Raw genomic sequence first — 57,671 nt, forward strand, 5'->3', positions numbered from 1 at the left:
GCGCCCGCCGCGTCCCGTAATAGGGGTTCTCCAGCAGGAACAAATCCACCCCCTCCTCCACCAACGGCGCGAACAACCAACTCCGCAGCCGGAACCCCTCGTCCCGCGACGCCGCGAGCACCACACACGCGTCGCGCCCCCGCCCTCGCTCGGACGTCATCCATCGCACCGAGCCCAACCGCACCTCCGACGGCAACGCCACCCACGGCGAATCGAACGCCCCATCCCGGAACCTTCGACGCCCCGCCGCCTGCTCCGCGCCCCAGCGGACCTCCAGCGGCAACACCGTCGCCGCGAGCCGCCCCGACAACGGAGCCCCCGCGAAGGTCTCCTCATCCCCCCAGCCATCACAGAACAGCCGACGACTGGCCAGGGCGGCCATGAACGCATCCAACGGATGCATCCGTGATTCATCCCCGACAGACGGATTCCCGGCACGAGCGGTCATGTCCCCGACTCTACGCGGGCCAACGGCGTCACGGAGGCGCCACGCGCTCCAGGTGACGATGATATGACGCCCGACTCCATCGTCCCCTCTGGAAGCCCATGCCGCGCAAGCCCGACAAGACCAAGCCCCCGCAGCACCAACGATGGGAGGGCAAGGAGAAGCCGGACTGGCTGTCTCGCGCCCTCGCACGCGCGGGCGTGTTCCCCCAGAAGGAGGCCGAGGACGCCATCACCGCCGGACGCGTCACCATCAACGGCCGCGTCGCCAAGATGGCCCTCACCCCCGTCCCCCCCGGCGCCACCGTGCGCGTCGACGGAAGAGTCGTCCCGCTGTCCGCCCCCGCCACCCGGGTGCTCGCGTTCCACAAGCCCGCGGGCGTGCTGTCCTCCACCGTGTCGCAGCACCGCACCGGCACCGTGTTCGAAATCCTCCTCCGACAGCTCCCTCCCGAGCTCGCCGGCTACACGTGGCACGCGGTGGGCCGGCTCGACGTGGACTCCACGGGCCTGCTGCTCTTCACCAATGACGACAAGCTCGTCGCCCACGCCACGTCACCGGACACGCACCTGCCCAAGCGCTACGTGGCCACCGTCTTCAGCACCGCGGATGACGAGCGCGTGGAGCCGCTGCGCAAGGGCATGGTCCTCGACGACGGCCCCGCCCGCCCCGCCACCGTCCGCGTGCGCGACGAGAAGACCGTGGAGGTCACCCTCACCGAGGGCCGTCACCACCAGGTGAAGCGGATGCTCGGCGTCGTCGGCCTCCCCGTGCGCGCCCTCCACCGGGAAGCCGTGGGCGGCATCGAGCTCGACATCCCCGAGGGCACCTTCCGGCTCCTCACCGATGACGAGGTCCGCGAGGGCCTGCGCTACACGGGACGTACCGAGTCACCAGAATAGACACGCCCGAGCTCGCGGGATGTCTGCCCCTCGGCGCACAATCCGCGCATGAGCCCTCGCATCCTCCGGACGTGGTGTGGTGCCGCCGCGCTGCTGCTCAGCGTGGCCTGCGGTGACAGCGGTCACGACGACACCCGAGCCGACGCGGGGACGCATCCCCCCGACGGCTCCGTGCCCACCCCGGACGCTGGCGCACCCGACAGCGGCACACCCGAAGAGGACGGCGGCACGAATACCTCCCCGGATGGAGGCCCGAGCGGAGGCCCCGACGCCACCGTCCCCGGCGCCGTCACCCTCCCCTTCCCGACGCTGCAACACCTGACGGTGGAGTGGGCCTTCACCGGCGACGCCAACGCCAACGGCACCGTCGCCGTGCGCTTCCGCCCCGCGGGCTCCAGCACCTGGCGCAAGGCCCTGCCCCTGCGCCGAATCCCCGCCGGGAGCAACGAGGGCTTCTCCTGGGCCCAGCGACACTCCGGCAGCATCTTCGGGCTCCAGCCCGCGACGCAGTACGAGTTGGAGCTCACACTCGCCGACCCGGACGGCGGCGGCGCCGTGCGCACGGCGACAGCCACCACGCGCGCGGTCCCGGCGCCCATGGCGAACGCACCCGTCAAGGCCGTGACGCCCGCCACCTTCGCCAGCGTCGCCGCGAGCGCCCAGCCCGGAGACCTGCTCGAGCTCGGCAGCGGGACGTACACCGGCTTCGACTGGTCGCGCAGCGGCACGGAGGGCAAGCCCATCGTCCTGCGAGGCACGTCGGGCACCGTCATCAACGGCCCCGTCAACCTGTTCAACCAGAACCACGTGCACTTCGACCGGCTCACCATCAACGGCCGCCTGCGCTTCAACGGGACGAAGAACTTCGCCCTCACCCGCTCCACCATCAACGCCACCTCCGCGAACGGCGGCGATGCGGTCGTCACCTTCCTGCGCGCGGAGAGCGCGTACATCGCCGACAACGTCGTGACGGGCATCACCCCGTGGGCGGAGTCCTCGCTCGGCGTCAATGGCAACAACCAGGGCGAGGGCATCTGCGTCACGGGGCCTGGACACGTCATCCAGAACAACCGCGTCACCGGCTTCCGCGACGGCATCTCCTTCATGGAGGACGACGCCGCGGTGGACCAGTACAGCATCGACGTGCTCGACAACGACCTCATCGGCAACGCGGACGACGGCGTCGAGGCGGACTTCTGCGCCCACAACTGCCGCATCGTCGGCAACCGCCTCACCAACAACTTCATCGCCCTGTCGTCCCAGCCGAGCCTGGGCGGGCCGACGTACTTCGTCCGCAACGCCGTCTACAACGCGGTGCACATCGCCTTCAAACTCTACCGGGGCAGCTCGGGCGACGTGCTCCTGCACAACACCGTGGTGAAGCACGGTGACGGCTTCGGCATCACCGCGACCACGCCCGTGGCCCGGCTCCACGCTCGCAACAACCTGTTCATCGGCGGGCCCGGAGGAACTTTCAACGGCTACAGCAGCGGCAGCGCCCAGGGCAGCGTCCTCCACCTCCCCTCGCTCACCACGGCGAACGCCGACCTGGACCACGACGGCTATGGCTCCACCTCCGGCACCTTCAACGCCAACTGGGGCGGCACGCGCATCACCTCCCTGAACGACTTGCGCGCCAACACCACCGAGAAGCACGCCGTCCAGGTGGACCTCGGGGTCTTCGCCGCGACCGTCGCCTACCCGGCGTCCCCCATGACGCTGTACGCCGCGCCCGACCTGCGTCCTCGCGCGGGCTCCATCGTGGAGAACGCCGGCACGCCGCTCGACAACATCACGGACGGCCACGCCGGCTCGGCCCCGGACCTCGGCGCCCTCGAGGTCGGCGCCCCCATCCCCACCTACGGCCCACGCCCCTGAGGACTTGCGCTCGCGCCAGGAGCGCTCAGACTCGCGAGGGCCCCACCCTTCACGGGGCCCTCTCACAGTCGAGGCGTTCCATGTCCGGGTCTCGCCCCTCGTCGTGGTGTCAGCGCGTCCTCCTGCTGGCCCTCTTCATCACGCTCCCCGTCGCGGCCGCGCCCGCGCCGGAGCCGGCCACGCTGCTCGCCGAGCTGCGCGAGGTGACGAAGCATGACGCCACCGCGCCGCTCGACGTGAAGAAGGTCCGCGAGCAGAAGCGCGGAGACGTCACGGTGACGGAGCTGACCTATGCCAGCCCCAAGGGCGGACGCGTCCCCGCCTTCCTCGTCACCCCACCGGGCCCAGGTCCCTTCGCGGGGCTCGTGTTCCTGCACTGGGGTCAGGGCTCGAAGAACGAGTTCCTCGACGAGGCGCTCTCCCTCGCGCGCTCCGGCGTGGTGTCGCTGCTCGTCGATGCGCCGCACGTGAGGCCCGAGCCCTGGCGCGGCTCGCTCCGGGGCGCGGCGCTGTACCCCACGCACCTCCAGACGCTGCTCGACATGCGGCGCGGCGTGGACCTGCTCGTCAGCCGTCCCGAGGTCGACGCGAACCGGCTCGGCTTCGTGGGCCACAGCATGGGCGCCATGGTGGGTGGAGCGCTGGCTGGCGTCGAAGCCCGCGTGCGCGCCTTCGTGCTGATGAACGGCGTGGGCGACTACTCCAAGAGCATCCTCACGCTGGAGCGAGAGAACGAGAAGAAGCTCGCCGACGCGATGTCCGAGCCGGACTTCGCCGTGTTCGCCCGGAAGATGGCGGCCCTCGACGGCGTGGTCGGTGTCGGCGCCGCGAGTCCCCGCGCCCTGCTCTTCCAGTACGGCCGCTCGGACCCGTGGGTCACGCCCGAGCAGGTCCGCGCCTTCATCGACGCGGGCACCGAGCCCAAGCTCGCCCGGTTCTACGAAGGCGCGCATGAGCTGGGTGACGCCGCGCGAAGGGACCGCGCCCAGTGGCTGCGCATGCACCTGGGCTTCGGCGAGGTGCCCTCCTACGGCCCGCCCATGTTCTTTGCGCCCGCGCTGCCCGCGTCCCTGGACACGCCGGTGCCCGAGTGGGCCAAGGCCCGCCCCGTCCTCACCATCCCCGGAATGGAGGAGGTCCAGGTGCGCCGGGGACTGACGTACACGCGCATGGGCAACCGCGACTACAAGCTGGACCTCTACATCCCGGATGCCATCTCCCAGGGCCCCGTCCCCGTGATCGTGCTGGCCCACGGGATGATGCACCCGGGCCTCACGCCCTTCGTGAGGGACCTGCCCGCCTTCGCCGGACAGGCGCGCTGGGTGGCCGCGCACGGCTACGCGGTGGCGCTGGTGGAGCTCGGCTCACCGGCCACCGGCGCGGAGCCCGCCCAGTGGTACACGCGCGTCGCGGACCTCCAGAAGCGCCTCGACTCGGCGCTGGCCTTCGTGCGCAAGCAGGCCGCCACCGAGAAGCTCGACGCGAGCCGCGTCTGCCTGATGACAATGTCCGCGGGCGGGCTCTGGGGCCTGTCGCCCGCGCTGCGCAAGGAGTCTCCCGCCTGGCTGCGCTGCGCGGTGGCGTGGTACCCCTTGCTCGACGCTCCGGGCGTGAGCCCCTCGCCGCTCTCTGCCCTGAAGGCCACCCACGCGAAGAAGGTGCCGCCCCTGCTCGTGCTGCGCGCGGGCCAGGATGCGCCGGCGCTCAACGCCGCGCTCGATGACTTCGTGAAGGAGGCCCGGACGCGAGGTGCGCCCCTCACACTGCTGGAGCTGCCCGAGGGCCACCACGGCTTCGAGCTCACGGACGACGTCGAGAGCGCTCGGGAGCTGATGCGGCAGACCGCCCTCTTCCTCGAGGAGCACCTGACACGGTGAGTTCGCTTCAAAGGGTGCGTGGGGTCGCGTAGTTTGGGGTCCTATGAGGGACTTCGACCTGGTGGTGATTGGCTCCGGCCCGGCCGGTGAGTGGGGGGCGGTGCAGGCGGCGCTGGCGGGCAAGCGCGTGGCGGTGGTGGAGCGTGAGCCCGTGCTGGGTGGAACCGCAGCCAACACCGGGACGCTGCCGTCCAAGACGCTGCGCGAGACGTCGCTGCACCTGTCCGGCCTCAAGGCGCGAGGCCTCTACAGCGTGGAGACGACGCTGCGCCACGAGGCCACCGTCTCCGACTTCCTCTACCGCGAGCGCCGCGTGAAGGGCATGGAGCGCGAGCGCATCGCCCACAACCTGGAGCGCCACGGCATCCAGGTGTTCCAGGGCAACGGCACGCTCCTGGACGAGCACACCGTCGTGGTGCGCCGCGCGGGCGCCGACGACGTGCGCCTCACGGGCGCCTTCATCCTCGTCGCCACCGGCTCCAAGCCCTACCGGCCTCCGCTGTACCCCTTCGGCGACGTGCGCGTGCACGACTCGGACGAGGTGCTGGAGATCGGCCAGCTGCCCAAATCCCTCGTCGTGGTGGGCGGCGGCGTCATCGGCTGTGAGTACGCGTGCATGTTCGCCGCGCTCGGCATCCCCGTGACGCTGGTGGAGGTGAAGCAGGAGCTCCTGTCCTTCCTCGACGACGAGTTCTCCGCGCTGCTCGCCCAGCGCATGGAGGCGCTCGGCATCCGCCTGCGCTTCGGCCAGACGGTGGAGAAGGTGGACGTGCCCGCCGCGTGCGAGGTCCCCATCCGCCTGACGCTGTCCTCGGGTGAAGAGGTCTCCGCGGACCAGGTGCTGGTGGCCTCGGGCCGCTCGGCGAACACGGACGGCCTGGGGCTCTCCGAGCTGGGCGTGAAGCTGGGCTCCCGGGGACAGGTGGAGGTGGGCCCGGGCTTCCAGACCGCGGTGCCGCACATCTACGCGGTGGGAGACGTCATCGGCTTCCCCGCCCTGGCCTCCACCTCCATGGACCAGGCGCGCGTCGCGGTGGAGCACGCCTTCTGCCTGGGGGGCCCCCTGGCCATCGCCACCGTGCTGCCCTACGGCATCTACACCATCCCCGAGGTCTCCACGGCGGGCGAGACGGAGGAGGGCCTGCGCGCCAAGGGCATCCCCTACGTGGCCGGCCGCGCGCGCTTCGCCACCAACCCGCGCGGGCAGATCATCGGCGAGACGCACGGCCTCCTGAAGCTGCTCTTCCACCGCGAGAGCCTCAAGCTGCTGGGCGTGCACGTGCTCGGCGAGCAGGCCTCGGAGCTGGTGCACATCGGCCTGGTGGCCATGCTCACCGGCTCCACCGCGCGGCTCTTCCTGGAGACGTGCTTCAACTACCCGACGCTGTCGGAGGCCTACAAGTCGGCCACCTTCGACGCGATGGACCGCCTCAAGCGCGGCCTCGTCTGAGCGCGCTCAGCGGCGCTGGGACTTCGGCGCCGCGCCAGCCCCCTTCAGGCTGCCCACGGTGAGCCCCGACGGGCCCGGCGCCGCGCGGTGGACGTCATCCGCCGAGGCCCGGGCCAGCGAGGACTCGGGGGACTCGCCCGCGGCGGAGCGCCCGCCGCCCTTGCCGCTGGCGCCGCGCAACAGCTCCCGCGCGCGCTCCCAGCGGACCTTCTCCTCCGCCATCAGTCGCGTCAGCTCCTCGCGGGCCTGGGGGTCCTCGAGGCCCGCCGCCGCGGCGGCCACCTTGTCCAGGAACGGGAGCAGGTAGCCGAAGTCCTTGTCGAAGGCGCTGGGGTTCGTCGCCATGAGGGCACCCTATCCCGGTCTTCAGCCGTGGTACACGCGCGAGGCGACGATGCGTCCACCCTTCACCTCCAGCACCTCCGCCACCGGCATGGGCTCCTCGCCGGGCGCGTGCCGCAGGTACTCCATGAAGACGCGCTCGCCGTCCGCCGTCAGCGCCGTCTCCTCGTAGCGCAGGCCAGGCAGCCGGGCGATGGCCTCCCGCCACCACTTCGCCAGGGCCGGCCGGCCCACCAGCTTCCCGCCCGTCTCCGGGTGCAGGAGCCTGATCTTGGGCGAGGTGTGCGTGCAGGCCTCGGCGTACAGCGCCACCAGCCCCTCCACGTCATGCGCGTTGAAGGCGGCCAGCCAGGCCCGGGCCACGGAGAAGTTTTCGCTCGCGCTCATGGTTCAGAAACCCTCGGAAGAATTCGGTGACAGTCTCTCGACAGCGAGAGTCCAAGCCGCCTCTTATATAAGGTAGGGCCTAGATTGTAGGACAAGGTAGGAGTATTGGACTCCACCGTCATGCGGATTTGGCTGGAAACCAAGTCCCGTGGGAAGTAAGGGCCCCGCCTGCTCTGTTCCGTCAGGCACATTCAAGAAAAGAAGGACCGGATCGTGGCCGCCAACGCACCCATCGAGAAGATTCGTAACATCGGTATCTCCGCCCACATCGACTCGGGCAAGACGACGCTCTCCGAGCGCATCCTGTTCTATACGGGCAAGATCCATGAGATCCACGAGGTCCGCGGCAAGGACGGCGTGGGCGCGATCATGGACTCGATGGACCTGGAGCGTGAGAAGGGCATCACCATCCAGTCGGCCGCGACGTACGCGATGTGGGGCGACTTCAACATCAACCTCATCGACACGCCGGGACACGTGGACTTCACCATCGAGGTGGAGCGCTCCCTGCGCGTGCTGGACGGCGCCATCCTGGTGCTCTGCTCGGTGTCCGGCGTGCAGTCGCAGTCGATCACGGTCGACCGGCAGATGAAGCGCTACCGCGTTCCGCGCATCGCGTTCGTCAACAAGATGGACCGCGCCGGCGCGAACTATGACCGCGTGGCCGCGCAGCTGAAGGAGAAGCTGTCGCACCACCCCGTCAAGCTGCAGATGCCCATCGGCGGCGAGGACCGCTTCGAGGGTCTGATCGACCTCATCCAGATGAAGGCGTTCTACTTCGACGGTGAGAACGGCGAGAAGATCCGCGAGGAGGAGATCCCCGCGAACATGCTGGAGGACGCGAAGGAGCGCCGCCAGCAGATGATCGAGGGCGTGGCCGAGGTCGACGACCAGCTCGGCGAGCTGTTCCTGTCGGACGCCGCCATCCCGAACGACGCCATCATCGCCGCCGTCCGCCGGGCCACCATCGGCCTGAAGATGACGCCCGTGATGTGTGGCTCCGCCTACAAGAACAAGGGCGTGCAGCTGCTGCTCAACGCCGTGTGTAACTTCCTCCCGAACCCCAAGGAGGCGACCAACAAGGCGCTGGACCAGAAGAACAACGAGGCGGAGGTCATCCTCGAGTCGGACCCGGAGAAGCCCTTCGTCGGTCTGGCGTTCAAGCTGGAGGACGGCCGCTACGGGCAGCTGACGTACATGCGCGTCTACCAGGGCCGCGTCACCAAGGGCGACTTCATCGTCAACCAGGTGAACCAGAAGAAGGTCAAGGTGCCGCGCATCGTGCGCATGCACTCCAGCCAGATGAACGACATCAACGACGCGACGGCCGGCGACATCGTCGCGCTGTTCGGCATCGAGTGCGCCTCCGGCGACACGTTCACCGACGGCTCGGTGAACTACACGATGACGTCCATGCACGTCCCGGACGCGGTGATTTCGCTCGCCGTGGAGCCCAAGGACCGCTCGGCGCTGCAGAACTTCTCCAAGGCGCTCAACCGCTTCACGAAGGAAGACCCCACCTTCCGCGTGCACCGCGATGAGGAGTCCGGGCAGACCATCATCCGCGGCATGGGTGAGCTGCACCTGGAGATCTACATCGAGCGCATGAAGCGCGAGTACCAGTGCGAGGTGAAGGCCGGCAAGCCGCAGGTGGCGTACCGCGAGACCATCAGCCAGAAGGGCGAGTTCGCCTACACGCACAAGAAGCAGACCGGTGGTTCCGGTCAGTTCGCGCGCGTGTGCGGCTACATCGAGCCCCTGCCCTCGGACGCGGTGCAGCAGTACGAGTTCGTGGATGACATCGTCGGTGGCTCGATTCCGCGCGAGTTCATCCCCGCGTGCGACAAGGGCTTCGCCGAGGCCGTCAAGAAGGGCAGCCTCATCGGCTTCCCCGTCGTCGGTGTGCGCGTGGTCATCAACGACGGCGCGTTCCACGCGGTCGACTCGTCCGAAATGGCGTTCAAGACGGCCGCCATCATGGGCTTCCGCGAGGGCTACGCCGCCGCCAAGCCCATCATCCTCGAGCCGATGATGAAGGTGGAGGTCACGGCGCCCGAGGACTTCCAGGGCTCCGTCGTCGGCCAGCTCAACCAGCGCCGCGGCACCATCCTCTCCACGGAGACCGCCGAGGGCTACGTGACGGCGGTGGCCGAGGTTCCGCTGAACACGATGTTCGGCTACTCCACGGACCTTCGCTCCGCGACGCAGGGCAAGGGCGAGTTCACGATGGAGTTCGCCAAGTACACGCCGGTGCCGCGCAACGAGTCCGAGGCCCTGATGGCCGCGTACAAGGAGAAGCTCGCGGCCGAGCAGGCGGCGCGCAAGTAGTCCGCGCCTCCCAGGCGTCCAGGTTGTAAGGAAGGCGCTCCTCTTCAGTGAGGGGCGCCTTTCGCCTTTTCGGGAGACTCACCGTGACGCTGCTCCGTGCCGCCAACGTCCAGCTCAGCTTCGGCAGCCGCACCGTGTTCGAAGGCCTCACCGTCACCATCGAAGAGGGTGAGCGGGTGGGCCTGGTCGGCGTCAACGGCTCGGGCAAGACGTCGCTGATGAAGATATTGGCGGGCGCGGCCAGGCCGGACACGGGGGAGCTGCAGCTGCGCCGTGGAGCCCGGGTCACCTACCTGCCCCAGGAGCCGGAGTTCGCGGAGGGCGCCACGGTGGCCTCCGAGCTGTCCGTGGCCCAGGGGCCGCTGCGCGAGGCGCTGGCGGCCCAGGCGGAGCTGGCGAAGAAGCTGGAGTCCTCGCCCCCGGAGGCCCACGAGAAGCTGATGGAGCAGCTGGCGGCGCTGTCGGACCGCATCGAGCAGCTGGGCGGCTGGGACACCGAGCACCACGCGAAGACGCTGCTGGACCGGCTGGGCGTGAAGGACTGGGACCGGCCGGTGGCGCAGCTGTCGGGCGGTCTTCGCAAGCGCGTGGCCATCGCCCGGGCGCTGCTCACGCGGCCGGACATGCTGCTGCTCGACGAGCCCACCAACCACCTGGACGCGGACACGGTGGACTGGCTGGAGGAGGAGCTGGACAAGCTGCCCGGGGCGCTGCTGCTCGTCACGCACGACCGCTACTTCCTGGACGGGCTGGTGGACCGCATCGTCGAGATCCAGCCGGGCGCGGGCGTCACGTCGTACCCGGGCAACTACCAGGCGTACCTGGAGCAGAAGCTGGTGGCGCAGGAGAACGCCGAGGTCGCCCAGCACAAGCGCGAGCGGTGGATTGCGCAGGAAGTGGCGTGGCTGCGCCGCGGGCCCGAGGCGCGGCGAACCAAGAGCAAGGCGCGCATCGAGCGGGCGCAGAAGCTGATGGCGGAGAAGGGCTTCCAGCGCCCCAAGGTGGCGGACCTGCGGGTCATCGCCGCGCCCCGGCTGGGCCACACCGTCATCGAGTCCGAGGGGCTGACGAAGGCCTTCGGCGCGCGCAAGGTGCTCGACGGCGTGGACTTCCGGCTGCAGCGCGGTGAGCGCGTGGGCCTGGTCGGCCCCAACGGCGTGGGCAAGACGACCTTCCTGCGCGTGCTGTTGGGCGAGCTGCCCCCGGACGGCGGCAAGCTCGTCATCGGGAAGAACACGAAGGTGGCGTACTACGACCAGAACCGGGCGCAGCTGGATCCGGAGATGACGGTGTACGACGCGGCCTCGCAGGGCGAGGACTGGGTGGACCTGGGAGACCAGAAGGTCGCGCTGCGCGACTACCTGGACGACCTGCTCTTCCCGGTGCCCATGCAGCGGATGCGGGTGAAGGCGCTGTCGGGCGGCGAGCGCAACCGGTTGCTGCTGGCGCGGCTGTTCCTGGAGGGCGCCAACGTGCTGGTGCTGGACGAGCCGACGAACGACCTGGACATCGTCACGCTCAACGTCCTGGAGCGGCTGCTGCTGGACTTCGGGGGCAGCACGCTGCTCGTGACGCACGACCGCTACTTCCTCGACAAGGTGGCCACGAGCATCGTGACGTTCGACGGCAACGGCCGCGTCACGCGCTACGAGGGCAACTACACGATGTACCGGCGGCTCAAGGAGCAGTCGGACGCCATGGCCGCCGCGGAGGCCGCCAAGGCCGCGCCGAAGAAGGTCGAGCCCGTCGCCCCCGCCCCCGCGCCGAAGGCCGCGAAGAAGCCGGGCAAGCTCTCCTACAAGGACCAGCGCGAGCTGGACGGCATGGAGGCCGCGATTGAAGCGGCCGAGACGCGCAAGGCGGAGCTGGAGGCACAGCTGGCCGACCCGACCATCTACAGCAAGAGCGGCAAGGTGGCGGAGGTCCAGAAGGAGCTGGACGCCGCCGTCGCCGAGGTCGACCGGCTCTACACCCGGTGGCAGGTCCTCCAGGACCTCGCGGGCACTGGGGCTTAGTCACCCCATCTGCCGGCGCGCGAAGTCCGCCCTTGAATCCAGGGGCTCCCGTGCGGAGCCATTCCTTCCCTTCCAGGGAGTCCCTGACATGTCATTCATTCATTTCGTGCCGCCCGGTGTGCCGGGTGTTGTCACCGTTGTGTCTGCTGTTGGCGTGGGGCTGTCGTCCGGAGGAGGGCCCTGCCGGCTCAGTCGTACCGGAGCGCGATGATGGGGTCCACGCGCGAGGCCCTGCGCGCGGGCAGCCACGTGGCGACGAGGCCCACGGCGAGCAGCGCCAGGGGCGCGAGGAGGAAGGCCCACGGGTCCAACGCGCTCACCCCGTGCACCAGCCCGGACACCACCCGCGTCAGCGCCAGCGCGCCCACGAAGCCCAGGCCCACGCCCGCGCCCACCGAGCCCAGGCCCTGGAGGAACACCAGCCGCACCACCTCGCCGCGCGTGGCCCCCAGCGCCAGGCGCACGCCCATCTCCCGCGTGCGCTGGCTCACCAGGTACGACAGCACGCCGTAGATGCCCACGGCCGCCAGCCCCAGCGCCAGCGCCGCCATCAACCCCAGCAGCACCATGTTGAAGCGCTCGGAGCCCAGCGTGCGCGCCACGTGCGCGTCCAGCATCAGCGTCTCCGACACGGGCTGCCGCGGGTCCACCGCCCACAGCTCCTTCTGCACGGACGCCACCACCGCCGCGTGACTCCCGGGCGACTTCACCACCAGGTTGCGCGGCAACATCCGCACGAGCAGCTCGTTGAGCCTGCGCGTCACCTGCCCCGTCGGCACGTACAGCACCGCGGGCGCCTCCTGGTCCAACCCCCGCTCACGCACGTCGCGCACCACGCCCACCACCCGGCGCGGCGTGTCGTCCCGGAGCGACGGCACCGAGTGCGCCACCCGGATGGACTTGCCCACGGGGTCCTCGCCCGGCCAGTACTTGCGCGCGGCCGCCTCGTTGATGACCACCACCGGCGCCGAGCGCGACGTGTCCGTCTCCTCCAGCCACCGCCCTCCCACCAGCCCCAGCCCCAACGTGCGCGCGTAGCCCGGCGACACCGGCCGGTACTGGCCGAAGCCCACCCCGGGGCCGTCCTCGCGGCCCTCGTACTTGCCCTCGATGGCGAAGCCCATGCTGGAGCCCATCTCCATCGGCAGCGTGGGCGTGGAGCCCACCTCCACCACGCCGGGCAGCGCGCGCACCCGCTCCTCCACCTGGCGCAGGAAGCGCTCCACCGCCTCCGGCTCGCCGTAGCGGCCCTCCGGCAAGGACAGCCGCAGCACGTGCACGTCCGTCGCGTCGAAGCCGGGCTTGACCTCCTGCAGCGCACCGAAGCTCCGGATGAGCAGCCCCGCCCCCACCAGCAGCACCACCGCGAGCGCCACCTGCCCCACCACCAGCACCTTGCGCGTGCGCCCCGCCCCCGCCCCCGCCGTCGCCCGCTGGGCCCCCTCGCGCAGCGCGTCCTGGAGCCTGGGCCGAGAGGCCTGCCACGCCGGGAGCAGCCCGAAGAGCAGCCCCGTCACCACCGACAGTCCCAGGGAGAACAGCAGCACCGTGCCCTCCAGCTCCACCTGAGTCCCCGGCGTGAGCAGCTCCGGCGGCGCCAGCGACAGGAGCGCGGGCAGCGCGCTCGACGCCAGGAGCACGCCCAACCCGCCGCCCACCAGCGACAAGAGCAGGCTCTCCGTCAGCAACTGCCGCACCAGCCGCCGGGGCGCCGCGCCGAGCGCCGCGCGCACCACCAGCTCCCGCTGCCTCGCCGCGGAGCGCGCGAGCTGGAGGTTGGCCAGGTTGACACACGCGATGAGCAGCACCAGCCCCACCGCGCCCAGCAGCACCCAGAGCGCCAGGCGCAAATCCCCCGCGAGCGCCGCCCGCAGGTCCACCGCGCCGAAGAACTCGTGGGCGCGCATCAGGTGCGGCTTCTGCGCCGTCAGGCGCGCGCTCAGCGTCTTCAACGCGGCCTCCACGCCCTGGGGCGACAGCCCGTCACGCACCCGCCCGGTGACGAACAGGAAGTTGGAGGCCTCGTTGTTCGTCATGTCCAGCTGCAGCGGCGTCCACAGCTGCGCCTCCGCCGGGAAGCGGAACGACTCCGCCGCCACGCCCACCACGGTGTAGGGCTCGTCGTTGAGCGTGAGCGTGCGCCCCACCACGTCCGGGGCCCCACCGAAGCGGCGCTTCCACAGCCCCTGGCCGAGCACCACCACGCGCGGCCCCCCCGGGACGTCCTCCTCCGGCAGGAAGCCGCGCCCCAGCTGAGGCCTCACGCCGAACGTCTCGAAGAAGTTCCCCGTCACCCGGACCCCCGCCAGCCGCTCCGGCAGCCCGTCCCCCACGAGGTTGAAGCCCGAGGGCAACATCTCCGACGCGGAGACCTGGGAGAAGGGCGAGCCCTCCGACGTCAGCCAGGCGTAGTGGGCGATCGCCAACGTCGTGTTGGGCCCGTCCGCGTCCCGCGCGTCCACCCGCACCAGCTGCTCGGAGCGGGGATAGGGCAGCGGCCGCAGCAGCACGCCGTGCACGACGCTGAAGATGGCCGTGTTCGCGCCGATGGCCAGCGCGAGCGTCAGCAGCGAGACGGCGGTGAACCCCCGATTCTTGAAGAGCAACCGGACGGCGTAGCGGAGATCCTCGAGAAGGACGGCCACGGATGACTCCTTGGGCGGGAATGAGAAATCCTACGCCCGGCCGGCGCCTGCGATTGCACGGTGTTTTGCTTTCCCATGATTGGGATACGCGTGCGCGGGATTGGGACTTCACGGCAAGCCCCGGAGAATCGGGACGAATCGCGCGTCAAGTCGTTCCACGCGGAGGCTCAGGGATACTTTCCCGGGATGAGGCACCTGGGCGTGAGCTTGCGCATCCCCTCGGCGCCATGCGACTCGTTCGTCTTTGGAGCTCACGGCTCACGTGTGAGCTGTCATTCCATCCTTCAAGGAGTCGTCGTGTCGTTCCGGCCCGCGTTCGCGTTGCTGTCGGCGCTGTTCACCCTCGCCCTGGTGCTCCCCTCCGCCGCCTCCGCCCAGGCGAAGACGCTGCCGACCTTCAATCTGCAGCGGATGGAGCTGGACCCGGCGGGGCTCGGCTCGCTGGTGGTGAGCACCGGTCGCACGCTGCCCGCGGGCCTGGTGCGCGTGGGCGTCCAGGGTCACTACGAGCAATTGCCCCTCCACTTCCAGACGCGCTGGGAGCCGGGCGGTGGCATGGGCCTGGTGGAGAACAAGTTCACCATGGACCTCACCGCGGCCATCGGCGTGACGGACTGGCTCCAGGTGGACGCGGAGGTGCCCTTCATCGTCACGCAGGGCGGCTCGAAGCACCTGAACGTGAACGCCCCCGAGGGCCAGGGGCTGGGCTCGCCGTGGGTGGGCGCGCGCACGGCGCTCCTGCGGCCGGACTTCGGCTTCCAGGTGGCGCTGGATGTGTCCGCGGCGATTCCGGTGGGCAGCAAGGCGCTGCTCGCCAGGGACCGGTACGCGGTGCACCCCAGCCTCCAGCTCGGCTTCCTGGCGGAGACGTGGCAGCTGGGCCTGGAGACCGGCGTCCTGCTGCGAGACAAGCAGGACCTGGGCTCGCTGTCGGGCACCCGCGTGGACGTGGTGGGCAACGAGCTGCGGCTGGGCGGCACCGTGACGTCGCGCGCCGGAGACCTCACGCGCGGGGAGATCAGCCTGCTCGTCGGCGTGCCGCTGCAGGGCGGTCAGGCGGGCGCGGAGCTGCTGGTGGCCATCCGCCGCCACACCACGTCCTGGATGGACCTGTTCGTGATGGGCGGCCCGGGCGTGGGCGCGGGCCTGGACACGCCCACCTTCCGCTTCGTGGCCGGCGCGTCGTTCGCCACCGGCCGCGTGGACTGACGACTACTTGGGCATCACGCCGAAGGCCTTCGCCATGGCGATGGCGATGCCCAGCAGGCTCTCACCCGCGATGAAGCCCGAGGAGACGGGGAGCACCATGTCCTCGGCCAGCTTGGGCTTCTTGCGGCGCAGCACCTCGGCGATGGCCGAGCCCAGGAAGAAGGCGATGGAGCTGGAGGCCGGGATGACGATGGCCAACCCGAAGCCCGCCGGCGAGGGGATGTAGCCCTTCAGCTTCGCGGGCGCCCAGCGCTCCAGCAGCACCAGGCAGATGCCCAGCGTCGCGCCGCACAGCGCCCCCCAGCGCGCGGTGACGGGCATCGCGGAGACGCCCGTGGCCAAGAGCTTGGACACGCCCGCCCACACCATGGTGGCCGGCGCGGGGAACTCCTCGGTGCCCAGCGCCTCCGCGTTGGGAATCAGCAGGTTGAACACCGGCACCACCACCGCCGCGCCCGCCACCACGCCGAACAGCTGCGCGACGAACTGCTGACGCGGGTTGGCGCCCAACAGCCACCCGGACTTCAAATCCGTGAGCAGGTCCGCCGAGTGCAGACCCACGCCGCCGGTGGCGTTGGCGCTCATCACGTTGGCGGGGATGTTCCCCGGCGCGAGGCCTCCGAAGATGAGCTGCGTGACGGGGCCGAGCGCCTTGGTGGGCGTCGTGTCCGTCTCGCCGGTGACGCGGCTGGCGACCACGCCCATCACCACCGCCAGCGGCATGGCCAGCACGCCCGCCCACCACGGAATCTGGAACAGGTACGCCATCAGGAAGATGGCGATGGGCCCCAGCACCGCGAAGCCCAGCGGGAACCACGACGGCGGACACTCGATGCCGGCCAGCGGGTCCGTCTCCTCCTGCTGCGCGCCCTTGCCCCGGAACAGCCCCGACAGCGCCTTGAACGAGCGCGCCACACTGCGCCACTGGAAGGCGAACGCCAGCAGGCCCGACGACACCAGCAGCGCCGAGCCCGTCCACACCATCCAGCTGTTGATGGCCTTGTAGGTGATTTCAGGGATGGAGCCCTGCGTCACCATGGCCGGGGCCAGGAAGCCGTACGACAGCACCGCGCCCAGGAACATGGACCAGCCGGTGCGGAAGCTCACCAGCGCGCCCGCGCCCACCAGCAGCAGGCTGAAGTCGAGCGACATCGTCCACGCCGAGGCCTTCTTGCCCAGCATCGTGAAGGGCAGGCTCACCTTCTCCGGGATGTTGGTCAGCCACGGGAAGCGCGCGTCACGCACCAGCACCAGCAGCGCGCCGACGACGCCCGCGCCCGTGAGCAGCCGCGACTTGCGCCGCGCCACTTCACCGTGGCCGTGCAGCGCGCGGATGGTCTCCGCGGTGGCGGTGCCGGTGGGGAACGGCAGCGCCTCGATGTTGATGAGCTGGCGCTTGATGGGGATGGCCGCGAAGACACCCAGCGCGGAGATGACCGCGAACCACACCACCAGCCAGCCCGCGGGCGGCAGCGTGCCGGTGAGCATCAGCAGCGCGGGCACCGCGGCCATGTTGCCGCCGCCCGTCATGTACCCGGCCGCCGAGGCCACCGAGCCCATGGCGTTGTTCTCCAGGTCCGTGAAGTCGTTCTTCAGCACGCGCAGCGAGCGCAGCGTGCTGAACACGGCGAAGGCCAGGATGCAGGCGGTGATGGTGACGCCCAGGCTCCAACCCGTCTTGAGGATGACGTACAGGTTGGACAGACACATCACCGCGCCAATCAACATGCCCGCGATGACGGCGCGAACCGTGAGCTGCCGCGAGCCCCCCTGGTAGACATGTTTGAGCCAGTACAGCTCCGGGTCCTTCTCCGCGGACGCCCCGGGCTCGTCGGCGTTGGCGTCGGTGGGCTGGAGGCGGAGCCCCGTGGGGCTCGGAGTCTGTTGGGACGGGGACTGGCTCATTGGGGGCGAAAAGATAGTGCACGGCCCCCGCTGTCACGAAGCACGGACTCCAGCAGGCAAGCAAAAGGGGCGGGGTACTCCTGCCCCGCCCCTTCGCTCGTCGCCGCAGGGCGTCACGCCCTGGGGTCAGCCGTGGTCGTGCCCGCCCGGCCCGTGGACGTGGCCGTGGGAGAGCTCCTCGTTGGAGGCCTGGCGGACCTCCTTCACGGTGACGTCGAAGTGCAGCGTCTTGCCGGCGAGCGGGTGGTTCAGGTCGATGACCACGTCGTCGCCCCGGACCTCGGAGATGCGCAGGGGGATGTCACCCTGGTCCGTCTGCGCCATCAGCGTCTGGCCGGGCTGGGGCACGAAGCCCGCGGGGAGCATGGCGCGAGGCACCACGCGCACGCCCTCGGGATCATGCTCGCCGTAGCCCTGTGCGGGCTGCACCACCACCTGCTTGCTGTCGCCGGTGGACAGGCCCTCCAGCGCGCCCTCCAGGCCGGGGACGATTTGACGGTGCCCGTGCAGATAGGCGAGCGGCTGGCCGGGCTCGCTCTGGTCGATGACCTGTCCATCACCGAGGTGCAGCCGGTACTCGAGCGAGACGATTGAATCCTTGGCGACCCTCATGCGGGCTCCTTGGGTGCGACGGTGGGACGACTACGCGGAGAAGGATGGGGATGGGTTCATCCCGATGTCAGGAGGTGGAAGGCCCCGCTGCCCGCTCCACGTCCGTGCGAGCGGGCGGCTCTCCGCGCGCCACGTACACGGCGGCGGCCAGGTCCCCGGTGACGTTGAGCGTGGTGCGGCACATGTCCAGGAAGCGGTCCACGCCCAGCACCAGGCCCAGCCCCTCCACCGGAATCTTGAACATGGTGAGGATCATCGCGATGACGGGGATGGAGCCCGCGGGCACGCCCGCCGTCCCGATTCCCGCCAGGATGCAGATGAACATGATGAGCGCCTGCTGCGACAAATCCAGCGGCACCTCATAGACCTGCGCGAGGAAGAGCACGGTGACGCCCTCGAACAGCGCGGTGCCGTTCTGGTTCATCGCCGAGCCGGCCGTCAGCACGAAGCGCGACACGTTGGGGGGCAGCTTGAGGTTCTCCTCGGCGACCTTGAGCGCGGTGGGCAGCGTGGCGCTGGAGGAGGACGTGGAGAACGCGGTGACGATGGCCAGCCGGCAGTCGCGGAAGAACTCGATGGGATTGCGCCCGCCCAGAAAGCGCACCGACAGCGAGTACACGATGAACATGTGGACCGACAGCGCCAGCAGCACCGTGCCCACGTAGGCCGCCAGCTGCTGGAGGATGCCCAGCCCCAGCCTGGCCGTCATGGCGAACAGCAGCGCGCCGACGCCGTAGGGGGCAAGCCGCAGCACGCCGTCGATGAGCTTCATCATCACGTCGTAGAGGCCCTGGAGGGTCTCCTTCAGGCGCTGCACGCCCTCGGTGGGCGTGAGGGCCACGCCCAGGCCGAAGATGAGCGAGAAGACGATGAGGCCGATCATGTCCCCGTCCGCCGCGGCCTTGAGCGGGTTGGTGGGCACCATGGACATGAGCACGGCGCCGAAGGACGTCTCGGACGGAGGGGGCGCGGCCTTCACCTGGGTGCCGCCCCGGGCGAGCGCGCGGGCCTCCTCGCTCAGGCCGTGGCCGGGCTGGATGACGTTGACGAGCACCAGGCCGATGAGCACGGAGATGGCGGAGAACACCACGGTGTAGCCCAGCGTGCGCGCGCCCAGGCGGCCCACCTGCCGCAGGTCCAGCTCCGCCACGCCCATGACGAGGGCCGCGAACAGCAGCGGCACCACGAGCATGAGGAGCAGGCGGATGAAGATCTGCCCCACGGGGGAGGCCACGTTGTTGACGGCCCAGTCCAGCCAGGGTGCACCGCCCGCGAGGGCATTCGCGCCGAGCCCCGCCACCGTGCCGGTGACGATGCCGATGAGCATCTTGTGGTGAGCCTTCATCGCGCAATCTCCGCGTCCTCCCGGCGGGAGGGCAATGGGGCGCGCAGCCTACTGGCAAAGGAAGGTGGCGCCCACCCTCCGCATGAGACAAAGCTGCGCCTCGCCGTGGAAACCCTCGTCCAGCTCACCGAAGCCGCCGTGCCCCCCGCCCTCTTCCGCCGGCTGCTGCGGCGCCTGGGAGTCCTCGGCCGCGAGCGGCTGAAGGACACGTACCAGACGACGTTCTGGTACGACTTCGGCCCGCCGACGAACGTCGTGGAGGACATCGTCACCGCGCTGCGTCCGGCCATCGCCGGCCGGCGGCGCATCGCGGGCGTGGAGTGGTGGCTGTCGCGCATGTATCCGACGGACGTGCGCGTGGACTTCCATCAGGACCGGGACGAGAAGCTGGCGCTGCGCACGGGGAAGCTGGTGCACCCGCGCATCGGCTCGGTGCTCTTCCTCAACCGCGTGCGCGGCGGCGCGCTGGTGGTGACGCGCGAGAAGCCGGACGAGTCCAACCCGTCCCTCGCGCCGTCGCGGCTGGACACCGCGGACCTGGTGACGCCCAGGCCCAACCGGCTGGTGGTGTTCGACGGCTCGCTCACGCACGGCGTGCTGGACGCGCGGAACCAGGTGCCGGACGGGAAGCTGCCGGGGCGCTCGCGGCTGCGGCGCACGCTGGTGATGAACTGGTGGGGACACCGTCCCACCGACGTGCCCCGCTGGTCGGAGACGAAGCTCTACCGGGCACTCGGGGGCTGACGGCGCGTGAGCAGAGGACGCGCCGACCTCGGCGATTCGAGACGCGACGCTGCCGGGCGCTGCGGCGCGTGATGCGGAGGACGCGCCGCTCCTCGCGGCATGCCCCGAGGGCTCGAGGCGCGACGCGACCGGGTGATGAGTCGCGTGATGAACATGGGCCGCGCCTGGCCCCGAGGATTCGAGTCGCGGCGCTACCTGCCGCTCGGGGGCTGAGGGTACGCGGCGACCGTCTCACGCAGGCGGTGGGTGACGCGCTCGGCCCACTCGGGCTCGATTTCGAGGCACGCCGTCTGTCGACCCAGGCGCAGCGCGGCGGCGGGCAGCGAGCCGCTGCCGGCGAACGGGTCCAACACGGTGTCACCGGGTCGGCTGTACGTGCGCACCAACGGCTCGACCACGGAGAACGGCTTGTGGTGGGGATGGCTGCCCCAGCGCGCGGCGTCGCCGTCATCGTCATAGCCGCCGACGACGGCCCAGACGGTGGGCAGGTCCCCGGGCGCGAGCACCGGCTCGGGCGTCCGGGCGATGACGAGCGCGACCTCGTAGACGCGCAGGGTCTGCTCGTTCGCGTTCTTGTCCGTGGTGCGCTTGCCCCAGGTGAACTCGCCGCGCAGGTGGGGATAGCCCAGCGCGCGCGCGGCGGTGAGGATGGGCTCCTTGCCGAGCAGGTTCGTCCAGATGACCAGCGGCGCGTCGGGCGTCAGGTGTGCCAGGGCGCGCGTGAGCCAGGCCTCGGAGAACGCCCGGTAGTCGCGCACCGTCTCGAAGCGGACGATGGGGTTCTGGTCGATCTTCTTGTGCGCGCGCGGGTCCCTCAGGTCCCCGCCCTTGCGACGCCGCGTGAGCAGACAGTACGGCGGGTCGGTGAGCAGCAGCGAGGCGCGGCGCTCGCCCAGGGCCTCGCGGTAGCCCGAGGGCTCGCGGGAGTCGGCGCGGATGCAGCGCGGGGCATCGGAAGGAAGCGGAGGGGTCATCGTCCGGGGCGGCACCCTACACGGTGGGCCACGAGGCTCAAGGCCCCTCGCGCCGTCACTTCACCACCAGTCGGTCCACCGTCAACGTCCGGCCCCGTACATCCCAGAGCTTGAGCGTGTAGCGCCCGGGTGTCAGGGCGGCCTCGTCAGCCAGGAGGACGACCACATCTTGCTCCTCCTCCGCGCGCAGCGGCGTTGATTGCCAGGGAGGCTTCAGCTCCAGCACCTGCCCGGAGTCCCTGGTGAGCGAGCCGCCGCTCGCCACCCACCCCAGGCCCTCCGACTCAGCGGAGATGCCCAGCACCAGGGCACTCCAATGTGAATGGAGGGCCACATGGCGAATCGCCTTGGCGTACAGGTCAGGCCCCTGTGGGGAGGCGGACTCGAGCACCTGGACGTAGAGCGACCTCGAGGACCGCCCCAGCATCGCGACCAATTCCTCCAACGAGCTCGAGGCGCGCCCCGTGGACTGGAGTCGCTCGAGTTCGGAGCGAGCCTGCGCCAGCCGCGCCCTGAGCTCCTCGACCTCCCGCCGATAGGACTCCGCGGTGCGGACGCGACGGAAGACCTCGACCTGCGGTTCACCGCGCATCGGGTCCACCACCAACCAGACCACCAGCTGCTCCGGAGCCGCCCCATCGAGGAAGCGGACCTCGAGGCGCAGCCGCTCTCCCTGGCGGAACGTGGTCGACGGCACGAGCACCAGGTGGTCATCCGCCAGGCCCACGCGATGGAAACGCTCACGCCCCTCCAGCAGGACCTCTTCGGTCCGGATGCGGGCGTCGAAGAAGAGGGTCGTGGCGCGCCCTGGGGAGATGCGGATGTCGAGGGACGGCGCGGCCACTTCGCCGCCCACCTCGAGCCGACGCACAGGGGGCAGACTCGAGGAAGGGGTGGGCCCAGGGCGCTCCGCACCCGAGCTCAGCAGAACGCCCCAGGTGAGCGCGAGGACCGGGAACACGGCGAGCAAGTCACGGCCTTCCGAAGTAGTCGGTAGAGGTGAGCCCCACGATCGTGCTGATCATCTTCTGCTCAGGTGTGCTGTTGACACTGTCGTAGGTCATGCCCACCTGCACGCGCTCGCCGAGATTGGCCACCGACACCTGGAGACAGACCGCCATGCGCTTGCCATTGGGAGTCTCCGCTTCGGACACCCAGATGTAGTACCTCTTCTGTCCGTGAAAGAGCCTCCCGTGGAACTTCGTCCCGCGCGGGAACGCTTCGACGAGGGCTGGATCCGGCAGGTTGCGGTAGAGGTAGATGGAGATGGGACCTTCGGGAGGAAGCGGAATCACCGACACATACCGCTCGCCGGGGGCCTGCAGTGAGAAGTCCGTCCGCGACAGCTGCGAGCTCGGGGAGTAGCCCAGCGCATTCAGACGCTCGATGGAACCCGCCGGGCACTCCCCCTCGGGCGACGTCAGGCGTGTCTGGGGTGAGCCGCCCGCGCAGGCTCCGGCCAGGCACGCCACCGCCGCCGTCTTTCCCAAGGTGCCACTCACCGAGCCACGCTTCCGCGAAGGGGGCGACTCAGGAGTTGGCGCGTCCGAGGGAGCGGGGGCCGCGGAAGCCCACCGGGTGGGAGCCTCCGCGGGCTCGGCGGACGGTGAAGAGGGACGGGCTGTGTCGGGGGGCGCGAGGGGACGACTCGTCACGACAGGACTTCCTTTCTCTGCAGGAGGTGGGAGGGGGACGACCGCCTGCGTGGAGCTCGAAGCGGGCGACTCGCGACGCGAGACACCCAGGGCCACCGCGCCCAGGACGAACAGCACCAGCACGCCCACCGCGACACCGCGCGTCCAGGAAGGCTCGCGGGACGGCGACGTGGGAGCGGGCGGCGGCGGAGAGGACGGGAGCGCGTCCGCCGGCGCGGCGACGGCCTCCGGTGCGAGGGGATGCGAAGGTGTGTTCTCGGCGTCGGAGTCCTGCTCCGCGTCCGACGCGGAGGGCTCGGGCATGCGCACGAGCTCCGGCACCATGCGCACCCGGGGCGTGTTCGAGTCCACGTCACGCGGGGACTCGGGCTCGGGAGGCAGGTCCAGCGACAGCCTCCAGGCGGGCTGACGCTTCTCCTTGGCGACCTCCCACAGGGCCTGCAGCAGCGCCTCCGTGTTCGGGTAGCGGTCCTCGGGGCGCTTGGCGAGCAGCCGCAGCGCGAGGTCTCCCAGCGCGGGAGGCACCTTGGGGTTGACCAGGTGGGGCGCGCGCGGCGTCACCGTCTCGATGGCGGGCAGCAGCCTGTCGTAGGGCAGCCTGGGGTCGAAGGCGTACCCGTCCGTGAGCGCTTCGTAGAGCAGCGCGCCCAGCGCGTAGAGGTCTCCGGGGATGCCCGCGTCGAAGCGCGCGCCCTGCTCCCAGAGGCCCTCGCGCAGGAAGGCCACGCACTCGGGGGGCAACAGATGCGGAGAGGCTGGAGCCACGCCCACCGTCAGCGTCGTCGCGCCCGGCATGCGCACGGTGCCCAGGTCGATGAGGAACGGGCGCTCGTCATCGCGGCGGATGAGGAGGTTGTCGCCCTTCAGGTCGCGGTGGTGCAGGCCTCGGCGGTGGAGGTCCGAGACGGCGCGCACCACCTCGGTGAAGACGGACAGCAGGTGCGCCGCGGAGGGCTTCACGCGCCAGCGCCACTCGTGGAAGGTCTCTCCGTCGATGAAGTCGGTGACGAAGAACAGGTAGCCCTCGGGGGGCTCCGGCCAGCGGTCCACGGCGTGGAGGCGCGGGAGGTTCGGGTGCGGCGCGCAGGCGAGCAGCGCGGCCACCTCGTGCGACAGCCGACCGTTGACGTCCTCCTCCTCGGAGACCTGGGGACCGGCGGGACGCAGCGCCATCTTCATCGTGAAGAAGCGCCCTCCCCGCTCGACCTTGAAGACGCGGCCGAAACCTCCCGCGCCCAGCGACGCCACCACGCGCCACGGGCCCACTTCGCTGCCGGGAACGAGCTGGTCCGGATGGAACGGCGCCGACATCACGGCGGAGAGCCCTCTTGGCGCGAGACCATGCCTTCCCGGCAAAGCACGAGCGCAGCCGCGCGGAGGCAGGGGACGGCCTCAATGCCAATTCGGGCACGTGAGTCTGGCGCGAGGGGCGCTGTGACCACCCAGGAAACGGGGCCGTACAAGGGTAACCTCCAGGGTTGACCCTAGCCTCGATTCAAGGCCTGTCACGAATTTTCCCCACCCGCCAGGTGGGCAACATCGGGTCCGGGAGACCCAACGTCCCCCGTAGTCTCGTGGAGCGGGAGGCCCCGACCGAGCACGGCGCCCCAGGGGGCCCGTGGCGAGGAGGCGTCCGGCTCGCGCCCCACCGCTTCAGGCGCCGGTGAGGGACGGCGCGCGGGTTGGCGGACTCGCCGCTCGAGGCACGCTCGGCGCGTCAGTCGACAGACGCGTCGCCGCACGAGGCACGTATGGCGCCCTCAGGCGATGGGCGCTTCGTCGCGAGAGGCGTCTGGAGGATTCGCCGCTCGAAGCCTGCTCGGCACGTCAGTCGATGGGTTGTTCATCGCTCGCGGCGGTCGAAGGACTCGCTGCTCAAAGCCTGCTCGCACGTCAGGCGACGTGCTCGTCGCCGCTCGAAGCCTGCTCGGCACGTCAGTCGATGGGTTCTTCATCGCTCGCGGCGGTCGAAGGACTCGCTGCTCGAAGCCTGCTCGGCACGTCAGGCGACGCGCTCGTCGCCACTCGAAACATGCTCAGTGCATCAGTCGATGGGTTCTTCATCGCTCGCGGCGGTCGAAGGACTCGCCGCTCGAAACATGCTCAGTGCATCAGTCGACGGGCTCTTCATCGCTCGCGGCGATGTCGAGCGCGGCTTCTGCCCAGCGTCCACGCAACCTCGCCTCGGCGGCGAGCGCTTCATCCCAGGACGGGCCATCCGGCAGCAGCCGTGTCGAGTGCGCGAGCACGAGTCGCTCCAGCGCCCGCTCTTCACACAGCGCGCGCAGTCCCTCCGGGTCCAGCCCGCTCGCGGACAGGAAGGCATCGCGCTTGCGCGCGGGGACACGGCGCTCGCGCCACCACGCCTCCTGCTCACGCGCCACCTCCTCCTCGGTGACGGACAACCCCATCGTCCTCGCCCAGCCCGCGAGCAACGCGCGACGCAGGCCCGCTTCGGCCAGCTCGCGCGCGTCGGGCGCCTGGCTCAACACCTCGAGCACGTGCCCCGAGGGAACCCGCGCATCAGGCACGCGGGTCACGTCCTCCACGAGTCGCCGCCGCCGTACCAGCGAGGAGGGAACCCGACGCGCCCCTCGGCTCGACGGCGCCCCCGAAGCCACCCACTCCTGTGCCGTGCGGATGCAGGCCACCGCGTCGGCGCGCTTCAGGTCCTCCACGCCACGCGAGAACCACTGCGCCCACCCGCGTCGCGTGTCCTCGGGCCAGCGCACACGCTCGCTCATCCGAGCCCAGGTGCGCTCCTGGTAGAACATCTCCGCCGCGACCGACACCAGCTCGCGGGCCCGGGGCGCGCTCAGCACACCGGCCTCACGCGCGAGCTCCGCCACGTGCCGGACGTTGACGAGCGGCACCGTGAGGGGACGCCAGCCGTTCTCGGCATCCGCATGCAGCAGCGCCACCTCCGCGTCGTCCGCCACGACCCCATCGCGGTACCAGCCGAAGATGCGCCCCACGCCCACCATGCCGTGCGGAGCCAGCTCCACCGCGCGCAGCGCTCCCATGCTGGAGCCGCCGAAGACCGCCACGCCCGCCTCCAAGGCGGCCAGCAGCTCGTGGTGCCACACCGAGGGCTGTGCCTCGAAGACACCGTCCACCAACGCGATGGCCCGGGGCCTCGCCCCCAGCGCTCGCCACACGTCGCCCTGCCGCGCCGGAGGCAGCACCACGCACGGTCCCAGCCGCTTTGCCTCTTCGGCCGGCAGCGACGGGCCCAGGAAGACCACCACGTCCTCGGCTCGCCGCTTCACAGGAGCTCCGAGACGCGCATGCCGGGCACCACCACCCGCCGCACATGAAGGCCCGGCACCGGCGCATCCAGCTCCACCGAGGCCACCTGCGTGAATCCCGCCCGCTTCAGCCGCGCCAGCACCCGTCGCACCTGGACCTCCGCGTCCTCGTCCGCCACCGCGCCCAGGTCCGGAAGCTCCGTCACCCGCCGCCGCGCCTTCACCCCCGCGCACGCCTCCGCGAACCCCCGCGCCGCCTCCCGGTCCGTCGAACCCACGTCCTCCCTGGCCCCATGGATGTCCGTCAGCCGCGACTGCGCCGCCTCGAGCAGCGCCTTCAAGAGCGCCACGTCCCGCTCCAGCGCGCACGCGTAGCCCGCCGTGAGCGGCACCGGCCCCTCCTCCAGGTCCACCAACACCGCCGCGCCCACGGGCAACCCCACCGCCCCCGCGGTCCGCGCGGACGGCGTCGCATCGAAGAGGTACACCCCGAAGCCACGCTCCCGCAGACGCTCCGCCAACGCGGCCGTCCTCGGCGCCGAGCGCGCCAGCTCCGCGCCACGCAGCAGCCGCCCCCGCACCGCCTCCTCCGTCCACCCCTCGGGGAACACCCGCGCCAGCTGGTCCCGCTCCGTGGCCTCCAGCAACGCATGCAGCAGCGCCCGCGCCGGCTCCGGATGCGCGCCCGAGCCATTGCTGGTCCACGCCACCGACACCGGCCCCAGCGACACGCCCCCCGGAGGCGTCACGTGCACCCCCTGCGCGGGCACCCAGACGCTCCGCCCCGAACCCAATTCCGTGGCCTCGCGCCACGCACACCGGACACCCTCACCCCACAACCTCGGCTCCACCAGCGCGCCCGCCGAGCCCAGGGCCTGCGCCCCCCACAACGTCCCCAGCCGTCCCTCCAGCTCCGCGAAGGAGCCCCAGGCGAGCCGCCCCGGCGCCACCGTCTCCGCCGCCCACAGCTCCGCCGTCTCGAACAGCGCGCCCCAGGCCGCCTCGTCCGCCGTGAGCCCCTTGCCGTTGCACACCTGGAGCACATGGCCCCCTGGACGCACCGCGCAGGCCACCTCCACGCCCGTGCGGTCCAACCCGGTGACCCGCGCCACCCGCGTCACGCCCATGGCCCGGGCCAGCCCGGACGAACTCACTCGCTCGCTCGACACGCCCGGGCGGATAGCACTCCTCAACAGTTCTTAACACCCCGGCGACATCAACCATGCGATGCAGGACGCGGCCCTCCCTGGGACTCGGGAAGGACACAGTCGCCCCGTCCTGGGGCGAACGCGGCGGGAGCTGGCGAGCAATCGTCACCCAGCCCCGCACCGAAGACGTGGTACCGGTGGACCGTCGCGGCCACCAGAAAGGGAGCTGCCGGAATGCTCGCCATCGGAGACCTCGCGCCTGACTTCGTCGCCATCGACTGTCATGGCGTGCCCCTGAGCCTGTCCGCGCTGCGAGGGCGCCGCGTCGTCCTCTTCTTCTTCCCCAAGGCCTTCACGCTCGGCTGCACCATCGAGAACCGGGCGTTCCGCGACAACCACCTGCACTTGCAGGAGCTGGGCGCCGAGCTGGTCGGCGTCTCCGTGGACACCCAGGCCACCCAGTGCGCGTTCGCCGAGAAGGAGGACATCCACTTCTCGCTGCTCGGAGACCCGGACCGCGTCATCAGCCGCGCCTACGACGTCCTCTGGCCCGTGCTCCGCGTGGACCGCCGCGTCACCTTCATCATCGGCCCGGAAGGCCGCATCGAGGACATCATCCGTCACGAGGTGCGCGTGTACCGCCATCTGGACGACGTGCTCGCCTACCTCGAGTCCCACCCCATGACGGCCGCGTACGACTCGGCCGCCTGAGTCACTCCCAGGCGCAGTGGTACTCGCAGTGGGCCGCGCCCCGCGCCCGGCACATCGGATGCGTGACGCGCGGCGACAGCCCGCCCGACAGCTCGATGGCCCGCTCGTGCCAGCCGATGATGGTGAGACAGTCCGCCTCCGTGACGTTCTCCGCGCTGAAGGTGCGCAGGATGGCGGAGCGAGGCCCCGTGGACTCGTACGTGCGCGAGCCCACCGCGTAATAGAAGCGGTAGATGCGCGGCGCCTGGCTCAACAGGAAGTGCGGCTCTCCGCGCCGGATGAACGCGCTCTGCTCCCCGTGCAGCGCCTCGTCCGCGGACGAGCGGCCCATGTCGATGAAGGCCCGTCCCTCGTCCTCCGGCGACAGCACCTCCGCGATGGCCGAGTCCAACCGCAGGTTCAGCTCCAGCGGATACCAGGCCACCGGGAGGATGGCCTGGCGCAACACGGCCTGGTCCACCGGGGGCAGCCGCCCCAGGACCTCGTCCACCCGAACCTGCCCGCCCACCCGGCGCAGCATGTTCAGGCGCGCGATGAGTACGCCCCCCTTGATGCGAGAGCCCGAGCCTTCCAGAACCATGAGAAGTCCGTGGGTTGCACCAACCTCACGCATTGTGACAGCCGGGTGGCGGAGGCGGCAACCATCCCCCTGCCCGGCCGTCCCTCAACACGCTGTTATTTCTAGGGAAACATGATTTCAGATTCACCGCGGCCGTGAAAAATAACCTGGGGGGGTGCTGGGGGTTGAGGCAGTCGTGAGCATCAGGGAGACAGGCGGCCAGGTGGTGGCGATGCCGTCTCGCCGGCTGGCCCTGGAGGGGGCACCGGACGAGGTGCTGTGCCGCGCCTTCCTGGACGGGGAGACGGCGGCGTTCGAGGTGCTGGTGCTGCGGCACCGGGCGCTCATCTTCTCGCTGGTGCGCCGCTACACGACGCGGCCCGAGGACGCCGCGGACCTGACGCAGGGCGCGTTCCTGCGCGCGCTGGAGGCCTCGCGCCGGGTGTTCTCGCGCTTCACGCCGACGGGGCCGGCGCCGTTCCGGGCGTGGCTGGTGCGAATCGCGCTCAACCTGGCGAAGAACCACGCGCGCCAGGGGCAGCGGTGGCGGCCGGTGCTGGTGGAGGCCCCCCGCGAGGACGTGGCCGAGGCGCCCGGGGAATCCGCGCAGGACGGGTTGGAGCGGGCCGAGCGGGCGCGGAAGGTTCGCGAGGAGGTCCTTACCCTGCCCCGTCGTCAGCGCGAGGTGCTGACGCTGCGCGTGGACGCGGGCCTGGCGTTCAAGGATATCGCGCAGACGCTCGGCATCACCGAGAACAATGCGAAGGTTCAGTTCCACCATGCGGTGAAGCGCCTGAAGGCGCGGGTGGGTGAGCCGGAGGAGAAGCACTGATGGCCGCATGCCCGGACATGGAAGCCCGACTGGACCTGCACGCCGCGGGGGCCCTGGAGCCCGAGGAGTCGGTGCCGCTGTTGCGGCACGTGGAGGCGTGCGCGGGGTGCCGCGAGGCGCTCGCGCAGTCGATGGAGGTGCTGTCGCTGGTGGCGCTGCCCGCGCCGACGGCCGCGGAGAAGGCCGCGCAGGACACCGTCCCCCAGCGCGCGCTGGAGACGTGGAGGCGCGAGCGCATGAGCCAGACGCTGCGACGGCGCACGGTGGGCTCGCTGCTGGCCGCGGCGGCGGTGGTCGCGGCGATGGTGCTGATGCCGGGCCTGCCGCGTCCGTGGACGACGCAGGGGGCCTCCCCCACCGAGTCCGCCGATGTCCGCGCCGAGGAGCGCGCGGTGGAGGCGCAGACGCTCGCGGACTTCGAGGCCTGGGCGGGGCTGGAGCCGCTGGAGGCCGGGGCGACGTGGGAGGACGAGGAGTCCTTCGAGGACCTCAAGAGCTGGGACGACGACCTGCTGGGAGAGACGTTGTGAAGACGATGACGCGCACGTCGTGGGTGATGCTGTCCGTGGTGCTCGTGCCCTGGCTGGCGCTGGCGAAGCCCGGTGACAAGGGCGAGGAGCGCTCCGCGCGCGTGACCGAGCGGATGGAGCGCCTGGAGAAGCGGCTGCGGCTGCGGCAGGTGCTGGCGCTGTCGGAGGCGCTGGAGCTGGACAACCAGCAGGCGCTGAAGATGGAGCAGACGCTGCGCCAGTTCGACGAGAAGCGCAGGCCGCTGCGCGAGCAGGTGCGGGAGGCCGCGCGCACGCTGCACCAGGCGGCCCGGGGTGACAGCGCGGCGCTGGCGCAGGTGGACGCGGCCGCGCAGCGCGCCTTCGAGGCCCGTGAGCGCATCACCGTGCTGGACCGGGAGATGTACCAGGCGCTGGCGAAGGAGCTGCCCGCGGACAAGCGGGCGAAGCTGGCGCTCACCCTGGCCAGGGACGGTGGCCGGATGAAGCGGCCCTGGAGGGGCGAGGGGCCGGGCGACGCGGGCGCGGACGACTGAGCGCGGGTGCGCCCCGGGTCCGGGACAAACAGGCATCCAACCCGGAGTGCGGCGCGGGGGCATGACTACCGTCAGGGAGCCGACGGCGCGTGTCGCGCCGTCACCGAGGAGGCTTCCATGCGTCCGCTGATTCGACTCGCGCCCCTGTTGATGGCGTGTGCCCTCACGGCCTGCGCCGGCATCGACGTGAGCACGAACTACGACCCGAGCGCCGTCCAGCAGCTCGACGGCTACAAGACCTACGCGTGGCTGCCGCAGCCCCAGGGCAGCGACAAGCGCGTGTACAACCCCATCGTCGGCGGTGAGGTGGAGCGGGCGGCGGACGCCTATCTCCAGTCGCACGGCTACCAGAAGGTGGAGGCCAATCCGGACTTCCTCCTCGGCTGGCACGGGGCCATCGACAACAAGCTGGAGGCGGACACCGTCAACGCGTACTACGGCTATCCGTACGACCCGATGTGGGATCCGTTCTACGGGGGCGGCCCGGTGGCCATGTCGGCGCCGGAGACGGTGGTGCGCGAGTACGAGCAGGGGACGCTGATCATCGACGTGGTCGACGCCCAGTCGAAGAAGCTGGTGTGGCGCGGCCAGGCCCAGTCGGAGATCGACGACAGCGCCAAGGCGGAGAAGCAGCAGTCGCGCATCAACAAGTCGGTGGAGGAGATCCTCGAGCGCTTCCCACCCCGGGGTGGAAAGTAGCCAGGTGCGCGTGTCCGGCGCCGAGGCGTCGGACGCCGGACACGCCCGCTGTCCTGGAGGTCCGGTCGTGACGTGGCGGGGACGTGAGCAGCTTGAGCCGGCTCCATGTCCCCTCCGCGCCGACTCGTTGGATGCGTCCTGCTGCTCCTCTGGGTGAGCGGCTGCTCCGTCGCGGCGCCCCGCTCGGAGCTGGTGCGGCGGGTGGGACGTTCGGACCTGTCCGTCGAGGCGCTGCGCGTCCGCGTGCGGGACATGGCCCGGCGCTTCTCGGGGTTGTTGGAGGCCTCCGCGGATGAAATCGCGGCGGAGTCCGGCTCCGAGGAGGTGCGCGCGGCGATGACGCGGTTCAAGATCAACGCGGTGCCCGCGATGCAGGCGGCCCTGCTCCAGCCGGACCCCGTGGCGGCGCTGGTGGATGCGTGGGCGCTGCTCGCGCAGCTCGAGCTCGCCCTGCCCCCGCGGGCGACGGGCGCGGGCGCGTCACCGGAGCTCGTGGCCCGGGCGGAGCGGATGTTGCGCCAGCAGGAGGCGGAGGTGGAGGCGCTCTGGAAGGACGTCTGCGGACGTCAGGACGTGGAGGGCGCGCGGGCGCGGGTCCATGAGTGGGCCGCGAAGCACCCGCTGGTGGGCCCGCTCGTCACGCGGGTGTCCACGGTGTCGTTGCTCGCGGAGGTGACCTCGATGTCCGGCATGGGGGCCCTGGGGACGGCGGGGGTGCTGGTGGAGGATGTCCGGGACCTGACGGCGCGCGTGGACCTGTATGCGGCGTCACTGCCGCGGCAGGCGCGCTGGCAGGCGGAGTCGATGGCGCAGGATGCGCTGAAGGCGGTGCCCACGCGCGAGGTGCTGGCGGACCTGGGGCGCGCCGTGGACACGCTGGAGCAGTTCGGAGCGCTGGCGGCGGGGACGTCCGCGCTGGTGGCGCGGGAGCGGAGCGCGATGCTGTCCGCGCTCACCTCGGAGCGCGAGGCGCTGCAGCGCTTCGTCGAGCAGGAGCGACGGGCCTTGATGGTGGAGGTGGCGGGCGAGCGACAGGCCGTGCTCTCCGCGCTCCACACGGAGCGGGTGGAGACCCTTCAGCAGGGCGAGCGCATCGGCCTCGGGATGGTGGACCTGACCTTCCAGCGCGCGACGCTGCTGGTCGACCGGGTGTTCCTGTGGCTGCTCGGGATGACGCTCGTGGGCGTGCTGGGGGGGCTGGGCCTCGCGGCGCTGCTGCTGCGCGCGTGGAGGCGCAAGCCAGGTTGAGTCGCGCGACCTCCCGCCGGGCGCGGAAGCCACGCCCCCGTCCGCTCTCGCCCCCCATCCGCCGCTTGCGGCCACCTGCTGAGCGCGGAGCCACGCGGCCTCGTTCGAACAAACCCTCACGAGGCCACGCGGACCGCCACCAGCTCCACTCAGGGACTCGCGTCGGCGGGAGGCTGCTCGGGCAGGGTGACGCTCCTCCACGCGCCCTTCACGCTCTCGGGGATGATGAGGGGCCGCTCGCAACGGGCGCGGTCCCACTTCCCCAGGTCCGCGCACGCGTCGTACGTGGACTGGAAGAAGTCGAGCAGGAAGGCCCTCGGGTCCTTCGCGCGCCGCACGGCCTCGTACGGCAGCAGGAACTCCTTCAGGTTCGCGTCGTACCCCGCCCCCGAGGGCTTCACGCTCGCTTCAGCGAACCCCTTCGGCTCGGGCGCCGCGTAGCAATAGAACGCCGCGCCACCGAGCGCCTCCGTGCCGGGCCAGAAGCCCACGCTGCACACCTCCTCGCAATACGCCTCCGCCGTCACCGCGTCCGCGCCCGGCCGCGCCGGAGCGGGCCGCCCGCCGAAGCGCGTCACCGCCAGGTCGAAGCTCCCCCAGAAGAACTGCACGGGGCTGCACTTGCCCGTGAAGCCCGCGCGGAACGCCTTCATCGCGATGTGGGCCTGCAACAACGCCCGCCACCAGTTGCGCACGTGCCCGGGCACATACGTCGCGTGGTGCGTGTCCTGGCTGAAGGGCGTCGTGTCATCGGGAATCTCCACCGGCTGCTCCCAGATGTGCACCTCCACGCCCAGCTCGCGCAGCGTCGACATGACGTCCCGATAGAACTCCGCCACCGAGCGCGCCGTCAGCTCCATGACGCGCACGTCTCCACGGCTCGTCAGGAAGCGCAGCTCGCTGGCCAGGAAGTCGAAGTCCACCTCGAAGCTCCCATTCCCATAGGGAATCAGCCCCGTGGTGAGCCCGCGAGACGTCACGCGGAACGACACGTTCCACCAGTGGTTCTCCGGCGGCGTCAGCGCCAACCGCACCTTGCCGAGCACCTGGGTGTAACGGTGCAGCGTGGCATAGGTGTCCTTCCACTCCGCGAAGGGCAGCGCGGGCCACGCCTCCTCCCGCGTCCCGAATCCGGATGTCGACAGGGCCATGCGGCTCCCTCCTCAAGGGCCACGTCCACCTGGGACGGTGACCCCAGGGGCACGCCCGCGCCACACGGGCCCCCAGGCCCGCATGCCGTGAGGGCGGAGGAAGGAGCGCCGGCCCACGAGGACACCCAGTCCCTCACGAACGACGCATCACCCGCCCGGGCGGCTGTCCCCACCCGGGCCGGCGAACAAGGCCCCGCTCAGGGCTGGGCGAGCGCGGCGTCGACGGCCTTGCGCAGCTCGTCGCTCTCCGGCGTCACCTTGCTCGGGAAGCCCGCGCGCACCTGGCCGTCCTTGCCCACCACGTACTTGTGGAAGTTCCACTTCGGCGCGTCGTGGTCCTTCGACAGGAAGGCGTAGACGGGCGACTGGCCCTCGCCCTTCGTCTTCACCTTCTCGAACATGGGGAACGTCACCTTGAAGCGCAGCTCGCAGAACTTCGCGATCTGCTCCGAGCTGCCCGGCTCCTGCCCACCGAAGTCGTTGGACGGGAAGCCCAGCACCACGACGCCCTTGTCCTTGTAGTCCTGGTAGAGCTTCTCCAGGCCCGCGTACTGCGGCGTGTAGCCACACTCGGACGCCGTGTTCACGATGACCAGGACCTTGCCCTGGTAGTCGGAGAGGTTGGCGGGCTTGCCGTCGAGGCGGTTGGCGGACAACGCGTGCAGGGACATGGGCTTCTTCTCGCTGGAGGGCTGGGACTTCACGGGAGTGGACGGCTTCGTCGCCACATCACCGGCCAGGGCCGGGGTGACGACGAGCGCCGAGGCGACGCACAGGACTTGAAGGGTTCGCATGCGGCCGGAAGGATGCCGAAGCCCCGGCCCCGTTTCACGCCCTTCTGTCCTGTCCGTGACAATCACCGCCGTCCCCCCGACGCGCCACGTCGCGATGACGGGGCCTCCTCGCCCGTGAAGAGCGAGCGCAGCACCCGGCCCGTCGCCGTCTTCAGCTTCGCCACCTCGCGAGGCGTGCCCGCCGCGACGATGTGGCCACCCTCCTCGCCGCCCTCGGGCCCCAGCTCCACCAGGTGGTCCGCCGCGCCGATGACCGACGGGTGGTGCTCGATGACCACCAGCGTGTCGCCGCGGTCCACCAGCCGGCCCATGAAGGTGATGAGCTTCTCCACGTCGCCCACGTGCAGGCCCGTGGTGGGCTCGTCCAGCACGTAGAGCGTGGGCTCGTGCCGCGAGGACGCCGTCAGCTCGGCCGCCAGCTTCAACCGCTGCGCCTCACCGCCGGACAGCGTGTTGGAGCCCTGGCCCAGCTGGAGGTAGCCCACGCCCAGGTCCGCGAGGCACTGCAGCGGCGCCGCCACCTTGGGCAGGTTCTGGAAGACGTCCTTCGCCTCGTCCGCGGACAGCCGCAGCACGTCGCCGATGGACAGCCCGTGGTAGCGCACCTCCAGCGTCGCCGCGTCGAAGCGCGCGCCCCCACAGGCCTCGCACGGCGTCACCACGTCCGGGAGGAAGGACATCTCGTGGGAGATGGAGCCCTGGCCCTCGCACGCGGTGCACCGTCCACCGCTCGCCGTGTTGAAGGAGAAGCGCGCGGCGGAGAAGCCGCGAATCTTCGCCTCGGGGGTCGCCGCGAAGGCCCGACGCAGCTCGTCCCAGATGCCCAGGAACGTCGCGGGCACCGAGCGCGGCGTGCGGCCGATGGGAGACTGGTCCACCGACATCACCCGCTTCACCGCCTCCACGCCCTTGAGCGAGTCGAACGGTCCGGGCCGCGAGGACACCAGCTCCAGCGCCTCTCGCAGCGCCGGGTACAGCACCTGTCGAATCAGCGTGCTCTTGCCCGAGCCGGACACGCCGCTGACGACGTTGAGCCGGCCGACCGGCAGCCGCAGGTCCACGCGCTTCAGGTTGTTGGCCCGCGCGCCCTTCAGCTCCAGCCACTGCTTCGGCTCCCCACGTCCGGAGGGAGGCCGCACCTGGGACGCCCGCAGCGCGAGCGCCGTGGGGGACTCGCCCTGGAGCACCACGTCCGGAGGTCCCTCCGCGAGGATGCGCCCACCGCCGCGTCCGCCCGTCGGGCCCAGATCCAGCAGGTGGTCCGCCGCGCGGATGGTGTCCGAGTCATGCTCCACCACCAGCACCGTGGAGCCGGTGTTCACCAGCGCGCGCAGATTGTCGAGCAGCCGGTGCGTGTCGCGCGGGTGCAGGCCGATGGTCGGCTCGTCGAGCACGTACATCGCGCCGGTGAGCCCCGCGCCCAGCTGCGCCGACAGCCGCAGGCGCTGCATCTCCCCACCCGACAGCGTGGCCGCGTTGCGGTCCAGGGACAGGTAGCCCAGGCCCACCCGCTCCAGGAACTCCATGCGCCGCAGCAACTCCTGCCGCGAGGGCTCGCCGAGCAGCGCCCGATCTCCCTTGAACTTCCAGCCCCGCACCCGCGCCAGCGAGGCCGCCACGGACTGCTGCACCACCTCGTGGTAGCGCGCTCCTTCCAGGCGCACGCCCCGAGGCACCGGCGCCAGTCGACTGCCGCCGCACTCACGGCACGGCGCCGTCTCGCCCTCGGCCTGCGCTTCGGGGCCACCCTTCACACCCGTGCCCTCGCACGACTCGCAGCGGCCCTGCTTGGTGTTGAACGAGAACCAGCGCGGGTCCAGCTCCGGCACCGCCGTGCCGCACTTGGGGCACGTGCGCTCGGTGGACAGGAGCGTCTCGCCCTTCGACGTGCGAACCTTGAGCGCGCCCTGCCCCCAGCCCAGCGCCTTGTCGAACACGTCCCGGGGCAGCTTCGACAGCTTGCCCTCGTGCATCACCAGGTCGATGTCGTGCTCGCGCGTCTTCGCCAGGCGCGGCGGGTCGTCCGTGGAGGACAGCTGCCCGTCGACGATGGCCGTGGTGATGCCCGCGCGCGCCGCGGCGGCGAAGACATCCAGGTACGTGCCCTTGCGCGAGCGCACCGCCGGCGCCAGCACCGTCCCATCCCCCTTCAGTTGGGAGAGCTGCGCGAACAACACCTCCGGCGACGTGGAGGTGATGGGCGTGTCGTCGTTGGGGCAGTGCGGCTCGCCCAGCTTGGCGAACAAGAGCCGCAGGTAGTGGGCCACCTCGGTGACGGTGGCCACCGTGCTGGTGCCGCCCGCGCGCGAGGTGCGCTGCTCCAGCGCCACGCTCGGCGGAATGGAGCTGACGCGCTCCACGTCCGGCCGGGGCATGGTGGGCAGGAACTGGCGCGCGTACGGGCTGAGCGTCTCCAGGAAGCGCCGCTGCCCTTCCGCGAACACCACGTCGAACGCGAGCGAGCTCTTGCCCGAGCCGCTCGGCCCCGTGACGACGGTCATCTTCCCCAGGGGAATCTTGCAGGACACGTCCTGGAGGTTGTGCTCGCGCGCGTGCTCCACCTCGATGGCGGGCGCCGCGTCCTTGCCCGGCCGCCGCGCCTTCACCACGCGGCCCAGGGGCTTGCGCTCGCCCCGGAGCGCCACCGCCGTCGCGCCCTCGCCGCGCGCCACCGACTCCGGCGTGCCCTCGGCCACCAGCCGCCCGCCGTCCTTGCCGCCCACCGGCCCCAGGTCGATGACCCAGTCCGACGCCTTCATCACCGCGACGTCATGGTCCACCACGATGACGCTCGCGCCCTTGTCCACCAGCGCGTGCAGCGCGTCGATGACGTGACGCACGTCCTCCGCGTGCAGGCCCGCACTCGGCTCGTCGATGAGGAACAGCGCGCCCTTCGCCTCGCTGGCCAGCGCCCGCGCCAGCTTCAACCGCTGCGCCTCGCCGCCCGACAGCGTGGACAGAGGCTGTCCCAACGGCAGGTAGCCCAGGCCCAACCGCGCCACCGGCCCCAGCGCGCGCTGCAGGGCCGCGTCGCTCCCGAAGTGCTGGAGCACCTCCGCCACCGTCATCTCCAGCACCTGCGCCACGCTGAAGCCCTGGTGTCGGACGGCGAGCACCTCCTCCTTGAAGCGCCGGCCCCGGCACACCGCGCACAACAGGGCCACGTCCGCGAGGAACTGCATCTCCACCGTCTCGTAGCCCTCGCCCGAGCACGCCTCGCAGCGCCCCTTGTCCACGTTGAAGGAGAAGTGCGCCGGCGTCAGGCCGCGCACCTCGGCGTCCGGCTCCGCGGCGAAGCGCTCGCGCAGCCGGTCCCACGCCTTGGTGTACGTGGCCGCGTTGCCACGCGAGGTGCGCCCCAGCGGAGACTGGTCCACGAAGGTGATGGCCTTCACCGCGTCGGCCCCCTCCAGCGCGTCCACCGCGCCCGGGGCCTCCACGTCCTTCACGCCCAGCCGCCGCGCCAGGTGCCGGTAGAGCACCTCGTCCACCAACGTGCTCTTGCCCGAGCCGCTCGGCCCCGTCACCGCGCACAGCACGCCCAGCGGCACCTTCACCGACAGCGCCTTGAGGTTGTGCTCGCGCGCGCCCTTCACCACCAGCTCACCGGTCCGCTCGCGCGGCGCCCGCTTCGTCTCGGCCCCACCCGCGAGCAGCCGGCCCGTGGGCAGGTCCTTGCGCTTCGCCAGCGCCTCGGGAGGACCGTCGAAGCACAGCTCGCCGCCCTCGCGGCCCGCGCCCGGCCCCAGCTCCAGCACGCGGTGCGCGGAGCGGATGACCAGCGGGTCATGCTCGATGACGAGCGCGATGTTGCCGCGCTCCGCCAGCTCCGCGATGGCCTCCGTCAGCGGCGGCACGTCGCCCGGGTGCAGCCCCACGGTGGGCTCATCCAGCACGAAGAGCGAGCCGGTGAGCGAGGTGCCCAGCGCGGCCGTCAGCGACACGCGCTGCGCCTCGCCACCGGACAGCGTGCGCGCCTGCCGGTCCAGCGTCAGGTAGCCCAGCCCCACGCGCTGCAGGTAGCGCAGGCGTCCGGCCAGCTCGCGCCGCGCCAGCTCCCCCTGCCCCGTCGTCGTGCCCAGCGCGTCCAGCCGCGCCAGCGCCTGCGTCAGCTCCAGCCCGTGCCACCCCGGCAGGTCCAACCCGCCCACGCGGTAGGCCCGCGCCTGCTCGTTGAGCCGCGCGCCGCCGCAGTCCTTGCACAGCGAATACGCCCGGTAGCGCGCCAGCAGCACGCGCACGTGCATCTTGTACGTGCGCCCCTCCATCCACCGGAACCACGCGCGCACGCCCGGATACGCGCGGCCGTCGTCGTAGTCCCCCGCGCCCTCCAGCACCGACTCACGCTGCGCCGGCGTCAGCGAGGACCAGGGCGCATCCAGGGGAATCTTCTTCTCGCGGCACCAGCGCTGGAGCATGCCGCGCTCCCACTCCGTCGACGCGCCGGACCACGGACGGATGGCGCCCTGCGACAGGCTCAGCGCCGGGTTGGGAATCACCTTGTCCCAGTCGATGCCGATGGTGCGGCCAAAGCCCCGGCACGCCGCGCACGCGCCCACGGGCGACTGGTAGCTGAACAGGCCCGGCCGCGCCGCCTCGAACTCGCGCGCGCACTTCGGACACACCAGGCCCCGGCGCACCCGCTTCGCCTCGGCGCCGGGCAACAGCACCACCGCCTCGCCCTCGGCGCGGTTCCACGCGTCCTCCAGCGCCTGCGTCACCCGCCCCACCTGCGACGACGACAGCTTCACCCGGTCCACCAGCACCCGGGCGATGCCCGCCGGATCCGTGGCCTCCGAGGGCTTGAGCGACTCCAGCTCCCGCACCTCGCCCTGCACCACCAGCCGGTGGTAGCCGTCCTTCAACAGGCGCGCGCGCACGTCCAGGAACGACGCCGTGTCGGGGATGCGCAGCGGGAAGGCGATGAGCGCCGCGGCATCCGGGGACTCGGCCACCAGCGCGCGGGCCGCCACGCCCGCGTCGGTGCGCACCGCCTCCACCCCGCATGCGGGACACACGGGCATCGCCTCGCGCGTGAAGAGCGCGGACAGGTACGGCTCCACGTCCGCCAGTGTCGCCACCGTGGAGCGCGAGCTCTTCACCGGCGCCCGACGGTCCACCGCCACGCCCGCCGCCACCGGCTCCAGCGCCTCCATGGGCGGCCGCTCCAGCCGCTCGAGGAACTGCCGGGCATACGGGCTGAAGCTCTCCACGAAGCGCCGTTGTCCCTCGGCGTACAGCGTGTCGAGCGCCAGGCTCGACTTGCCCGCGCCCGAGACTCCGGTGATGCAGACCAGCTCCCCCTCCGCCAGGTCGACGGAGAGGTCCTTGAGGTTGTGGGTGCGCGCGCCTACGAGGTGGGTCTTGTGCATTTCGGGTCGGAGGTTTAACGACCCGACACTCCAACGCCACAGACAAGTGAAGCTGTTTACCGATGCGAGCCCTCCCCGGTTGGGTGGAGGCCGAGCGGCTTGATACAACGGGGGTACAATCGAGCGCGCGAGGGCGGCACCCGGCCCGGTGCCCATCCCAGCCTCGCGACGCAGGAGGCCTTATGGCCGAGGGAGTCGTCGACAAATCCCCCCCCCGTGACGCGCTGTTCTCCGCCTCGCCCTCCCTGGTGTTGCTGGAAGTCGATGGACGCCCCGCCTCGGGCTTCGTCGCCACCGGGCAGGGACACCTCGTCACCAGCCTCCACGCCGTCGCCGGCGCCCGCGAGATTCACGCGGTGATGGCGGACGGCACGCGCACGGAGGTGGTCCAGGTCGTCGCCATGGATGACCGCCGCGACCTGGCCGTGCTGCGACTGCCCGTCCCCGAGCTCGCCCCGCCGCTCGACCTGGCTCCCGTCTGCCTGCCCGGCGAGGGGGACACCGTCTATGTCCTGCGGGCCACCGCCAGCCCCGCACCGGAGGTCCGCTCGCAGGAGGTCCGGGCCGTCCAGGTGCTCGGCGACTGGCTCACCCTGCTGGAGCTCACCCGCACGCTCCCCGACGACTTCTCCGGCGGTCCGGTGCTCGACCTGCGAGGTGGCGTGGTGGGCGTGGCCACCGCGGCGCTCGCCAACGGCCGCTCGCTGGGCCTGGTCATCCCCACCCGCTACCTGCTGCCGCTCCTGCAGGGCGCCGGAAGCCTGCCCCTGTCCGCCCTGGAGACGCCGCGCCGCCGCGCCAGCCGCGTGCGCCAGGTGCCACGCCACCCGCTGAGCCTGCTGGAAGGCGCCAACACCGACGCGCTCGAGTCCATCGCCACCACGCTCGGCCACGCCATCAACGCCGGCGCGCCCGCGTACAACCGCGGCGACGTGGACGGCTGCTACCGGCTCTATGCGCGCACCGCCGAGAAGCTCATCGCCACGTGCGAGGCCTTCCCCGGCGCCCAGCGCGCCCTGCGCGACGGCCTGTCACGCTGCGCCGGCCTGCAGGACTCCGACGACCGCGCCTGGGCCCTGCGCGACGCCTTCGACGGGCTGCTGGACGTCATCGGCCGCTGGCTCCAGGTCCGGCCCACGTCGCCGCGCCCCTCGCCCAAGTCCAGCCCGGGCACCCCCAGCCTCGCGGTGGCGCCCGCGACCAAGCGCTACCTCAACTAGTCGCGCGCGGCTCCTCCCACCAGACCCGCAGCGCGTAGCCCGCCGGGGCGCGCTCCAGCACCTCCACCCGCGCCGTCACCCGGGTGCGCAGGAGCACGCCCTCCACCACGCCCGCCACGAAGTCCGGCAGCGGGTCCGCGTCCACCACCCGCACGCACCACTCGCGCTCGCGCACGGGCGCAAGCTCCATGCGCATGTCCTCGCGGCCCGCCTTCAGGTACGTGGGCAGCCGCGTCAGGCACCGCTCCGTGCCCAGCAGCGGCGCCGCCGTGGCGAAGATGCGCCCCACCAGCGTCTGCGCGAAGCCCTCCACGTAGGACAGCCCCAGGGCCCGGTTCGCCGCCTCCGGCGTCTGCCCCGCGCACACGAAGCGCCGCGCCACCCCTAGCGCGGCGCGCCACACGGTGAGCGGATAGGACTCCTGCAGGTCCTCTTCGTCGTAGCCGATGTCCTTGAGGGACTGGGCGAACGCCCCGGACGGCTTCAGCGCGTGCACGAACAGCCCCTCGAAGTTGCGCCGCGGCACGCAGACGGCCACCTGCGCCCTGCGCCCCACCGTCACCACGTCCTGTGAGCCCCGCCGTTCCATGACCACCCCCCCGTGCTTCGAATCCACCCGTCGTCCCGCAGTCTAACAGCCCGCCGGGCGCGAGGCTTTGGTTGCCCTGGAAAACTAGACCCTCGGCGCACTTTTACAACCGGAGGGCTCGTGCAACGATGGCCGTTTGCAATGCGAGGAGTCCCATGCGGGTCCTGATAGTCGCTCAGGGAGGGGCGGACCTGTCGCCACTGGAAACCCTGCTGGAAGAGCGGGGCATGACGGTGGTCCACGTCTCCAGGGACGTGGATGTGCCAGCGGCATGGCGCGCCGGCCCCTGCCCACTGGTGGTGCTGGATGCACGCGAGAGTGGCTCGCGCATGCCGCTCGTGCGGGCCCTGCGCAGCCTGCCCGGCGGCACGTCCGCCGTGGTGCTGCTCGTGGGACGCCGCGGCGCGCTGCGGGCCCTGGAGCCGGCGCTGGAGGACGGCGCCGACGAGGTGCTGGCCTGGCCCCCGGACCTGGAGGAGCTGCGGGTGCGGCTGGACATGGCCGAGCGCAGGTACGCGCGGCGCGAGTCCCGCATGGGCGTGCCCTTCGGGGACGAGCTGCGCGACACCATGCTCGCCGTCAGCCCCGTGCCCACCTCCATCACCACGCTCGGCGAGGGCAAGGTCGTCGCCGCCAATGACGCCTACTTCCGCGCCTTCGGCTACACGCGCGAGGAGATGCTGGGCAAGACGACGGTGGACCTGCACCTGTGGGAGCGGCCCATCGACCGCGCGCAGGTGATGGAGCGGCTGCGCCGGCACGGCTCGGTGCGCGGGGTGGACGCCCAGTACCACACGCGCACGGGCGAGGTGCGCCACACGCTGCTCTTCATGGGCCTGGTGCCCTACGCGGGCGAGCCGCACGTCATCTCGTTCTTCCCCGACATCACGCCGATAAAACAGGCGGAGGAGGAGGTGCGCCGCTCCGAGGTGAGCTTCCGCACGCTCATCCAGAGCCTGCCGGACCTGGTCGCCGTGTTCGACCGCAACGCGCGGGTGCGCTACGCCAACCTCAAGGTGGCGCGCGCGCTGGGCTACTCGGACGTGAAGGAGCTGGTCGGCAAGCACATCTCCGACATGATTCCCCCCGAGGACTTCGCCTCCGCGGACGCGCGCATGCACGAGGCCCTGCGCACCGGCCGCAACGCATTGCAAGAAAGGCGCATGGTGCGCCGCGACGGCGGCATCCTCCACGTGGAGTCCACCACCTTCCCGCTGCACTTCGACGGCGAGGACTCCATCGTCTCCGTGGCGCATGATTTGACGGAGCGCCACCAGATGCAGGCCCGGCTGATGCTCGCCGAGCGCATGGCGTCGGTGGGCACGCTCGCCGCGGGCGTGGCGCACGAAATCAACAACCCGCTGGCGTACCTCACCGCCAACCTCGCCTTCGCGCGCGAGGAGCTCTCGCGCGTGCCCGCCCCCGGCGTGGACGCGTCCTTGTCGGAGGCGCTGTCGGACGCGCAGGCCGCGCTCTCCGAGGCCCAGCAGGGCGCCGAGCGCGTGCGCACCATCGTCCGCGACCTGAAGACCTTCAGCCGGGTGGACTCGGTGGAGGACTCCGTCGTGGACGTGCGCGCGGTGCTGGAGTCCACGCTGAACCTGGCCACCACGGAGATCCGCCACCGCGCGCGGCTGGTGAAGCTCTTCGAGGACGTGCCCCCCGTGCGCGCCAACGAGTCGCGACTGGGCCAGGTGTTCCTCAACCTGCTGGTCAACGCCGCGCAGGCCATCCCCGAGGGCGCGCCGGACCGCCACGAGATTCGCGTGGGCGCGCGCCTGGGCGAGGGCGGCCGCGTGCTGGTGGAGGTGACGGACACGGGCGTGGGCATCGCCACCGAGCACCTGCCGCGCCTGTTCGACCCGTTCTTCACCACCAAGGCCCCCGGCGTGGGCACCGGCCTGGGCCTGTCCATCTGCCACAACCTGGTGACGGCGCTCGGCGGCGAGATCCAGGTCCGCAGCGCTCCCGGCCGGGGCTCCACCTTCCGCGTGCTGCTGCCCTCCGCGGAGCCCGTGCGCGTCGAGCCCGCCCCGCCCGCGCCGCGGCCCGAGCCCGCCGCGCCGGTGGAGAAGCGCGGCCGGCTGCTCGTCGTCGACGACGAGCCCCTGGTCTGCACCGCCCTGGGCCGCACCCTGCGCCCCCACCACGATGTCACCCTGGCGACACGCGCACAGGACGCGCTGGAGCGCATCGAGGCTGGCGAGTCCTACGACGTCGTCTTCTGCGACTTGATGATGCCCGGCATGAGCGGGATGGACTTCTACTCCACCCTCATGAAGCGCCATCCGGAGCAGGCCCGCCGCGTCATCTTCCTCACCGGCGGTGCGGTGACCCCCCAGGCCCGCGCCTTCCTCGAAACCGTCACCAGTCCCCACATCGAAAAGCCCTTCGCGGGACGCGAACTGCTGTCCTTGGTGCAGGAACGACTGGCCCGCGCCTGATCCGGGTCACTGTCCACCTGTGGAAGAATCGGACAGGCTCACTCACCGGCTGTCCTTCAATTCCCCAGCGACTCTCCGGGCCTCCCCACCCGGTGTCCAAGAAGGCCATCACAAGCCCCCAGTTTCATTGAGCTCAAACGAATCCCTCCGAGGAAGCGCTTGGGATTCCTGAAGAATTTCCAGCATCCAGGCCCTCCGACGCGGGCTGGTACGCGGGTTGCTCCAGGACTGACGCGCCGCACCGAGGAGGCCTCTCGGAGCGGCGGAACCGGGTGAGCTCCAAGCAGTCTGAGGCTCGCCCGCCCCCTCGGTCTCCTGGAGGCAGCAGGCGTGACGTCGGACAGCAACAGGCAGGGCGGGATGCGCGCGGTGTGCGTGCGGTGGCTGGGCGCGGCGATGGTGGCCACGGCGGGCACGGCGTGCGCGGCGACTCCGGCCCTGGCGGCCCAGACGCGCGGCGCCCAGACGTTCTCCGCGGACACGGTGGTGGAGCTGGCCCGGCAGAAGGCGGCGCGGCCGTACGAGGCGCCGGTGTCGACGTTGCCGGAGTCCTACAAGTCGCTGGACTACGACGCGTACCGGGACATCCGCTACCGCCCGGAGAAGGCGCGCTGGCGCGACGCGAAGCTGCCCTTCCAGGCGCAGTTCTTCCACCCGGGCCGCTCGTTCCAGTTCCCGGTGGTGATGCACGAGGTGGCCGAGGGCAAGGCCCGGCCGCTCGCCTTCTCCCCGGAGCTGTTCACCTACGGCCCGCTGGTGAAGCCCGGTCCGCTGAAGAAGGCGGATGGCTTCGCGGGCATGCGCCTGTCGCACCCGCTCAATCGCGAGGACGTGTTCGACGAGCTGGTGGTGTTCCAGGGCGCCAGCTACTTCCGCGCGCTCGGCCGGGGCAGCCTGTATGGCCTGTCCGCGCGCGGGCTCGCCATCGACACCGCGACGTCGCGCCCCGAGGAGTTCCCCGACTTCAGGGAGCTGTGGCTGGAGAAGCCCGCGCCCGGCGCGGACCGCGTGGTGGTGCACGCGCTGATGGACAGCCCCAGCGTCACGGGCGCCTACCGCTTCACCATCATCCCCGGGGCGAACACGGTGATGGAGGTGGAGGCCACCGTCTTCGCGCGCAAGGCCGTGGCGGAGCTGGGCGTGGCGCCGCTGACGAGCATGTACCTGTTCGGCGAGAACGACCGCGGCGACTACGACGACTTCCGCCCGGAGGTGCACGACTCGGACGGCCTCTTCGTCTGGACGCGCGCGGGCGAGCAGCTCTGGCGGCCCCTGCAGAACCCCGAGCGCATCAACGTCTCCAGCTTCCAGGTGGAGAGCCCGCGCGCCTTCGGCGTCCTGCAGCGCGACACCACGTTCGCCCACTATGAGGACCTGGAGGCGCACTACGAGCGCCGGCCCTCCGCGTGGGTGGAGCCCGTGGGCGACTGGGGTCCGGGCGTGGTGCGGCTGGTGGAGCTGCCGACGCCGGACGAGACGAACGACAACATCGTCGCCTTCTGGGTCCCGAGGAAGACGCTGGGCCCCGGGGACTCGCTGAAGGTCGCGTACAAGCTGCACTGGGGCGCGCACTCGCCCTGGCCGGTGACGGGCTCCACGGTGGTCGCCACGCGCGTGGACGCGGGCGACTCGTGGAAGGGCGCCCGGCTCAAGGACGCGCGCCCCATGCGCCGCTTCATCATCGACTTCGCGGCGCTGCCCGACTTCGCGGAGGACGACGTCCCGGTGGAGCTGGTCGTCAGCGCCTCCTCGGGCAAGGTCCTACGCCCCATCGCCACGCGCCACACGCCCACCGGCGGCTGGCGCGCCACCTTCGAGCTGCACCCCTCCTCCCCCGTTCCCACCGAGCTGCGCGCGTTCCTCAAGCGCGGCCCGGAGACCCTCACCGAGACCTGGAGCTACCTGTGGATTCCGTGACGACACTGACCACCTGCCCTTCCGTCCCGACCACCGTGTGGGCCGGCCCGCGCGCTCGCGCGGCGCTCGATACCTTCTTCAAGGGCTTCGGCTTCACCGCCGAGGCGGACCTCTCCGCGCTGGCCGCGTGGGTGCTGGACGGCTTCGGCGCGCACGGGGCCCAGCCCCAGGCGGCGGTGGCGCTGGCCCGGGCCCGGATGGAGACGTGGCTGTCGGGCGTGCTGGGACTGGAGCACTCGGGTCCGGGGCTGCTGTCGCGGGGCCGTGCGGCCTTCGTGCTGTGCGACGGCGCGAGCCGGGGCGCGCGGCTGCTCACCCGTCCCGCGGCGCCGGAGGACTTCGTCCGGGCGGTGCGCGCGGCGGTGCCGGTGCCGGCGCCCGCGCAGGTCAGCTCGGTGATGCCCGAGCAGCAGCTGGTGCTCAACCCGTTCGGGGAGATGCTGCGCCGCTGGTGGCGTGGCGCCACGGCGGGCATGTCCACCTCGCCCTGAGGCGGGCCTGGGGAGCCTCGCGATGCAAGCCCACTCGTTTTCGCCCGAGAGCGCCGGCTACCGGCGCGCCGGAGTGCTGGGACTGGCGGCCGTCACCACCGTGGTGGGGACGTGCGAGATGCACCGCCTGCTGAGCGCTCAAGGGACGTCGGTGCCGGAAGGGGTGCTGGTGGGGCTCTTCGCGCTGTGCTTCGGCTGGATTGCCCTGTCGTTCTTCACGGCGGTGGCGGGCTTCCTCCAGCTGGCCCTCGCCTCGCGGATGCCCGGGCTGCGCTACCCCACGGCGGAGGAGGAGTCTCAGCCGCTGGGGTCGCGCACCTCGGTGGTGATGCCCATCCACAACGAGGACCCCGCGGCCGTCTTCGCCAACGTGCAGGCCACGTACGAGTCGGTGGCCGCGACGGGGCACCTGGACGCGTTCGATTTCTACGTGCTGAGCGACTCCACGCGCGCCGAGTCGTGGGTGGCCGAGGAGCTGGCGTGGTCGGACCTGTGCCGCCGGGTGGGCGGACAGGGCCGCATCTTCTACCGGCGGCGCACGGACAACACGGGCAAGAAGGCCGGCAACCTGGGTGACTTCTGTGAGCGGTGGGGACGCCGCTACGACTTCACGGTGGTGCTGGACGCCGACAGCCTGATGGATGGCCGCACGCTGGTGAAGATGGCGCGGCTCATGGAGCTCAACCCGCGCGCGGGCATCCTCCAGGCGCCGCCCTTGAACGTGGGCCGCACCACGCTGTTCGCCCGGCTGCAGCAGTTCGCCGGCCGGGTGTACGGCCCCGTGGTGGCGGCGGGCGCGGCGGCGTGGCAGCTGGGCGAGTCCAACTACTGGGGCCACAACGCCATCATCCGCACGGAGGCGTTCATCAACCACTGCGGGCTGCCGGTGCTCCCGGGCAAGCAGCCCTTCGGCGGCCACATCCTCAGCCACGACTTCGTCGAGGCGGCGCTGATGCGGCGCGCGGGCTACACGGTGTGGCTGGTGCCGGAATTGGGCGGCAGCTACGAGCAGCCCCCGCCGAACCTGCTGGCGTACGCGCAGCGGGACCGGCGCTGGTGCCAGGGCAACCTGCAGCACCTGAGCCTGGTGATGGCGGGGGGCTGGCATCCGCTCAGCCGCGGCCACTTCCTGATGGGCGTGATGTCGTACGCGGCCTCGCCCCTGTGGTTGTTGTTCCTGACCGCAGGCCTGGTGGCCGCGCTGCACGACCGCTTCCTCCTGGACGTGTCCACGCTGGAGTCCCCCGCGCTCGCGTTCGACGCGCCGGGCGCGCTGCGCCTGTTCGCGGTGTCGATGGGGATGCTGTTCGCGCCCAAGTTCCTGGGGCTGACGCTGGCGCTCTTCAAGAAGGGCGAGGCGGCGCGGATGGGCGGAAGGTGGAAGCTCATCCTCAGCGTGCTCGCGGAGAGCGTGCTCGCGTCGCTGCTGGCGCCGGTGATGATGCTGTTCCAGTCGCACTTCGTGTTCGGCACGCTGCTGGGCTACCGGGTGAACTGGTCCAGCCAGCAGCGCGAGGACGCGGACCTGCCCTGGTCCGAGGCGGCGCGGCGGCACGTGGCGCACATGGCGGTGGGCGTGGCGATGGTGGCAGTGGCGGCGCTGGTGTCCACGGCGCTGGTGGCGTGGCTGATGCCGGTGGTGGTGGGGCTCCTGCTCGCGGTGCCCCTCACGGTGCTGACGGCCCGCGCGTCGCTGGGGTTGTGGGCGGCGCGTCGAGGGCTGTTCCTGATGCCCGAGGAGACCGAGCCGCCCGAGGTGGTGGAGCGCGCGCAGGCCATCACCGAGGAGCACGGGGTGGAGCCGGTGCCGGACGCCATCGAGCGGGTGCTCACGGACGCGAAGACCCACGCGCTGCACCTGGCGCTGCTGGAGTCGCAGCCGGGGCTCGCGGAGACGACGACGCCCGCGGCACTGGAGTCCGCGCGGCGCAAGCTCCTGGGTGACAACGCCGAGCCCCTCTCCGCGCAGGAGAAGGTGGCGGCGCTGCTGGATGTCACCACGTTGAGCGAGGCCCGCGAGCAGCGGCTGACGCGCACGCTGTCGTGAGCCTGGAGCGGGCACCCGCGTCACGCGGATGCCCGGGCTCCTGGGAGCCGTGTCAGTAACACTCGGAGCAGTTCGAGGTGATGACGCTGCCCAGATACATGCCTCCGCCCGGCGTGTAGCAGTAGTAGCGCATCTGGTTGCCCCAGCGGCCACCACACTCGTCGAGCGACAGGCACTCCCAGACGGGATAGCCGGTGTCCCCGGGGGCGCAGCCGTCATAGAGGGCCTGCTGCTGGCTCTCGGGGGCCACCTCCGCCGGTGCCTCCGCTTCGACGCCACCGCAGCCCACCGTGAAGAGACTCATCATCAGCGCTGCCGACACTCCGTGGACTCGCATGGACCACTCCAGTTGTGAGGGGGTTGAGACGGCACTGCGACGAACGGCGGTGAGAGACTCAGCCAACTGTCCGAGCACTGTCCAGACGGCCAATTCGGACCCTGATGTGTCTTTCCCGACCCGCGACATCTCGCAGGGGCGAGCGACTGCAATGTTTCACTTCAGGCGGCTCGTCATCCGCGAGACACGACGTGTCCTCGCCCGCGGACCTCGGGCGCTCGATTGAACGCGACACCGTAGACGACTCGCTCCCGCTGACGGATGACCGCCGGCTCCGGCTCGCGACCGCGCACGGAGGGCCGCCAACCCGGTCTCGCGACACGAGGCCTGAGTCCGCACTCGCGGGCCTCGGGCCTATCGACGACCAGGCCTCGCCGTCTACTCGTCCGAGTCGCGCAGGATGCCCGCCGTCAGCGGCCACGGAAGCCCCTGCTCCGCGGCGCGACGGACCTCGCGGTCCTCGAGCCTGCGAGTCATCAGCCCGCGCAGGTTGAAGCGCGCCGCCCGCGCCAGAGGTCCCGCGCGAGCCTTCAACGCGCCACGCGAGACCTTGCGCGAGGTGGTCAGCCCCACGAAGACACGGTTCGCCGTGGTGCGCGCATCGAAGGCATGCAGCTGCTCGAAGCTCGCGCGCCACGTCTGGAGCATGGCGGGATAGAGCGGATTGGGGGAGCGGTGCACGTTGCTCACCACCGCGCCGTCGGGCGTCAAGCGCGAGCGCACGGCCCGGAGGAACTCCCACGTCGCCAGCGAGCGCGGCACGCCCCGGGGGCCAAAGGCATCCAGGAGGATGACGTCGTACGCGGGCCCGGGCGTCTCGATGAACCGCCGCCCGTCCTCCAGGTGCAGCCGCAGCTGGGCGTCCTCGCGCAGGCCGAAGTAGCGCCGGGCCACGTCGAGCACCTCCGCGTCACAGTCCACCGCGTCGATATGGACCTGGGGCAGCGCGGCACGCAGGAACATCGGCAGCGAGCCCGCGCCCACGCCCACCATCAGGATGCGCCGGGGCTGCGCCACGAAGGCCACGCCGGCCACCATGCCTTGCGTGTACTCGAGCTCCAACTGCAGCGGGAAGCCCTGCCCCGTGACGCTCTGATAGGCGCTGTCCCAGCCGAACTGGAGGTAGCGCCGGCCCTCCGTGTCCTGGCTGACGATGCAGCGGTAGGCGCCGGGCTGGCCCACGTACAGCACGGTGCGCGGGACGTTGAGCCAGCGGAAGACGCGGGACAGGGTGCGCCGGGTGCGCGCGGCGCGGGCCCCCGGCGACGTCAGGCCGAGCGAGGCCCCGGAGCGCGAGAGGACCCGCGTCCAGGGCGCCTGTCTCCACCAGGGACCTCGTGCGCGTGGCCAGGTCACGGGCCCAGGTCTATCACCTCCGCGCGCAAGGCTGGCGGACATGGCCTGCTAGGCGAAGAACCTGCGCAGCACGGCCACCATCGCCGCCACGTCGCTGGCGCACGCCATCTCCCGGATGGAGTGCATGGACAGCATGGGATTGCCCACGTCCACCGTGCGGATGCCGAGCTGCCCGGCGGTGATGGGCCCAATCGTGCTGCCGCAGCCCAGGTCCGTGCGCGTCACGAAGTGCTGGGCCGTCACGCCCGCCTCGCGGCACAGCGCGGCGAAGTGCGCCCACGACTCGCCATCCGTCGCGTACGACTGGTTCACGTTGGACTTGATGACCGGGCCCAGGCCCATCTGCGGCTGGTGCTTGGGCTCGTGCAGCGAGGCGTAGTTGGGGTGTACCGCGTGCGCCATGTCCGCGCTGACCAGGAAGGACTGGGCGATGGCGCGGTGGAACGCGTCGGGCTTGCCGTCCGAGTGCGCCAGGGTGAGGCGCTCCAGCAGCGTGCGCAGGAAGGGGGACGCGGCGCCCTGCGCGCTGCGGCTGCCCACCTCCTCGTGGTCGAACAGGATGACGCCGCTGGTGGCCTCGCGCGACGCCGGGCCCGTCAACAGCGCCGTCAGACTCGAGTGGCAGCTGGCGAGGTTGTCCAGGCGCGCGGCATGGAGGAACTCGTCATGCGCGCCCGAGCGCGTGGACGGCTGCAGGTCATAGAGGCACAGGTCGTAGCCGAGGATGTCCGCGGGCTCGGCCTTCACCCCACCCTTCGCCAGCTCCTGCACGAGCAGCCCGCGCAGGTCCACCGCGCCGCCGCTCTCCAGCCCCAGCACCGGCACCATGTGCTCCTGGGCGTTGAGCTTCAGGCCGTCCGAGTTGACGGTGCGGTTGAGGTGGATGGCCAGGTTGGGCACGCGCAACAGCGGCCGGCGGAAGTCCACCAGGTGGCCCCTGGGCTTGCCGCCCTCCATCACCACGACGCGGCCGGCGAGCGACAGGTCGCGGTCCGTCCACGTGTGCAGGAGGACGCCGCCGTAGATTTCGACGCCGAGCTGCTGGTAGCCGTTCTTCGACACCTGCGCGTTCGGCTTGAGCCGCAGGTTGGGCGAGTCCGTGTGCGAGCCGACCAGCCGGAAGCCCGAGCGGTCCACCGGCGCCGTGCCCAGCTGGAAGGCGGCGATGCTGGTGTCGCCGCGGGTGACGTAGACGCGCTCGCCCGGCTTCAGCGTCCAGGACTCGCGCTCGTCCAGCGCGCGATAGCCGGCCTTCTCCAGGCGGCGGGCCGTCTCGCGCACCGCGTGGTACGGCGTCGGCGAGGCGTCGATGTACGCGAGCAAGTCATTGGCCAGGGCATCGGTATCGGTCGGGCTCATGTCGGCCCGAAGCTAACCCCTGGCGGGCGTCGCGCCACGTCCGAATCACGCCACCCGGACGGGGGAGCGGCCCCCGGGCTGTCCCGGGGGAACCACCACGGAGGCCGGCCGGGCCTTGGGCGCCGCGTCCAGGAACGTGCCCAGCAGCACCCAGCGCCGCGCCTCCCCTTCCGCGCCGCGCCGCGCCACCACCGGCGTCGTGTAGTGCCAGAAGGGCAGCCGGTACACGGTCATCCCTCCCACGGTGCTCACCTTCGCCATCTCCGACAGGTGATGGTCCTTCTCGTAGACCAGGTACTGGTGCTCCACCCCGGGCATGGTGAGGCTCAGGTGCATGTCCACGTAGCCGTCGCGGGCCTCGGCCTCCTCGGGGTGGTGGTCATTGTGCGGCCCGGAGTAGTCCCCGGGGCCGTAGCACAGCACCTGGATGCCCCAGTTGCGGCGCAGCACGCGGCCACTGACGGCGGCGGCGAAGCCCGCGAACGTGTCCGAGCGCAGCATCCCCGTCAGCCCCACCGCCTCCGCCGCCTTCCAGGAGCGCGAGCGCCGGTTCTCCAGGAGCGCGGTGCGCACCCGCACCGTCTTGGGCAAGAGCTCCATGTAGTTCATCGTCATCCCGGAGATGGAGTCCACGGGGATGGGGTCCTCCATGGGCACCACCAGGTCGCGCAGCGCCGCGTCGAGCGCGTCGCGGCACGCCGTCGCCTTGGCCACGTCCACCACGCCCTGCAGCGCGACGAAGCGCCGCGCGGGGTCCAGCAGCGCGCCCGCCACCGCCTTGTCCTTGCCCTCCAGGATGCGGCGGCCCTTGGGGGTGAGCAGGTCTGCGAACTGGCTGGGGAATCGCTTCATGCCGCCCCGAATACGGCTTCACGCGCCGGTTGTCGTGCGGAATGCGCGAGCCGACGTGCCCGGTGTTCCAGAAGACCCACGACGTCTCGACTCAGCGCGTCACACATGGCGTCCGGGTGAAGTGACGCTGGGCGGAAACCTTTACCGGACGACTGCGATAACCTCCCAATCGTCGAACTCCGGAGACTCCCCCAGGCATGGACCCCATCCGCAGCCGTCCCCGCGTCGTCACCTCGAACCCCTCCACGTCGCTCCAGCCGCAGGCGGAGGCGCGTCCGACGGCGGCGCCCGCGCGGGCCAACGCGGTGGGGCACACGCAGCTGAGCTCCTTCGAGACGAAGCTGGTGGCGCCCGCGCAGGCCCAGGCCGCGCAGCCCACGCCGGGCGCGTGGCGTGGCGGGCCGGACACCGAGGTGGGCAAGGCCGTGAAGGCCATCTGGGACCGGATGCAGACCATGCCGGGCGCGGACGTCACCATCAAGGGTGACACGCCCGCGTCGCTGCTCGGCCGCGCCATCCTGGACGGCAAGAAGGTCACGAACGAGCAGATCATCGCGATGTCGAAGGTGACGTTGGATCAGCTCGCGACGGATCCGAAGGACCGCGAGAAGGTGCTCAAGAAGGTGCCGAACGCGCGCGAGCTGCCGGTGCACAAGTTCACGGTGGCGATGCTGTCGGCGGCCACGGGGATTGATCCGCAGAAGCTGTCCGAGGCCTGCCCCGACCTGGGCCTGACGGGCGCTCCGGGCACCCCGCTGCTGTTCGCGGCGGACGGCGCGGGCCTGCAGCGCTCCACGGCGCTGCACGACTTCACGGACTACCTGCGCGGCGCGGGCATCAAGGGCCTGAACAAGGCCGTGTGGGGCGTCGAGGGCCGCATCCTGTCCGCCATCGTCTCCGCGGTGGGCGGCGGGCGGTACTGAAGCACCGGCCACTCGCTGAGCCTGGCACCTGGGCCGTGTTCCTCGATGGGAACACGGCCCTTCGTGTTTCCGGCGTCCCGCTGATCACCGCGCGCTGATGACTGGAGCCAGTCCCCTGATGTCTGCAGTCATCGGCTGGGGGCTCGAGTGGAGAGCATCGCTTCAGTGAAGTCGCGGGGTTGCGAGGCCGGAAGGGCTGGCATCCGCGCTGCAATGAGGGAAAGCACGGGCGAGACGACGAACTCCTCGCCGCAGCGGTCCCCATCGCTGTCCTGAAACAGGTGCTCTCATGGTCAAGCTCAAGGTCCCGTCGTTCTCCTCCCCGAAGCTGAACAAGAACCCGGCCGACTCGATCACCCCGCCGAAGAAGACGCCCACCCCGGCCCCCACGCCGCAGGACACGAAGTTCCGCAACCCCACGAACTCGCCCGGGGCGTCGGACCCGAAGTTCCGCAACCCCACGAACTCGCCCGGAGCGTCGGACCCGAAGTTCCGCAACCCCACGAACCTGCCCTCGCAGTCGCAGCGGCCGACGGATGGGTTCGAGGGCAAGAACCCCTTTGGCGGCCGGGGCGGCCGGGCGATGGATGCGCTCTCGAACATCTCGGGCGTCGCCGCGCCCGCGATGGAGACGCTCGCGAACGTGTCGGGTGCGGCCCTGCCGGCGATGCAGGCGCTCTCGCCCATGATGGCCGGCGGGATTCCTGGGGCGGCGCAGCTCTCGCCCATGATGGCCGGCGGACTCCCCGGGGCGGCACAGCTTTCGCCCATGATGGCCGGCGGACTGCCCGCGATGGACACCCTGGCGCCGATGCAGCAGGGCCTGCCCGCGATGGGCGGCTTCTCGCCGATGCAGCAGGGCCTGCCCGCGATGGGCGGCTTCTCGCCGATGCAGCAGGGCCTGCCCGCGATGGACACCCTGGCGCCGATGCAGCAGGGCCTGCCCGCGATGGGCGGCTTCTCGCCGATGCAGCAGGGCCTGCCGGCGATGGACACCCTGGCGCCCATGAACGCGCCGATGCAGAGGGGGATGCCCTCGCTGGACGCGCTCCCGCCGGAGCTTGGGCTCCCGATGGCGCCGCCGATGATGACGCCGAACATGCTGGAGGGCCTGCGGGTGCCGTCGCTGCCGGGGCCGGCCCAGTTCGGGCCTCGCGGGATGCCCCCGGAGGCCCAGAACCTCTCTCCGACGCTCCCCCACGAGACCGCCAATCCCGCGCCGCGCGGGCTGCCCCCGCAGCTGCGGGACATGATTCCGGCCCGCGAGACCACGCCGCGCGTCACGCAGCAGGCCGAGCCGGAGTCCTCGGGCATCCCGAGCGCCAATGACAAGCGTCCGGCCGGGGACAAGCGCTCGGCGGCGCAGATCGTCGACGACTCGCCGGCGCTGAAGAACCTGGGCCGTCAGAAGGACATCAAGTTCGACCTGCTCTGCAAGCAGACGGGCATCGACCCGAAGCTCGACCTGAAGGACGCGAAGCAGAACCCGGACGCGGTGTTCCGCCTGGCCAAGGTGCTGGAGTTCATCGACAGCGCGAAGGCGGCCAACGGTGGGGACCGGGACAACAAGGTGAAGAACGGCAAGGGCGACGGCAACATCGAGGGCATCACCAAGGACGGTGATGCGCGCCACGGCACCGAGGCCGGCATGGTGAAGGACTTCGCGGAGAAGGGTTACTCGTTCCTGGGCGAGCAGAAGCTGCCGGAGACGAAGGACACGCACGTCAAGGCGGACGGCAGTAACAAGGACAACTTCCAGTGGGCCGCGGGTGAGGCGGGCAAGCACCTGTGGTTCCTGCCGGGAGTGAGCAACGTGCTGACGGGCATCGGCAACTCGGAGGGTGGCGTGAAGGGCGTGTTCGAGGGTGCGGCCAAGGGTGCCTTCAACACGGTGAAGGGCGCGGCCGAGGGTGTGCTCGGGGCCGTCACCACGGGCCGCATCAACCCGGCCTCGCTCATCCTGGGTGGCGCGGCGGGCGCGCTGGCCAACACGGAGGCCGCGCCGCAGCCGGTGAAGGACATCGCCAGCATGCTGTGAGCTTGAAGTGAGTCGTGACGCGAGCGGGGGATCTGCTCGGTAGAGGGGCCCTCGGAGCAACCTTGCGGCGGCAGGGAAGCTCCGAGGGTCTTTCTATTTCAAGCGCCGGGGCGTCAGGCGTCGGGTGTCGGCGCACCACCGGCGAGCTTCACGCGAGCGGCCTCCAGGCGCTTGGCGCGGACCTTCCCCGCGACGCCGAGCAGACGCCGGTCACGCTCCCATCGCTCACGGGTGGGAGCATCGACCTGGGCCCACAAGGGCTCGATGGAGGTCAGCGCCCGATTCACCAGCGCCAGTCCACCGCCGAGCGCCACATGCGTCGAGGCCGCCGTCGGATCCGCCTGAGCGAGGCCCCGCATCATCAACGAGAGAGAGAGCAACTCCTCGCGCACGACCTCCGGCCAGCCACAGCGCCGCGCCAGTTGGATGAGCCAGCCGAGGAGCGCGAGTTGGACGTGACAGTCCTCCACGGTGCGGAACGGCTTCAGATAGCGCGTGTAGCCATCGCCCGGGAGCACCTCGCCGTCGGCCACCGCGACGCCTTCGAGCCGCAGCTCGGCGTGTGGCACCTCGGGCACGAAGGGGAGCTCGGGCAGCTCGCTGACGACGATGCCCGCGCGCTTCGCGTCGACCGTCACCATGCGAAGCCGGTTGCGCCCCTGCGCATCCTGTCCTTCCGTCGCGACGACGAGCAGCACCTCCGCGCGCGTGCCCAGCGTGACGAAAGCCTTCTCACCCGTGAGGGAGAAGCCGGACGCGGTGGACTCGAGGCGCGTCTGGATGGCGTTGGGATGGCCGCCCATGGGCTCGGTGGCGCAGAGCGCGACGGGCTTGTCCGCGGGGAGCGAGGGGAACAGGAAGCGGTGCGCGGCGTGGTACCCGGAGGCAAACGCATAGCCGAGCCGGTCCGCGCGGAACCCGCCCGCGAGCGCCAGGTCCGCAGGCGCGGGGAAGCGGGACACCAGCTCCACATGCCGGCGCCACCACGTCTCGACGGAATCGAGCACGACGGGCTCGGACGACTCGGTGAGAAGGAAGTTCAAGATGGAGTTCACGGGGACATCGTACGTCAACATCACCTCAGCCCCGTCCAGGTTGCCCTATAGGAGGAAGGGCAGAGCCATCCAGCTGAAGACCGCCCACATCAGACCCGAGTCGCGAGGAGGCTTTTCCACCAAGTTCCACCTCACCTGCGAGCGACACCGCCATGTCCTCTCCATTGCACTGACGGCGGGACAGGCCAGCGACCTGGTGGGCGTCCTTCCTGCCTTGGCAGGCGTCCGAGTCCAAGGGCGCCGAGGGCGTCCACGTCAGCGCCCGCGCGTGCTGGTAGGCGACAGGGGCTACAGCTTCGGCCCCGTACGTCGGTGGGCGAGAGCTCACCACATGCGGGCTGTCCTGCCCAGCCGCGCAGACCCGCCTCGCTTCAATGCACGGTGTCGGGCGCGATTCGACCTGGCCCTCTATCGCCAGAGCAACGTCATCGAGCGCGCCGTCGGCCACCTCAAGGACAAGCGTGCCGTTGGCACGCGTTACGACAAGCTCGCCGTCAACGACCTCTCCATGGTGCAGGTGGCGCGCATCCGCTCCTACTTGCGCCACCTGCATCCGTCAGACAGGGCCTGGCGCTGGGTGACGTGCGTCGTCGAGGATGGGCGCCCCGTTCGCTTCGAGGCGACAGTGACGCCCCCTTCGATTCGACGCAGCCAGCGAGGTGGGCGATGACCTGCATCGCCGGAGTGGGCCCCCATGGGAAGGTCGTCATCGGCGGGGACAGTGCGGAGGTCGGCGGGTACGACCCCACCGTGAGGGCAGACGTGAAGGTGGTCGTCAACGGCCCGTTCATCATCGGGTTCACCTCCTCGCTCCGCATGGGTCAGTTGATCGAGCATTCCTTCAAACCGCTCCCGGTGCCGAAGAAGCCCGGGTCCCTCGTTCGGTACATGGTGGTGGACTTCATCGACGCCGTGCACGCGCTCCTCAAAGACAAGGGCTGCGTATAGAGGCACTTCGACCAGGAGTCGGGCGGGACGTTCCTCGTGGAGATGTCCGGCCACCGCTGTCGCGTCGACAGTGATTACCAGGTGGGCGAGTCCCGCGACGGGTTCGACGCGGTTGGGTGCGGGTCTGAGGCGGCGCATAGAGCCCTCTTCGAAGCCCGGCACCTCACGCCTGAGGCGCGGGTGTGAATCGCGCTCCGCGCGGCAGAACGTTGATGTGCCGGCGTCCATGGTCCCTTGCTCATCCAGTCCACGTGATGAGAAAAGTCGGCCCTAATTGCTCACAAATCCGCCGGGGTTACGCTTGTCATACCAAGGCCGCCAAGGAGGCGTGCCAATCAGCCCCGCAAGAGAGGGAGTCAAATCATGGCGTGGTACATTGTGACGTATGACCTGAGCGACAGACACCAGCAGGTGAAGGACAGCCTCAAGGCGAAGGGGTTTTCGGATAAAATTCCACCTCGCCTTGGTAGTTGGCGGGAGAGCCTTCCGAACACGACGCTACGGGTTGAGGGAGCATCGGCCGACGAGGTCGCTAGGCGATTCAAGGAGGCGATGCCGGTGGATGCACTCTCATT

At 71.0% G+C, this 57,671-nt stretch carries 46 protein-coding genes (2 of these 46 cut by a window edge); 24 read left to right on the top strand and 22 right to left on the bottom strand.

What is annotated here, in order from left to right:
* Positions 1-448 carry the 5' portion of an alpha/beta fold hydrolase gene (locus OWM54_RS06010; RefSeq protein WP_267696864.1) on the bottom strand. Its footprint begins 557 nt before the window's first position, so the window shows 448 of its 1,005 coding nt (coding positions 1-448); its start codon is at positions 446-448; its stop codon lies off the left edge, out of view.
* Between the two features lie 98 nt (positions 449-546).
* On the opposite strand from OWM54_RS06010, the gene OWM54_RS06015 reads away from it, so the two are divergent.
* The 4 genes from OWM54_RS06015 (at position 547) to sthA (ending at position 6,552) form a co-directional block, all read left to right on the top strand.
* Positions 547-1,347, top strand: a complete 801-nt coding sequence (locus tag OWM54_RS06015; protein WP_223746568.1) for a pseudouridine synthase — start codon at positions 547-549, stop codon at positions 1,345-1,347.
* Positions 1,348-1,395: 48 nt separating this feature from the next.
* On the top strand, positions 1,396-3,225 hold the full coding sequence (locus OWM54_RS06020) for a right-handed parallel beta-helix repeat-containing protein (protein ID WP_267696865.1): 1,830 nt from the start codon (positions 1,396-1,398) through the stop codon (positions 3,223-3,225).
* 80 nt (positions 3,226-3,305) lie between these two features.
* Entirely contained in the window at positions 3,306-5,102 is a 1,797-nt protein-coding gene (locus OWM54_RS06025) for a dienelactone hydrolase family protein (protein WP_267696866.1), read from the top strand.
* 43 nt (positions 5,103-5,145) lie between these two features.
* Complete coding sequence (gene sthA / locus OWM54_RS06030; protein ID WP_223746565.1) at positions 5,146-6,552, top strand: Si-specific NAD(P)(+) transhydrogenase; 1,407 nt, start codon at positions 5,146-5,148, stop codon at positions 6,550-6,552.
* A 6-nt stretch (positions 6,553-6,558) separates the two neighbouring features.
* Here sthA and OWM54_RS06035 read toward each other — a convergent pair whose 3' ends face one another.
* Together OWM54_RS06035 and OWM54_RS06040 are read right to left on the bottom strand one after the other, a co-directional pair.
* The gene (locus tag OWM54_RS06035; RefSeq protein ID WP_223746564.1) at positions 6,559-6,897 is read right to left on the bottom strand and encodes a hypothetical protein; all 339 of its coding nucleotides are present in this window, start codon (positions 6,895-6,897) and stop codon (positions 6,559-6,561) included.
* 21 nt (positions 6,898-6,918) lie between these two features.
* Positions 6,919-7,281: a nuclear transport factor 2 family protein gene (locus tag OWM54_RS06040; RefSeq protein WP_267696867.1), complete on the bottom strand. Its 363-nt coding sequence runs from the start codon at positions 7,279-7,281 to the stop codon at positions 6,919-6,921.
* A gap of 213 nt (positions 7,282-7,494) precedes the next feature.
* On the opposite strand from OWM54_RS06040, the gene fusA reads away from it, so the two are divergent.
* Both fusA and OWM54_RS06050 read left to right on the top strand, forming a co-directional pair.
* Complete coding sequence (gene fusA / locus OWM54_RS06045; RefSeq protein ID WP_223746562.1) at positions 7,495-9,609, top strand: elongation factor G; 2,115 nt, start codon at positions 7,495-7,497, stop codon at positions 9,607-9,609.
* Between the two features lie 83 nt (positions 9,610-9,692).
* Complete coding sequence (locus OWM54_RS06050; protein ID WP_223746561.1) at positions 9,693-11,624, top strand: ABC-F family ATP-binding cassette domain-containing protein; 1,932 nt, start codon at positions 9,693-9,695, stop codon at positions 11,622-11,624.
* 188 nt (positions 11,625-11,812) lie between these two features.
* Here OWM54_RS06050 and OWM54_RS06055 read toward each other — a convergent pair whose 3' ends face one another.
* Positions 11,813-14,269 carry an ABC transporter permease gene (locus OWM54_RS06055; protein WP_223746560.1) on the bottom strand — a complete coding sequence of 819 codons (2,457 nt, stop codon included), beginning with the start codon at positions 14,267-14,269 and terminating at the stop codon, positions 11,813-11,815.
* Between the two features lie 297 nt (positions 14,270-14,566).
* On the opposite strand from OWM54_RS06055, the gene OWM54_RS06060 reads away from it, so the two are divergent.
* A complete protein-coding gene (locus OWM54_RS06060; protein WP_267696868.1) occupies positions 14,567-15,478 on the top strand; it encodes a flagellar motor protein MotB in 912 nt (303 codons plus the stop codon).
* A 3-nt stretch (positions 15,479-15,481) separates the two neighbouring features.
* Here the strand turns inward: OWM54_RS06060 and OWM54_RS06065 are convergent, their stop codons facing one another.
* The 3 genes from OWM54_RS06065 to OWM54_RS06075 form a co-directional block, all read right to left on the bottom strand.
* Positions 15,482-17,383 carry an OPT family oligopeptide transporter gene (locus tag OWM54_RS06065; RefSeq protein ID WP_223783122.1) on the bottom strand — a complete coding sequence of 634 codons (1,902 nt, stop codon included), beginning with the start codon at positions 17,381-17,383 and terminating at the stop codon, positions 15,482-15,484.
* A gap of 126 nt (positions 17,384-17,509) precedes the next feature.
* Positions 17,510-17,995, bottom strand: coding sequence for an FKBP-type peptidyl-prolyl cis-trans isomerase (locus OWM54_RS06070; RefSeq protein ID WP_141331737.1), 486 nt, complete (start codon positions 17,993-17,995; stop codon positions 17,510-17,512).
* 67 nt (positions 17,996-18,062) lie between these two features.
* The gene (locus tag OWM54_RS06075; RefSeq protein WP_223783123.1) at positions 18,063-19,340 is read right to left on the bottom strand and encodes a dicarboxylate/amino acid:cation symporter; all 1,278 of its coding nucleotides are present in this window, start codon (positions 19,338-19,340) and stop codon (positions 18,063-18,065) included.
* A gap of 105 nt (positions 19,341-19,445) precedes the next feature.
* Between OWM54_RS06075 and OWM54_RS06080 the strand changes: the two genes are divergently transcribed.
* The gene (locus OWM54_RS06080) at positions 19,446-20,084 is read left to right on the top strand and encodes a hypothetical protein (RefSeq protein WP_223746555.1); all 639 of its coding nucleotides are present in this window, start codon (positions 19,446-19,448) and stop codon (positions 20,082-20,084) included.
* 191 nt (positions 20,085-20,275) lie between these two features.
* Here the strand turns inward: OWM54_RS06080 and OWM54_RS06085 are convergent, their stop codons facing one another.
* The 5 genes from OWM54_RS06085 to OWM54_RS06105 all read right to left on the bottom strand — a co-directional run bounded on the left by OWM54_RS06085 (position 20,276) and on the right by OWM54_RS06105 (position 27,088).
* Positions 20,276-21,058, bottom strand: a complete 783-nt coding sequence (locus OWM54_RS06085; RefSeq protein ID WP_223746554.1) for a DNA-methyltransferase — start codon at positions 21,056-21,058, stop codon at positions 20,276-20,278.
* Between the two features lie 55 nt (positions 21,059-21,113).
* Positions 21,114-22,019 carry a DUF2381 family protein gene (locus tag OWM54_RS06090; protein ID WP_223746908.1) on the bottom strand — a complete coding sequence of 302 codons (906 nt, stop codon included), beginning with the start codon at positions 22,017-22,019 and terminating at the stop codon, positions 21,114-21,116.
* A 10-nt stretch (positions 22,020-22,029) separates the two neighbouring features.
* Positions 22,030-24,024, bottom strand: coding sequence for a serine/threonine protein kinase (locus OWM54_RS06095; RefSeq protein WP_267701093.1), 1,995 nt, complete (start codon positions 24,022-24,024; stop codon positions 22,030-22,032).
* A gap of 800 nt (positions 24,025-24,824) precedes the next feature.
* Complete coding sequence (locus OWM54_RS06100; protein WP_267696869.1) at positions 24,825-25,982, bottom strand: TfuA-like protein; 1,158 nt, start codon at positions 25,980-25,982, stop codon at positions 24,825-24,827.
* Positions 25,979-27,088, bottom strand: a complete 1,110-nt coding sequence (locus OWM54_RS06105; RefSeq protein ID WP_267701094.1) for a YcaO-like family protein — start codon at positions 27,086-27,088, stop codon at positions 25,979-25,981. The genes OWM54_RS06100 and OWM54_RS06105 overlap by 4 nt, the downstream gene beginning before the upstream one ends.
* A gap of 255 nt (positions 27,089-27,343) precedes the next feature.
* Here OWM54_RS06105 and OWM54_RS06110 point away from each other — a divergent pair, with 255 nt between their 5' ends.
* Positions 27,344-27,820 (top strand): peroxiredoxin, encoded by a 477-nt coding sequence (locus OWM54_RS06110; protein ID WP_141333400.1) that lies wholly within the window; start codon positions 27,344-27,346, stop codon positions 27,818-27,820.
* Position 27,821: 1 nt separating this feature from the next.
* Here OWM54_RS06110 and OWM54_RS06115 read toward each other — a convergent pair whose 3' ends face one another.
* Positions 27,822-28,400 (bottom strand): TIGR02265 family protein, encoded by a 579-nt coding sequence (locus OWM54_RS06115; RefSeq protein WP_223783126.1) that lies wholly within the window; start codon positions 28,398-28,400, stop codon positions 27,822-27,824.
* A gap of 175 nt (positions 28,401-28,575) precedes the next feature.
* On the opposite strand from OWM54_RS06115, the gene OWM54_RS06120 reads away from it, so the two are divergent.
* The 5 genes from OWM54_RS06120 to OWM54_RS06140 all read left to right on the top strand — a co-directional run bounded on the left by OWM54_RS06120 (position 28,576) and on the right by OWM54_RS06140 (position 32,203).
* Positions 28,576-29,211 (top strand): RNA polymerase sigma factor, encoded by a 636-nt coding sequence (locus OWM54_RS06120; protein ID WP_223746550.1) that lies wholly within the window; start codon positions 28,576-28,578, stop codon positions 29,209-29,211.
* Positions 29,211-29,741: a zf-HC2 domain-containing protein gene (locus tag OWM54_RS06125; RefSeq protein WP_267696870.1), complete on the top strand. Its 531-nt coding sequence runs from the start codon at positions 29,211-29,213 to the stop codon at positions 29,739-29,741. The genes OWM54_RS06120 and OWM54_RS06125 overlap by 1 nt, the downstream gene beginning before the upstream one ends.
* Positions 29,742-29,746: 5 nt before the next feature.
* Entirely contained in the window at positions 29,747-30,256 is a 510-nt protein-coding gene (locus OWM54_RS06130; protein ID WP_255652834.1) for a hypothetical protein, read from the top strand.
* 117 nt (positions 30,257-30,373) lie between these two features.
* Positions 30,374-30,955 carry a DUF4136 domain-containing protein gene (locus OWM54_RS06135; protein ID WP_223746548.1) on the top strand — a complete coding sequence of 194 codons (582 nt, stop codon included), beginning with the start codon at positions 30,374-30,376 and terminating at the stop codon, positions 30,953-30,955.
* A gap of 105 nt (positions 30,956-31,060) precedes the next feature.
* On the top strand, positions 31,061-32,203 hold the full coding sequence (locus OWM54_RS06140) for a chemotaxis protein (protein WP_267696871.1): 1,143 nt from the start codon (positions 31,061-31,063) through the stop codon (positions 32,201-32,203).
* Positions 32,204-32,352: 149 nt separating this feature from the next.
* On the opposite strand, the gene OWM54_RS06145 is transcribed toward OWM54_RS06140, so the two are convergent.
* From OWM54_RS06145 to uvrA, 3 genes are all read right to left on the bottom strand, one after another.
* Positions 32,353-33,354, bottom strand: a complete 1,002-nt coding sequence (locus OWM54_RS06145; RefSeq protein ID WP_267696872.1) for a DUF5996 family protein — start codon at positions 33,352-33,354, stop codon at positions 32,353-32,355.
* Positions 33,355-33,551: 197 nt separating this feature from the next.
* The gene (locus tag OWM54_RS06150) at positions 33,552-34,148 is read right to left on the bottom strand and encodes a glutathione peroxidase (RefSeq protein WP_267696873.1); all 597 of its coding nucleotides are present in this window, start codon (positions 34,146-34,148) and stop codon (positions 33,552-33,554) included.
* Between the two features lie 62 nt (positions 34,149-34,210).
* Positions 34,211-39,520: an excinuclease ABC subunit UvrA gene (gene uvrA, locus OWM54_RS06155; protein ID WP_267696874.1), complete on the bottom strand. Its 5,310-nt coding sequence runs from the start codon at positions 39,518-39,520 to the stop codon at positions 34,211-34,213.
* A 182-nt stretch (positions 39,521-39,702) separates the two neighbouring features.
* On the opposite strand from uvrA, the gene OWM54_RS06160 reads away from it, so the two are divergent.
* Positions 39,703-40,740, top strand: coding sequence for a S1 family peptidase (locus tag OWM54_RS06160; protein ID WP_267696875.1), 1,038 nt, complete (start codon positions 39,703-39,705; stop codon positions 40,738-40,740).
* On the opposite strand, the gene OWM54_RS06165 is transcribed toward OWM54_RS06160, so the two are convergent.
* Positions 40,733-41,329: a DUF2378 family protein gene (locus tag OWM54_RS06165; protein ID WP_223746542.1), complete on the bottom strand. Its 597-nt coding sequence runs from the start codon at positions 41,327-41,329 to the stop codon at positions 40,733-40,735. The two genes, OWM54_RS06160 and OWM54_RS06165, sit on opposite strands and share 8 nt — an antisense overlap.
* A gap of 227 nt (positions 41,330-41,556) precedes the next feature.
* On the opposite strand from OWM54_RS06165, the gene OWM54_RS06170 reads away from it, so the two are divergent.
* From OWM54_RS06170 to mdoH, 4 genes are all read left to right on the top strand, one after another.
* Positions 41,557-43,773 carry a PAS domain S-box protein gene (locus tag OWM54_RS06170; RefSeq protein WP_267696876.1) on the top strand — a complete coding sequence of 739 codons (2,217 nt, stop codon included), beginning with the start codon at positions 41,557-41,559 and terminating at the stop codon, positions 43,771-43,773.
* Positions 43,774-44,133: 360 nt separating this feature from the next.
* The gene (locus OWM54_RS06175) at positions 44,134-45,690 is read left to right on the top strand and encodes a glucan biosynthesis protein (RefSeq protein ID WP_267701095.1); all 1,557 of its coding nucleotides are present in this window, start codon (positions 44,134-44,136) and stop codon (positions 45,688-45,690) included.
* Positions 45,687-46,181 (top strand): hypothetical protein, encoded by a 495-nt coding sequence (locus OWM54_RS06180; RefSeq protein WP_223746540.1) that lies wholly within the window; start codon positions 45,687-45,689, stop codon positions 46,179-46,181. Before OWM54_RS06175 ends, OWM54_RS06180 begins: the two co-directional genes overlap by 4 nt.
* Before the next feature lie 22 nt (positions 46,182-46,203).
* Positions 46,204-48,228: a glucans biosynthesis glucosyltransferase MdoH gene (gene mdoH / locus OWM54_RS06185; protein WP_267696877.1), complete on the top strand. Its 2,025-nt coding sequence runs from the start codon at positions 46,204-46,206 to the stop codon at positions 48,226-48,228.
* A gap of 52 nt (positions 48,229-48,280) precedes the next feature.
* On the opposite strand, the gene OWM54_RS06190 is transcribed toward mdoH, so the two are convergent.
* The 4 genes from OWM54_RS06190 to OWM54_RS06205 form a co-directional block, all read right to left on the bottom strand.
* Positions 48,281-48,565: a hypothetical protein gene (locus OWM54_RS06190; protein WP_267696878.1), complete on the bottom strand. Its 285-nt coding sequence runs from the start codon at positions 48,563-48,565 to the stop codon at positions 48,281-48,283.
* A gap of 378 nt (positions 48,566-48,943) precedes the next feature.
* Positions 48,944-49,921, bottom strand: a complete 978-nt coding sequence (locus tag OWM54_RS06195; RefSeq protein ID WP_267696879.1) for a spermidine synthase — start codon at positions 49,919-49,921, stop codon at positions 48,944-48,946.
* A 48-nt stretch (positions 49,922-49,969) separates the two neighbouring features.
* The gene (locus OWM54_RS06200; protein WP_267696880.1) at positions 49,970-51,280 is read right to left on the bottom strand and encodes a M18 family aminopeptidase; all 1,311 of its coding nucleotides are present in this window, start codon (positions 51,278-51,280) and stop codon (positions 49,970-49,972) included.
* Between the two features lie 45 nt (positions 51,281-51,325).
* Complete coding sequence (locus OWM54_RS06205) at positions 51,326-52,132, bottom strand: hypothetical protein (RefSeq protein WP_223783134.1); 807 nt, start codon at positions 52,130-52,132, stop codon at positions 51,326-51,328.
* 197 nt (positions 52,133-52,329) lie between these two features.
* On the opposite strand from OWM54_RS06205, the gene OWM54_RS06210 reads away from it, so the two are divergent.
* Together OWM54_RS06210 and OWM54_RS06215 are read left to right on the top strand one after the other, a co-directional pair.
* The gene (locus tag OWM54_RS06210) at positions 52,330-53,055 is read left to right on the top strand and encodes a hypothetical protein (protein WP_267696881.1); all 726 of its coding nucleotides are present in this window, start codon (positions 52,330-52,332) and stop codon (positions 53,053-53,055) included.
* A 289-nt stretch (positions 53,056-53,344) separates the two neighbouring features.
* Positions 53,345-55,093, top strand: coding sequence for a hypothetical protein (locus tag OWM54_RS06215; protein ID WP_267696882.1), 1,749 nt, complete (start codon positions 53,345-53,347; stop codon positions 55,091-55,093).
* Between the two features lie 113 nt (positions 55,094-55,206).
* Here the strand turns inward: OWM54_RS06215 and OWM54_RS06220 are convergent, their stop codons facing one another.
* A complete protein-coding gene (locus tag OWM54_RS06220) occupies positions 55,207-56,148 on the bottom strand; it encodes an acyl-CoA dehydrogenase family protein (RefSeq protein ID WP_267696883.1) in 942 nt (313 codons plus the stop codon).
* Between OWM54_RS06220 and OWM54_RS06225 the strand changes: the two genes are divergently transcribed.
* The 3 genes from OWM54_RS06225 to OWM54_RS06235 all read left to right on the top strand — a co-directional run.
* Positions 56,138-56,818: a transposase gene (locus tag OWM54_RS06225; RefSeq protein WP_267701096.1), complete on the top strand. Its 681-nt coding sequence runs from the start codon at positions 56,138-56,140 to the stop codon at positions 56,816-56,818. The genes OWM54_RS06220 and OWM54_RS06225 overlap by 11 nt on opposite strands.
* Positions 56,815-57,096, top strand: a complete 282-nt coding sequence (locus OWM54_RS06230) for a hypothetical protein (RefSeq protein WP_267696884.1) — start codon at positions 56,815-56,817, stop codon at positions 57,094-57,096. Before OWM54_RS06225 ends, OWM54_RS06230 begins: the two co-directional genes overlap by 4 nt.
* 363 nt (positions 57,097-57,459) lie before the next feature.
* On the top strand, positions 57,460-57,671 hold the 5' portion of the coding sequence (locus OWM54_RS06235) for a hypothetical protein (protein ID WP_267696885.1). Its footprint extends 70 nt past the window's final position; only the first 212 of its 282 coding nucleotides appear in the window; it begins with the start codon at positions 57,460-57,462; its stop codon lies beyond the right edge, outside the window.

Source organism: Myxococcus sp. MISCRS1 (assembly GCF_026626605.1).
Taxonomy (GTDB): domain Bacteria; phylum Myxococcota; class Myxococcia; order Myxococcales; family Myxococcaceae; genus Myxococcus; species Myxococcus fulvus.

Bases quoted from the DNA above. Each gene is read 5' to 3' on its own strand.
- OWM54_RS06140 (WP_267696871.1), top strand. From the start codon at position 31,061: ATGTCCCCTCCGCGCCGACTCGTTGGATGCGTCCTGCTGCTCCTCTGG.
- OWM54_RS06035 (WP_223746564.1), bottom strand. From the start codon at position 6,897: ATGGCGACGAACCCCAGCGCCTTCGACAAGGACTTCGGCTACCTGCTC.
- OWM54_RS06210 (WP_267696881.1), top strand. From the start codon at position 52,330: ATGGACCCCATCCGCAGCCGTCCCCGCGTCGTCACCTCGAACCCCTCC.
- OWM54_RS06115 (WP_223783126.1), bottom strand. From the start codon at position 28,400: ATGGTTCTGGAAGGCTCGGGCTCTCGCATCAAGGGGGGCGTACTCATC.
- OWM54_RS06110 (WP_141333400.1), top strand. From the start codon at position 27,344: ATGCTCGCCATCGGAGACCTCGCGCCTGACTTCGTCGCCATCGACTGT.
- OWM54_RS06040 (WP_267696867.1), bottom strand. From the start codon at position 7,281: ATGAGCGCGAGCGAAAACTTCTCCGTGGCCCGGGCCTGGCTGGCCGCC.
- OWM54_RS06190 (WP_267696878.1), bottom strand. From the start codon at position 48,565: ATGCGAGTCCACGGAGTGTCGGCAGCGCTGATGATGAGTCTCTTCACG.
- OWM54_RS06170 (WP_267696876.1), top strand. From the start codon at position 41,557: ATGACGGTGGTCCACGTCTCCAGGGACGTGGATGTGCCAGCGGCATGG.
- OWM54_RS06105 (WP_267701094.1), bottom strand. From the start codon at position 27,088: ATGGGCGTGACGCGGGTGGCGCGGGTCACCGGGTTGGACCGCACGGGC.
- sthA (WP_223746565.1), top strand. From the start codon at position 5,146: ATGAGGGACTTCGACCTGGTGGTGATTGGCTCCGGCCCGGCCGGTGAG.
- OWM54_RS06205 (WP_223783134.1), bottom strand. From the start codon at position 52,132: ATGAAGCGATTCCCCAGCCAGTTCGCAGACCTGCTCACCCCCAAGGGC.
- OWM54_RS06070 (WP_141331737.1), bottom strand. From the start codon at position 17,995: ATGAGGGTCGCCAAGGATTCAATCGTCTCGCTCGAGTACCGGCTGCAC.
- OWM54_RS06135 (WP_223746548.1), top strand. From the start codon at position 30,374: ATGCGTCCGCTGATTCGACTCGCGCCCCTGTTGATGGCGTGTGCCCTC.
- OWM54_RS06015 (WP_223746568.1), top strand. From the start codon at position 547: ATGCCGCGCAAGCCCGACAAGACCAAGCCCCCGCAGCACCAACGATGG.
- OWM54_RS06230 (WP_267696884.1), top strand. From the start codon at position 56,815: ATGACCTGCATCGCCGGAGTGGGCCCCCATGGGAAGGTCGTCATCGGC.
- OWM54_RS06145 (WP_267696872.1), bottom strand. From the start codon at position 33,354: ATGGCCCTGTCGACATCCGGATTCGGGACGCGGGAGGAGGCGTGGCCC.
- OWM54_RS06125 (WP_267696870.1), top strand. From the start codon at position 29,211: ATGGCCGCATGCCCGGACATGGAAGCCCGACTGGACCTGCACGCCGCG.
- OWM54_RS06020 (WP_267696865.1), top strand. From the start codon at position 1,396: ATGAGCCCTCGCATCCTCCGGACGTGGTGTGGTGCCGCCGCGCTGCTG.
- OWM54_RS06200 (WP_267696880.1), bottom strand. From the start codon at position 51,280: ATGAGCCCGACCGATACCGATGCCCTGGCCAATGACTTGCTCGCGTAC.
- OWM54_RS06215 (WP_267696882.1), top strand. From the start codon at position 53,345: ATGGTCAAGCTCAAGGTCCCGTCGTTCTCCTCCCCGAAGCTGAACAAG.
- mdoH (WP_267696877.1), top strand. From the start codon at position 46,204: ATGCAAGCCCACTCGTTTTCGCCCGAGAGCGCCGGCTACCGGCGCGCC.
- OWM54_RS06175 (WP_267701095.1), top strand. From the start codon at position 44,134: ATGCGCGCGGTGTGCGTGCGGTGGCTGGGCGCGGCGATGGTGGCCACG.
- uvrA (WP_267696874.1), bottom strand. From the start codon at position 39,520: ATGCACAAGACCCACCTCGTAGGCGCGCGCACCCACAACCTCAAGGAC.
- OWM54_RS06085 (WP_223746554.1), bottom strand. From the start codon at position 21,058: ATGACCCCTCCGCTTCCTTCCGATGCCCCGCGCTGCATCCGCGCCGAC.
- OWM54_RS06160 (WP_267696875.1), top strand. From the start codon at position 39,703: ATGGCCGAGGGAGTCGTCGACAAATCCCCCCCCCGTGACGCGCTGTTC.
- OWM54_RS06075 (WP_223783123.1), bottom strand. From the start codon at position 19,340: ATGAAGGCTCACCACAAGATGCTCATCGGCATCGTCACCGGCACGGTG.
- OWM54_RS06130 (WP_255652834.1), top strand. From the start codon at position 29,747: ATGACGCGCACGTCGTGGGTGATGCTGTCCGTGGTGCTCGTGCCCTGG.
- OWM54_RS06065 (WP_223783122.1), bottom strand. From the start codon at position 17,383: ATGAGCCAGTCCCCGTCCCAACAGACTCCGAGCCCCACGGGGCTCCGC.
- OWM54_RS06025 (WP_267696866.1), top strand. From the start codon at position 3,306: ATGTCCGGGTCTCGCCCCTCGTCGTGGTGTCAGCGCGTCCTCCTGCTG.
- OWM54_RS06150 (WP_267696873.1), bottom strand. From the start codon at position 34,148: ATGCGAACCCTTCAAGTCCTGTGCGTCGCCTCGGCGCTCGTCGTCACC.
- OWM54_RS06165 (WP_223746542.1), bottom strand. From the start codon at position 41,329: ATGGAACGGCGGGGCTCACAGGACGTGGTGACGGTGGGGCGCAGGGCG.
- OWM54_RS06225 (WP_267701096.1), top strand. From the start codon at position 56,138: ATGGAGTTCACGGGGACATCGTACGTCAACATCACCTCAGCCCCGTCC.
- OWM54_RS06095 (WP_267701093.1), bottom strand. From the start codon at position 24,024: ATGTCGGCGCCGTTCCATCCGGACCAGCTCGTTCCCGGCAGCGAAGTG.